Below are 56651 nucleotides of genomic sequence, written 5' to 3' on the forward strand. Positions count from 1 at the left end.
CGTCACCCGCCCGATGCTGTTGATGTCCCACAGCCCGGTGGCCGTGCGCGGCAGCCAGCCGTTCTTCAGCGCCCACGCGGAACCGTCGGCCACGGCCGACACCCCCCACCGCTGGTCGGCCGCGACCTGCCCCATCAGCCCGGTGAGATACGCCCGCGAGGCCGCGTTCAGCTCCGAGTCCGCCGCCCCGAACACCTGCCGCAGCAGAGCGAGTTGATCGGCGGCGGTGGTCTGGGTCAGCCCCCAGTACATGTCGTTGCCGCCGGCGGTGTCCGTGAGCCCGAGGCGTCCGTTCGCCGAGTCGAGCCCCTCCGCCCGCCCGATCGTCCGCCACAGCGCCGAGGCGGCGGTGTTGTCGCTGTACTCGATCATGTCGATGGCGTACGACCGCTCTGCCGCCGTGAGCTCACGCCCCGCGTCCTGGGCCTGGAGCAGCAGCGCGGCCAGGATGTCGACCTTGACGATGCTGGCGGTGTCGAAGCCGCCGTCGCCGTAGGTGGCGCTCGCGCCCGAATTCAGGTCCAGCACCGCCACCGACACCGCGGCGCCGTCCTCGACGTGCACCGCCTTCATGGCGTCCGCCAGCAGCGCGTCATGGTTCACCGTCGGCTCCGCCACCGGTTCCACAGAGGCCTCCCCACCCGCAGCGGCCGAGATCGACGCCGAGGGCGACGACGTCGCCGCCGACGATACGGCCCGCACCCCGGGGCGCGCCGCCGTGTTCACGTACGCGGTGCCCGCGGCCGTACCGCACACGACGACGACGGTCGCGAGGGCGCCGTGGAGCAGGGGACGGCGTCGGGGCGGATGGGCGCGGCGGTCGCGTCGGGCTCTGGATGACTCCATGCACGCGATCGTCGTGGCTCTGTCTGTGCATGCCGTGAGACGCACGTTAGAGGCGTGTCAGAGATTCGCAGATTCAGGCGACCGGGCGTCACGCGCGGGTTACCGGGGCCGCACAATCGCAGGAGTATCCCCCCGATAGGGTCGTCGACCGTGGCGAACAAGAACATTCCCGACTCCCCCTTCTCCGACGACGACGGCTCCGCCGACCCGAGGCTGAGTGCCGCGCTCGCCGCCTGGGCCGAGGACCGCACCGCCGAGGCCCCCGTCCTGGGCGCGCTCAAGGACGCCCGGCTGCTCGTCCCGGTCGTCGCCGTGCTCGGCGAGGTCGAGGAGGACGAGAACGGGCTGCGCCGCGAGAAGACCAGCGACATGGCCGTCCCCACCCTGAAGGCCGGCGACCGCACCGCCCTGCCCGCCTTCACGTCCACCGAGTCCCTCGCCCGCTGGGACCCGGAGGCCCGCCCCGTCGCCGTACGGCTGCACCAGGCCCTGGAGGCCGCGGCGCACGAGAAGGCGGACACGATCGTGCTGGACATGGCCGGTCCGGTGCCCTACGAGCTGACGGGGCGGGCGCTGCTCGCGGTCGCCGAGGGGCGTACGACCACGGATCCGCTGGCCGATCCGGCCGTGCGGGAGGCGGTCAGGGCCGCCGTGTCCGAGGTGCCCGCCGTGCTCAGCGCCCACCTGGGGCCCGGACAGGCCGACGGCACCCTCGCCCTCGTCCTGGACGCCTCCGCCGCCCCCGCCGAGGCCGCGCGTGCGGTCGCCGAACGGCTCGCCGCCGCCGAAACACTGAGGGCCCGCCTGGTGCGCGGTCTCGACCTGGCAGTGCTGCCGGCCGGGACGACGCCACCGGGCGAGCCCCTGTACGTACGCGGATGAGCTAGCCGTAGACGGGGCCCGTGTACTTCTCGCCGGGCCCCTGGCCGGGCTCGTCCGGGACGATCGACGCCTCGCGGAAGGCCAGCTGGAGCGACTTCAGGCCGTCGCGCAGCGGCGCCGCGTGGAACGAGCTGATCTCGGTCGCGCTGGCGTCCAGCAGGCCGGCGAGCGCGTGCACCAGCTTGCGGGCCTCGTCGAGGTCCTTGAACTTGTCGCCCTCGTCGGTCAGACCGAGCTTCACGGCGGCGGCGCTCATCAGATTCACGGCGACCGTCACGATCACCTCGACCGCCGGGACCTCGGCGATGTCGCGGGTCATGGCGTCGAAGTCGGACGGCTGCTGCGTACTGTCGGTCATCGCTCACTTCTCTTTCAGGGCGCGGAACCCCTTCAGCGTAGTCTCACCGGTCACCGGGAGATCCGCCCCTCCGGTCTCCGCCGCGGAGAGAGCCCTGACGGAGAGGTCGTCCTCCGCTGTCGCGGCCGGGCGGCCGACGGCCATGGTCGTGTCCGGGAGGGACGGCGGGTTCTCCACCGCCCACAACCGCGCCGGGCTCGACGTCGTGTCCCGCACGGTGGCCCGGTCGGCCCCGGGCACGGTGTCCCACCGGCGCAGATCGACGCTCAGTCCCACCCCCACGGCCTTCAGCACCGCCTCCTTGCGGGTCCAGCAGCGATAGAAGCCGAGCAGCCGCTCCCGCGGGTCGGTGAACCCCTCCAGCCAGGCGGCCTCCGCCGGGGCGAGCGTGTCACGGCCGAGGCCCGGCAGGTCGACCGGCCGGTGCGTCTCGATGTCCACCCCGACGGCGGCCGTGCTCACCGCCAGGGCGCCGTGGCGCTCCGCACGGCTCAGGCTGATCCACAGGGACGTCTCGGGCCACACCACCCGAGGCGGCCCGTGGCCGGGATCCCCGCATCCGGGGCAGGGGCGGTTCCCCAGCACGATGTCGCCGCCCGGCACCCCGAGCAGCTCCCCGAGGACCGTCCGCACCGCCACCCGGGCCGCCGTGTAGTACGACCCCAGGGGCTCCCGCAGCGCCGCGGCCCGCCGTCGCTCCGCCTCGCCGAGTACGTCATGATGAGGGACGTCCTCGGCGGACCAGAGCCAGATCGACGTGGCCATGCGGCCGACCCTAACCGCCCGGTGAGCGGTCCTTGCAAAATTTGGTACGCTGGTTCTCGACCGGTCGGTCATGTACCGACCCACAAGTGGAGGCTCCGAACTCCCACCTGATCGTCCCTCGGGACGGCGGGTCACCCCGGTCAGGCGGCCACCATCGTTCCGTACGGACGATGGAGCCGTCCGAAATCGCGCCCCGCGATCATCGCGGCGGTGCTCCGGTAGTGCTTGGAGCCCCGCCTGTGATCGTCCGGGGCATTTTTTGTGCTTCGGCGCGGTTAGGTCTGTCGAAAAGAGACATACGCGGCTGTCCGCCAGACCGCCGTGTGGTGCTAACCGAGGAGGATCCATCAGCGCCGAGCCCCGCATCAACGACCGGATTCGCGTTCCCGAGGTGCGACTTGTCGGTCCCAGTGGCGAGCAGGTGGGCATCGTCCCGCTGGCCAAGGCACTGGAGCTTGCGCAGGAGTACGACCTGGACCTGGTCGAGGTCGCGGCGAACGCCCGTCCGCCTGTGTGCAAGCTCATGGACTACGGGAAGTTCAAGTACGAGTCGGCCATGAAGGCCCGTGAGGCGCGCAAGAACCAGGCGCACACGGTCATCAAGGAGATGAAGCTCCGGCCGAAGATCGACCCGCACGACTATGACACCAAGAAGGGTCACGTCGTCCGGTTCCTCAAGCAGGGCGACAAGGTCAAGATCACGATCATGTTCCGTGGTCGCGAGCAGTCCCGGCCCGAGCTGGGCTACCGACTGCTGCAGCGGCTCGCGACGGACGTCGAGGACCTCGGGTTCGTGGAGTCGAACCCGAAGCAGGACGGCCGCAACATGATCATGGTTCTCGGTCCGCACAAGAAGAAGACCGAGGCGATGGCCGAGGCCCGCCAGGCGCAGGAAGCCCGCAAGGCAGACGCGAAGGCCAACCCCGGCAAGTCGCAGAACGCCGCGGAGTCCGAGGTGGCCACGGAGTCCGAGGACGCCGTGGAGACCGAGGCACCTGCCGAGGCTTCCGCCGAGGCGTGATCCCGGGGGACATCCAGTCCCCAGGACGTAATCGATATACGAGCGACGCTCCACCTGTGCCCGGTTTCACGACCGGGCACCGGAGCGCCACCCACGAGGAGAGAACGGCGCTATGCCGAAGAACAAGTCGCACAGCGGTGCCAGCAAGCGCTTCAAGATCACCGGCTCCGGCAAGGTGCTCCGTGAGCGCGCCGGCAAGCGCCACCTGCTCGAGCACAAGTCGTCCCGCGTGACGCGCCGCCTGACCGGCAACGCCGAGATGGCCCCGGGCGACGCCGCGAAGATCAAGAAGCTTCTCGGCAAGTGACGTCGGGCGCGGACCGGAACGCATCGGTCCTCGCGCCTGACCTCCGACCGGGACCCAATCGATACCGGGTCGTGTGAGTCCAACCACGGCCCCGCTACAAGGAGTTAAAAAGTGGCACGCGTCAAGCGGGCAGTCAACGCCCACAAGAAGCGCCGGGCGATCCTCGAGGCGGCCTCCGGCTACCGCGGTCAGCGTTCGCGCCTGTACCGCAAGGCCAAGGAGCAGGTCACCCACTCGCTGGTCTACAACTACAACGACCGCAAGAAGCGCAAGGGTGACTTCCGCCAGCTGTGGATCCAGCGCATCAACGCCGCTGCCCGCGCCAACGGCATCACGTACAACCGCTTCATCCAGGGTCTGAAGGCCGCCAACGTCGAGGTCGACCGCAAGATCCTCGCCGAGCTGGCCGTCAACGACGCGAACGCGTTCGCCGCGCTCGTCGAGGTCGCCCAGAAGGCGCTGCCGAGCGACGTCAACGCCCCGAAGGCGGCGTGACGCTGCGACGGCGCTGAGCCGACGTGACTGAAGGGACCCGCAGGCCGAGAAGGTCTGCGGGTCCTGTTGTTCGTGACTCCCGGAACTCCAAGGTGAAGCCCATGCCCCCCGTCAGCCCCGAGCTGATCTCCCCCCGTTCCCCTCGCGTCTCCGCCGCCCGGCGGCTCGCCAAGCGGAACTTCCGGAGCAAGGAGCGGCTGTTTCTCGCCGAGGGACCGCAGGCCGTGCGGGAGGCGGCGGCCCACGAAGCCACGCTCGTGGAGCTGTTCACCACCGTCGAGGCCGCGGAGCGCTACGCCGACATCGTCGCGGAGGCCCGGGCCGCCGGGGCCCGGGTGCACCTCGCCGACGAGCAGGTGATCGCCGACATCTCCACCACCGTCACACCGCAGGGCCTCGTCGGCGTCTGCCGGTTCGTCGACACCCCCTTCGAGGAGATCCTCGCCGCCCGGCCCAGGCTCGTCGCCGTGCTCGCGCACGTGCGCGACCCCGGGAACGCCGGGACCGTGCTGCGCTGCGCCGACGCCGCCGGCGCCGAGGCCGTCGTCCTCACCGACGCCTCCGTCGACCTGTACAACCCCAAGGCCGTACGGGCCTCCGTCGGCTCCCTGTTCCATCTGCCCGTCGCCGTCGGCGTGCCCGTCGAGCGGGCCGTGGCCGGACTCCAGGAGGCCGGGGTGCGCATTCTCGCCGCCGACGGTGCCGGCGACCGCGACCTCGACGACGAGCTCGACAAGGGGAGCATGGGCGGGCCGACCGCCTGGGTGTTCGGGAACGAGGCATGGGGGCTCCCGGAGGAGACCCGCGCGCTGGCCGACGCCGTCGTGCGCGTCCCGATCCACGGGAAGGCCGAGAGCCTGAACCTCGCCACCGCCGCGGCCGTATGTCTGTATGCGTCGGCCCGTGCACAGCGCGCCTCCGGAGGGTGCCGCAGCGTCACCGAGAGCTAGTAGGGTGACCAGCTCGGGGGCCCCTCAGCCGTCGTGAGAGGTGGGGTACGGGGATGAGTGTCGGCACGAGCAGCGCACCGGGAGCACAACAGGTGCCGCGGCCGTCCGCGTCCCGGACCGGTGACCCCGCCGACCTCGGCTTCGACCCCGACGACCTGCCCGACGGCCTCGTCGTCGCCGACGAGCAGGGGCACGTCATCTGCTTCAACGCCGCCGCCGAGCGCATGACCGCCGTCCGCGCCGCCGACGCCCTCGGGCAGCGCCTGGAGAAGGCCCTGCCGCTGGAGGATCTGGAGGGCCGCCGCTGGTGGCAGCTGACCGATCCCTACGGCGGACTGGCCATCAGGCGCCGGCAGCCCGAGCGCAACCTGCTGCTGCCCGGCGGGCGCGAGGTGCTGGTCTCCGCGCGCTACGTCCGCACCGAGCCGACCGGGCCCGTCCACCGCGTCGTCGTCTCGCTGCGCGACACCGAGGCCCGCCGCCGCACCGAGCGCAGTCACGCCGAGCTGATCGCGACCGTCGCCCACGAGCTGCGCTCCCCGCTGACCTCGGTCAAGGGCTTCACCGCCACGCTCCTCGCCAAGTGGGAACGCTTCACCGACGACCAGAAGCGGCTGATGCTGGAGACCGTCGACGCCGACGCCGACCGCGTCACCCGCCTCATCGCCGAGCTGCTCGACATCTCGCGCATCGACAGCGGACGCCTCGAGGTGCGCCGCCAGCCCGTCGACATAGGCGCGGCCGTGGGGCGGCACATCCAGGCGTACGTCGCCGCCGGCCAGGTCGCCGACCGGTTCCTGCTGCGCATCGAGCAGCCGCTGCCCGCCCTGTGGGCCGACCCCGACAAGATCGACCAGGTGCTCAGCAACCTCATCGAAAATGCCGTGCGGCACGGCGACGGAACGGTCACCATTGACATCACGGCCACGGAGTCCCCCCGAGAGGGCGAGGACACCGGCACGTCGGTCACAGTGAGCGACGAGGGGCCCGGCATCCCGGAGGAGTCCATGAACCGCGTCTTCACCCGCTTCTGGCGGGGCAGCAAGCGCGGCGGCACCGGCCTCGGGCTCTACATCGTCAAGGGCATCGTCGAGGCCCACGGCGGCACCATCACGGTCGGCCGCGCCCCCGGCGGCGGCGCGCAGTTCCGATTTACGTTGCCCGTGGCGGCACCGGCCTTCATGGCCTGAAGCACCACGGGCGCATTCGCATACCCCGACCCCGTTAGACTCGGCCATTGGCACCTTTGCGTCCAAAACCAGAGACGAAGCGTCTCCAGGTCGAGACGGGGCACTCAGCCAGCCAATCGGAAGCACGGGAAGAGATGTCGGCACCGAATAAGTCGTACGACCCTGTAGAGGTCGAGGCCCTGAAACCGGATGAGATCGAGCGGATGCGGGACGAGGCGCTCGCCGCCTTCGCCGCCGCGGACTCCCTCGACGCGCTCCAGGAGGCCAAGGTCGCCCACACCGGCGGCACCTCCCCGCTGGCCCTCGCCAACCGCGAGATCGGCGCCCTGCCCCCGCACGCCAAGGCCGAGGCCGGCAAGCGGGTCGGGCAGGCCCGTGGCGCGGTGAACAAGGCACTCGGCGCCCGCCAGGCCGAGCTGGAGGCCGAGCGCGACCAGCGCGTGCTGGTCGAGGAGGCGGTGGACGTCACGCTGCCGTACGACCGCGTACCGGCCGGCGCCCGCCACCCGCTCACCACGCTCTCGGAGCGCATCGAGGACATCTTCGTGGCCATGGGCTACGAGGTGGCCGAGGGCCCCCAGGTCGAGGCGGAGTGGTTCAACTTCGACGCCCTCAACATCGGCCCGGACCACCCGGCGCGCGGCGAGGCGGACACCTTCTTCGTGCAGGGCCCGGACGGCGGCACCGAGTCCGGTGTCGTGCTGCGCACCCACACCTCGCCGGTGCAGATCCGCTCGCTGCTCAGCCGTGAGCTGCCGGTCTACGTGATCTGTCCCGGTCGCGTGTACCGCACCGACGAGCTGGACGCCACCCACACCCCGGTCTTCCACCAGGTCGAGCTGCTCGCCGTGGACGAGGGCCTCACCATGTCGGACCTCAAGGGCACCCTGGACCACATGGTCCAGTCCCTGTTCGGCGAGGGCATGAAGACCCGGCTGCGGCCGAACTTCTTCCCCTTCACCGAGCCCAGCGCCGAGATGGACATGCTCTGCTACGTCTGCAAGGGCGAGTCCGTGGGCAACCCCGACCGGCCCTGCCGTACCTGCTCCTCCGAAGGCTGGATCGAGCTCGGCGGCTGCGGCATGGTCAACCCGCGGGTCCTCACCGCCTGCGGCGTGGACCCGGAGAAGTACAGCGGCTTCGCCTTCGGGTTCGGCATCGAGCGGATGCTGATGTTCCGCCACAACGTCGAAGACATGCGAGACATGGTCGAGGGTGACGTCCGGTTCACCCGGCCGTTCGGGATGGAGATCTGATGCGGGTCCCGCTTTCTTGGCTGCGGGAGTACGTCGACCTGCCGGCGACGGAGACCGGGCGCGACGTCCAGGCCAAGCTCATTTCCGCCGGTCTCGAGGTCGAGACCGTCGAGCAGCTCGGCGACGGCCTCAAGGGCCCCCTCGTCGTCGGCCAGGTGCTGACCATCGAGGAGCTGACGGAGTTCAAGAAGCCGATCCGCTTCTGCACCGTCGACGTCGGCCACGCCAACGGTACCGGCGAGCCCCAGGAACTCATCTGCGGCGCCCGTAACTTCCAGGTCGGCGACAAGGTCGTCGTGGTCCTCCCGGGCGCCGTGCTGCCCGGCGGCTTCTCGATCAGCGCCCGCAAGACCTACGGCCGCACGTCCCACGGCATGATCTGCTCCAGCAGCGAGCTGGGCATGGGCGACGACGGTACGCACGGCATCATCGTGCTGCCCCCGGAGACCGAGGTCGGCAAGGACGCCATCGAGCTCCTTGAGCTGGTCGACGAGGTCCTGGACATCGCCGTCACCGCCAACCGCGGCGACTGCCTGTCCATCCGCGGCGTCGCCCGCGAGACCGCCATCGGCTACGGCCTGCCGCTGCGCGACCCGGCGCTCCTCGACGTGCCCGGCCCGAACGCCTTCGGCTACCCGGTGCAGGTCTCGGACCCCATGGGCTGCGACCGCTTCACCGCCCGCACGGTGACCGGCCTCAGCCCCGAGGCCCGCTCGCCGATCTGGCTCCAGCGGCGCCTGCAGAAGGTCGGCATGCGCCCGATCTCGCTCGCCGTCGACGTCACCAACTACGTGATGATGGAGCTCGGCCAGCCGCTGCACGCCTATGACCGCAACCTGGTCCAGGGCACCATCGGTGTGCGCCGCGCAGAGGAGGGCGAGAAGCTCGTCACCCTCGACGACGTCGAGCGCAAGCTCCACTCCGAGGACCTCGTCATCACCGACGACCGCGGCCCCATCGGCCTCGCGGGCGTCATGGGCGGCGCCAACACCGAGATCGCCGACCACGAGGACGTCGAGAACGCGTCCACCGCGGTCGTCATCGAGGCCGCCCACTTCGACCAGGTCGCCATCGCGCGTACGGCCCGCCGGCACAAGCTGTCCTCCGAGGCGTCCCGTCGCTTCGAGCGCGGCGTCGACCCGGCTGCCGCCGCCGCGGCCGCCCAGCGCACCGTCGACCTGCTGGTGCTGCTCGCGGGCGGCACCGCCGACGCCGGTGTCACCGAGGTCGTCACGCCGTCCGCGCCGCACACCATCACCGTCCCGGCCAACCACCCGGACAAGGTCGCGGGCGTCGAGTACGGCCGCGAGACCGTCGTACGCCGGCTCCAGCAGATCGGCTGCGACGTCTACGGGCAGGACGAGCTGATCGTCACCGTGCCGTCCTGGCGGCCCGACCTCCTCGAGCCGAACGACCTGGCCGAAGAGGTCATCCGGCTGGAGGGCTACGAGAACCTGCCCTCCACGCTGCCCAAGCCGCCGTCCGGCCGCGGCCTGACCCACCGTCAGCGCCTGCACCGCCGCGTCGGCCGTGCGCTGGCCGGGGCCGGCTACGTCGAGGCGCCGAACTATCCCTTCGTCAGCGAGCAGGTCTTCGACCAGCTCGGCCTGGCCGCCGACGACCCGGCCCGCCGTGTCGTGAAGCTGGTCAACCCGCTCAACGACGAGGAGCCCGCGCTGCGCACGTCGCTGCTGCCGGGTCTGCTCGGCGCGCTGCGGCGCAACGACGGACGGGGCTCGCACGAGCTGGCGCTCTTCGAGACCGGGCTGATCTTCCTCCCGAACGAGAAGCGGGGCACCGCCGGGCACCTGGCGGTCGACCGCCGCCCGACCGACGAGGAGCTCGCCGCGCTCGACGCCGTGCTGCCCGAGCAGCCGCGGCACGTGGCCGTCGTCCTCGCCGGTGCGCGTGAGCAGGCCGGCTGGTGGGGCGCCGGGCGTCCGGCCGACTGGGCCGACGCCATCGAGGCGGCCCGGCTCGTGGCCCGCGAGGCCGGTGCCGAGCTGATCGTGCGCGGCGGCCAGTACGGGCCGTGGCACCCCGGCCGGTGCGCCGAGCTCGCCGTGGCCCTGGACGGCACGGAGACGGTCGTCGGTCACGCGGGCGAGCTGCACCCCCGGGTGCTCAAGGCCCTCGGTCTGCCGGCGCGCACCTGCGCGATGGAGCTGGACCTGGACGCCCTGGAGCGGGTCGGCGACGGCACGCCCCAGGCGCCGAGCATCTCCACCTTCCCGGTGGCCACCCAGGATGTGGCCCTCGTCGTGGACAAGCCGGTGCCGGCCGCCGAGGTGGAGGACGCGCTGCGTGAGGGCGCGGGTGAACTCCTCGAAGCCATCCGCCTGTTCGACGTGTACGTCAACGACGAGCAGCTCGGCGACGGCAAGAAGTCGCTCGCGTACGCGTTGCGCTTCCGCGCGGGGGACCGGACGCTGACGGTTGACGAGGCTTCGGCTGCTCGGGATGCGGCGGTTGCCCTGGCGGGCGAGCGTACGGGTGCCGTGCTGAGGGGCTGATCGCCGCGGGACTGTGTCGTCCGCCGGCTGCGGGTTTCGTCGTGGCTGGTCGCGCAGTTCCCCGCGCCCCTTGTGGGGGGATGCCCCCCACACCCCCTATCGGCCCGTTGTGGTTACCTCACTCGATGGGGTGACTTCTCGGGATGATCTGGTACTTCCGGACTATCTGCCGACAGAATCGGACCGGCCTTTCGAGGCCGGTCCGTTCTGCTTTGTCAGGGCCTATTGGGGGACCATCGGCATGCTCCGCTTCAAGGCTCGGGTTCCCCGCAAGGTGCTCGCGTTCGGGCTGCCCACCGCCTGGGGTGCGATGGCGATCACCTACAAGCTGACCTGCCCGCTCGCCCAGCAGGACGGCCTCGGCGCGCGGATCGTGACCAGCGCCGTCTTCTTCGCCGTCGGGACCGGGCTGATCCTGCACGTCCGGCGGGCCCTGGTGCGTGAGCTCCGGCAGATGCGCGAGGTCGCCGGTGCCGCGCAGAGCGTGCTGCTGAGGCCGCTGCCGCCGCGCATCGACGGGCTGAACGTCGCCGCCGCCCAGCTCTCCGCGGACCGTGGTGCCCGGGTCGGCGGCGACCTGTACGAGGTCATCGCCACCGAGCACGGCGTACGCGCGGTCATGGGAGACGTCCGCGGCCACGGCATCGAAGCCATCGGCACGGTCGCCGCCGTCCTCGGCAGCTTCCGGGAGGCCGTCCACGACGAGCCCGATCTGCGCCGGGTGCTGCACCGGCTGGACCGGGCGCTGGCCCGCCATCTGCGCGAGCGGGCCCCCGACGAACACCCCGCGGCCGAGGACTTCGTCACCGTACTGCTCCTGGAGATCGGCCGCGACGGCGAGATCACGGCGCTCAACTGCGGCCATCCCTGGCCGTATCTGCTGAGCGGCACCAGCGTCGAGCCCCTCGCCCGCACCGATCCCCTTCCGCCCCTGGGCCTGTTCCCCCTGCCGACGGAACTGCCCCCGGTGCCCTGCGGCTCCCTGTTCCCCGGCGACTCCCTGGTCCTGTACACGGACGGTGTCGAGGACGCGAGGGATGCGAGAGGCCGGTTCTTCTCGCTGCAGGCGGCGCTCGCCGGTGTCGTCAGGCAGCATCCGGTCACTCCCCAGGCCATCATGCGCAGCCTGTTCACAGGGGTTCTCCGCCACACGAGGGGCAGGCAGTCGGACGACATGGCGCTACTGGTCCTGCGCAACGACCGGACGAGGCTCGCCTGCAACTCCCTTGGGGCGCGGGGAACCGCGCGACCAGCCACGACGAACCCGCAGTCGACCAACTACCTCTAGTGCAACGGCGATCGGTCGAGCTGCCGAGCCGGCGGCGGCCGTCCGCCCCGCCACGGAGTGTCGGGCAGGCAGCTGGGCGGACGGCGCGGAAGCGGGCCGCCGCACTGTACGAGGGGGAGCCGGCGGCCCGGCCGGCCTCTTTGCGAGGCATCTCAGTCAACCGGTAGGAAACTCTCCGCAACAGCGCGCGCACGCTACGGATTCGCGTACTTCGTTCACACCCCGTGTGAACCGGTTCGCACTAGTCTGACGGTCACCGAGGCCACCCGGGGGGCATATATGCAGCCCAACACTCTGCTCGACGCGATCCTGGACGAGGCCGGGATCTCGCACGCGGGGCTGGCAGCACACGTGAACCAGGCGGGGCGGGCGCGTGGGCTCGCGCTGAGATACGAACACACCGCCGTCGCGCGGTGGTTGAAGGGGCAGCGGCCCCGCGGTCAGGTGCCCGACCTGATCTGCGAGGTGCTGGCCGGCCGGCTGCACCGTACCGTCACACTCGACGACATCGGTCTCGGCGTCCCCGGTGAGCCCAACTCCGCGCACACCACCACGCTGTCCGGCTTCGTCGAGCGGGCCACCGCCCTGTGGCGCTCCGACGAGCAGCAGCGGCCGCACATACTGGGCGCCCCCGCGGTCACCGGCACACCCGCGGTGATGCCGGTGTGGGAGTGGGAGAACCCGCCCGAGGACGTCGACGTCTCACGCGGGGGACGGCACCGGGTCACCTCCGCCGACATCGACATGCTGCGCGCGGCCCGCACCCACTACGAGCAGATGTACCGCAAGGCGGGCGGCATCGCGACCCGCACCCGGATCGTCGGCTTCCTCAACGCCGAGGCCGCCCCGCTGCTGCGCGGCAGCTACACCGACGCCACCGGGCGCCAACTGCACCGGGCCACGGGCGGGCTGGTGGCCATCGCCGGGATCTGCGCCTACGACTCCGACGCGCACGGGCTCGCCCAGCGGTACTTCCATCAGGCGCTGCGGCTGGCGAAGGCCAGTGGGGACCGTGGGCTCGGTGCGTACGTGATCGCCCTGCTCGTCAACCAGGCGCTGTTCATGCGGGAGTTCCGGCAGGCGGTCGCCTTCGCGGAGGCCGCGCTGCGGGCCGCCGGCAAGCACATCACCCCGGCACTCGCCTCCGATCTGTACGCGATGCAGGCGAAGGCGTACGCGCACCTCGGCGACGGCACGAGCGCCCTGTCCTGCATCCGGCGTGCCGAGCAGGCCGCCGAACGCATCCACCGCGGATACGAACCCGACGAAACGGGCTATGTCCAGCCCGGCCTCGTCAACGTCCAGGTGGCGGAGGCGCTGCTGAGTCTCGGGGAGCTCGCGGCCGCGGGGGAGCACGCCACGGCAGCCGTCGACAACCCCGCCCACGACCGGGGCCGGGTGCACCGGCTGGCCATGCTCAGCACGATCGAGCTGCGCCAGGGCAACGCGGACAAGGCCGTGGCCACCGCCGTGCAGATGGCCGAGCAGGCGCGGGGAATGGAGTCCCAGCGCCTGCGCGACAGACTCCGGGCGGTACGCGAACACCTGGTGCGCAGCGGTGGCGCGGGCACCTCCGAGGCCGCCGAACTCATCGACGGAGCGCTGCGCGTACCGCTGTAGGCCGGTGCACGCGGGGTACTCGAACACCGACACCTCATAGTCCCTGCTGCGATATTGCCACTTACTCGACGGAAGGTGGCAGAACCGTGCAGTGGACGAAACAGAACGAACAAACTGTGTATGAAAACCGCTGGTTCACCGTCAACCTGGCAGACGTGGAGCTGCCTGACGGCCGGCACCTGGACCACTTCCTGATACGGCTGCGGCCGGTGGCCGTGGCCACGGTGGTCAACGAGGCCAATGAAGTCCTCCTCCTGTGGCGCCACCGTTTCATCACCGACAGCTGGGGGTGGGAACTCGCGGCAGGCGTCGTCGAGGACGGCGAGGACATCGCCCGGGCGGCCGCCAGGGAGCTCGAGGAGGAGACCGGCTGGCGGCCGGGACCTCTGCACCACCTCATGAGCGTGGAGCCCTCCAACGGGCTCACCGACGCCCGGCACCACATCTACTGGGCCGACGAGGGCGAGTACGTCGGGCATCCCGTGGACGACTTCGAGTCGGACCGCAGGGAATGGGTCCCGCTCAAGCTCGTCCCCGACATGGTCGCCCGTGGGGAGGTCCCGGCCGCCAACATGGCGGCCGCGTTACTGCTGCTGCACCATCTCAGGCTCGGCTAGCGCCCGACGGCCTGCCAGATCGCCACGACGAGAGCACCCACGGCGGTGAGGGCGGCGACCGCGGGCAGCGGCCAGCGCGTGTGTTCCAGTGTGTGGATCCGGGTGTTCAGCTCGTCGAGCTCCTTGGCGGTCTCCTCGGTGCGGTGCGTGAGCAGAGTCAGCCCGCCCTCCACGCGGGCGTAGGCGACGTCGAGTCGGCGTCGTAACTCTGCGAGTTCTCCAGATACGACTGGATGCTCGGGATCGGCGGTCACGTGTCCGCTCCTTTCCGTAGTCGTCTCGAATCCCTGGCATGCGCAGGAAAAGTGAACTCGCCTGGTGGACGCATGGGGAGAGTGTGCGAACGGCATATGCGAGCCCGCCGCGCACACGGTGTGTGAATGACGCGGGCCCGGCACCTGTCCGGTGCCGGGCCCGTGTACTTGGCCGGAATCTGACCGACCGTAATCAGCCGTAGGTGTAGAAGCCGGAGCCGGTCTTGCGGCCCAGCCGGCCCGCGTCCACCATGCGCTGTAGCAGCGGGGGTGCCGCGTACAGCGGCTCCTTGAACTCGTCGTACATGCTGTCCGCCACCGAGGCGACCGTGTCCAGGCCGATGAGGTCGGACAGCTTCAGCGGGCCCATGGGGTGGGCGCAGCCGAGCTCCATGCCGTTGTCGATGTCCTCGCGGCTGGCGATGCCCGACTCGAACATCCGGATCGCGGAGAGCAGGTACGGGATGAGCAGCGCGTTGACCACGAAGCCGGAGCGGTCCTGGGCGCGGATGGCGTGCTTGCCCAGCAGCTTCTCGGCGAAGGACTGGGCGCGGGCGATCGTGCCCTCGGAGGTGGTGAGCGCCGGGATCAGCTCGACGAGCTTCTGCACCGGGGCCGGGTTGAAGAAGTGCACGCCGATGACCTGGTCCGGGCGCGAGGTGGCGACCGCGAGCTTCACCAGCGGGATCGAGGAGGTGTTGGAGGCGAGGATCGCGTCGGGCCGGGTCACGACCTGGTCGAGCACCTGGAAGATCTCGGTCTTGACCTGCTCGTTCTCCACGACGGCCTCGATCACGAGATCGCGGTCGGCGAACTCGCCGAGGTCGGTGGTGAAGGACAGCCGCGCCAGCGTCTCGTCCCGCTCCGCCTCGCTGATCTTGCCGCGCTCGGCGGCCTTGTCCAGGGAGTTGAACAGCCGGGTGCGGCCGATCTCCAGGGCCTCGCCGGTGGTCTCGGCGACCTTCACGTCCAGCCCGGCGCGGGCGCACACCTCGGCGATGCCCGCTCCCATCTGGCCGCAGCCCACCACACCGACGCGTGCAATATCTCCGGAGATGCCGGTCACATCGACCCCTTCGCTGATCCACGACTGCGGCAGGTCCGCCGTTGTTCGGCGCCTGCTCCAAACCTGCACGTTACCTTCGGCGGCGCGTGATCGATCGTTCGGGTGCCGCATGAAAGGCTGACGCGGGATCAGGTCCAGAACATGTGGATCCGTCCCGGGGCGGGGCCATTGACCACGGCACACGGAGGTACGAAAAGGATGCGCAACCGGAAGGCATGGCTGTCACGGCGGGCATTCACGGTGACCGCGCTGTCGGCACTCGTGGGGTCAGGCGGCGCGATGGCGGCCGGTTCCGCCGTGGCGGACGGAGCGAACCGGAACCGGCGGTGGGCGACCCGTGAGATGCGCGGGGTCTGGGTGGCGACCGTCGCCAACCGGGACTGGCCCTCCAGGCAAGGGCTCACCGCGGACGAGCAGCGCGCCGAACTGATGGCCCACCTCGACGCGGCCGCCCGCTGCCGGCTGAACACGGTGATCCTCCAGGTGCGGCCGACCGCCGACGCCCTGTGGCCCTCGCCGTACGAGCCGTGGACCCAGGTCCTCACCGGCACCCAGGGCCAGGACCCCGGCTGGGACCCGCTGGGCACGGCGGTGGAGGAGGCCCACGCCCGCGGGCTCCAGCTGCACGCCTGGTGCAACCCGTACCGCATCGCCAACCACACCGACCTCGACCGGCTGGCCGAGACCCACCCCGCCCGCCGGCACCCGCACTGGGTGGTGTCGTACGGCGGCAAGCTCTACTACAACCCGGGGCTGCCCGAGGTCCGGGCCTTCGTGCAGCGGGCCATGCTGGACGCGGTGGCGCGCTACCCCGTCGACGCGGTCCACTTCGACGACTACTTCTACCCCTATCCGGTGGCCGGGCAGAGCTTCGACGACGACGAGGCGTACGACACCTACGGCGGCGGCTTCGAGGCCAGGGCCGACTGGCGGCGGGACAACATCGACAAGCTGATCCTGGAGATGGCGGCCGGCATCAGGGCGATCAGGCCCGCCACGCAGTTCGGCATCAGCCCGTTCGGCGTGTGGCGCAACGCCGCCTCCGACCCGCTGGGCTCCGACACCCGGGGCGGTGTCGAGACGTACGACGACCTGTACGCGGACACCCGCAAGTGGGTGCGCGAGGGCTGGATCGACTACATCTGCCCGCAGCTGTACTGGAACATCGGCTTCGACGTCGCGGACTACGCCAAGCTCCTGCCGTGGTGGGCCGAGGTCGCGCGGGGGAGCCGGACGCAGCTCTACGTCGGCGAGGCGCTCTACAAGGCCGGGGACGCGGCGCAGCCCGCCGCCTGGCAGGACCCGGCCGAGCTGTCGCGGCATCTCACGCTGGCCGAGGACCACCCGGAGGCACGCGGACACGTCTACTTCGCCGCGAAGGACCTGGCGGCGGACCGGATCGGGGCCATGGCACGGGTGGTCGCCGACCACTACGGGCAGCCGGCGATCGCACCACGCTGATCCGTCCTCCGGCACTGCGAACGGGCCGCCTCGCCGGGCTACCTCGTCGTCGTCTTCCGGTGACGGATCTCGGTGTCGGGGCCGGGGGAGCACAGACCCTCGTGCCCGTCCTCGAAACGGACGCGGTACGGGGGGTTGCCCTCATGGCCGAGGATTTCGACGATCTCGCCGACCTTGTCGTGTTGTCCGACCACCCTGCCGTGCTGCACAAGCTGGTCGCCCACGGTTGCACGCATCTGTCGGTCCTCCTCACCAGGTGCGGGAGCAGCGGTCCGTGGCCTTGAGTCTACGGCGTGGAGCGGTGGTTGGAAGTGGGTCGTCAGGGCCCGCTCAGCCACGCGCCCGCTGCGTCACGGCGATGCACACGAGTACCGCCGCGGCCGTCAGCGGGGCGGCCACTGTCAGGTGCTCGCCCAGCAGCAGCACCGACCACACCAGTGTGAGCAGGGGCTGGGCCAACTGCAACTGGCTGGCCTTCGGGATGCCGATGGCCGCCATGCCCCGGTACCAGACGACGAGCCCGAGGAACTGCGAGCCCGCCGCGACCCACAGCAGCCCGGTCACGCCGTGCCAGGACAGCTCGACGGCTTCGTGGGACAGGGCCACCGCGGCGGCCGGCACACCGATGGGCAGGCACAGCACCAGAGCCCAGCCGATCACCTGCCAGCCCGGCATGACCCGGGCCAGCCGGCCGCCCTCGGTGTAGCCGGCGGCGCACACCAGCAGGGCCCCGAAGAGATACAGGTCGGCGGTGGTCAGCGCGCCGCCGCTCTGCTGCACCGTGAAGGCGGCCACCGCGGCGGCGCCCGCGAGCGCCGCCAGCCAGAAGGTGCGCGAGGGGCGGGTGCCGACGCGCAGGGCCGAGAACAGGGCGGTGGTCAGCGGCAGCAGACCGACCACGACGGCCGCGTGCGCGGTGGTCGACGTCCGGAGCGCGAGCGTGGTGAGCAGAGGGAAGCCGACGACCACTCCGGCGGCGACCACCGCGAGGCCCGCCCAGTGCCGGCGGGCGGGCAGCGGGACCCGCAGCGCGAGCAGACAGCCGCCCGCGATGAGCGCGGCGAGCACACTGCGCACGGCGACCAGGGACCAGGGGCCGAAGCTCTCCAGACCCCACGCGGTGGCGGGGAAGGTGAGGGAGAAGGCCGCGACACCGAGCGCGGCCTGGAAGGTGCCGCCGAGGGTCGCGCGCGCCGAAGCGGCCTGCCTGACGGGGGTGACCGGGGCGGCGGACGTCGTAGTGGCCGTCGGGGCCGGGTCGGCGGTGACTGCTATCGGGCTCGTGCCGGTAGCGCTATTCTTGGTCCTCATGCAAGAGCGTAGCAGTGTCAGTGAACTGGCGAATCAGCTGCGACGGGAACTGAACCGCTACTCTCCAGGTGGAAAGCTCCCGTCGAGCCGTGCGCTCGTCGAGCGGTTCCGGGTGAGCCCGGTGACCGTCTCCCGCGCCCTCGCCCAGCTGGCGGCCGAGGGCCTGGTGGTCACCCGCCCCGGCGCCGGGGCGTTCCGCGCCGAGCCGCACACACGCGTGGACCCCGCCGGGGACACCTCCTGGCAGGAGGTCACCCTCAGCGCGGAAGGCGGGCCGGAGCTCGTCCCGCGTTCGGTGGACGCCTCGGGGGTGCTCGTCTCGCTCGCCGCTCCGCCGCCCGGCGTGATCGAGTTCAACGGCGGCTATCTGCACCAGTCCTTGCAGCCGGAGCGGGCGATGGCCGCGGCGCTGTCGCGGGCCGGCCGGCGGCCCGGCGCGTGGGGGAGGCCGCCCATGGAGGGGCTGCCGGAGCTGCGGGACTGGTTCGCACGCAGCATCGGCGGTGCGGGCGGCGCCGTCACGGCGGCCGAGGTGCTGATCACCGCGGGCGGTCAGTCGGCGCTGACCACGGCGCTCAAAGCGCTCGCGCCGCCGGGAGCGCCGGTGCTGGTGGAATCGCCGACCTATCCGGGCATGCTCGCGATCGCCCGCGGGGCGGGTCTGCGTCCGGTCCCCGTCCCGGTGGACGCCGACGGGGTACGCCCTTCGCTGCTCGCCGACGCGTTCCGGGCGACCGGTGCCCGCGTCTTCGTCTGCCAGCCGCTGTTCCAGAACCCGACCGGCGCGATGCTCGCCCCGGACCGGCGCGGCGAGGTGCTGCGCATCGCGCGCGACGCCGGTGCCTTCGTCGTCGAGGACGACTTCGTACGCCGGCTGGTGCACGAGGACGCGGGTCCGCTGCCGCGTCCGCTGGCCGCCGACGACCCCGACGGCGTCGTCGTGCACGTCTGCTCGCTGACCAAGGCGACCTCGCCGAGCTTCCGGGTGAGCGCGCTCGCCGCCCGCGGTCCGGTGCTGGAGAGGCTGCGCGCGATCCAGGTCGTCGACTCCTTCTTCGTGCCGCGCCCCTTGCAGGAAGCGGCCGTGGAGCTGGTCGGCTCGCCCGCCTGGCCCCGTCATCTGCGGGCGATCTCCGCCGAGTTGAGGACGCGCCGCGACACCATGACGGCCGCGCTGCGTCTGGACCTGCCCGAGCTCGCCCTCCCGCACATCCCGTCCGGCGGCTACCACCTGTGGCTCCGCCTTCCTGACGGCACTGGGGGCACCTCCCGGGCTTTCGGCCCTGGGGGAGAGTCGGCGCTGAACTCCGCGGCGCTGCGTGCGGGCGTCGCCGTCACGCCGGGGCGTCCGTACTTCAGCGCGGAGCCGCCGGCCGGTCATATGCGGTTGAGCTTCGCGGCCGTCGCGGGGCTGGGGGAGATCGCGGAGGGGGTGCGGCGGTTGCGGGTGGCTTGCGACGAAGTGCTTTAGCGCTCCGCTGGGTGGGTCGCGGTGGGGTGTCGTTCATGTGCGGCGCCGTCGTGGCTGGTCGCGCAGTTCCCCGCGCCCCTTGGGGGGCGATAGCCGCTCCCCGGAGGGGCCTGCGAAAACCGGTCGACGTCGGTGGCCTCGTCCTGGGAATCTCGCCGCATGACCGACACCCCGAGCCTCGCCGCGGGCTATGAGATCTCTGTCGACCCGGACCGTATCGACCGGGAGCGGGTGCATCGGTGGCTGTCCACCGATGCGTACTGGGCGCTCGGGCGGGAGCGTGAGAAGCAGGAGCGGGCGATCGACGGGTCGCTGAACTTCGGGGTGTACGAGTCGGTCTCGGGGGATCAGGTGGCGTATGCCCGGATCATCACCGACCGGGCGACCTTCGCGTGGCTGTGCGACGTGTACGTGGACCCGTCGGTGCGCGGCAAGGGCATCGGATCGGCGCTCGTGGGGGAGGTGCGGGAGCACCTGCGGCCGTACGGGCTCCGGCGCATCCTGCTCGCCACGCACGACGCGCACGGGGTCTACGCGAAGCTCGGGTTCGCGCCGCTGGAGAACCCGGACCAGTGGATGGCGCTCTACTTCTGACCGTGAGGCCTTCCGTCGAGGTCCCCGTGACGGGCGTACTTGAAGTTTCCATCTGCTCGTTTTCCGGCCACTTGTCCGCCTGATCCTGACCCCGCAGTAAGCCTTCGTCCACCCTCGGTGACGCCGGCACAACCACTCTTGACCTGGTCACTTCGGCGTCACACCATCACCGCATGTCACTTCGGGTCACGTTCGTCGCCGCCGCGCGCAGCTCCTCGCTGCTCGCGGAGCGCTTCCAGGACGACCGGCCACTCGACCAGGCCGGCTGGGACGAGGTGCAGAGCGTCGCGCACGGCCTGCTGCCGCTGGCCGCGGCCGAGCTGCGCTACTGCTCGCCGACCCCGCGCAGCCGCGCGACCGGCGACGCCCTCGGCTACGCCCCGCTGGTGCAACTCGCCCTGCGCGACTGTGACATGGGCCGCTGGCAGGGGCTCACGCTCGGCGAGGCGATGGCCCGTGAGCCGGACGCGGTGGACGCCTGGCTGGCCGACCCGCGCGCCACGCCGCACGGCGGAGAATCGCTGCTCGGGTTCATCGGCCGCGTCGGCGGCTGGCTCGACACCCGGCCCGTGGACGACGGCGACCGTATCGTCGCCGTGGCCGAACCGTCGGTGATCCGCGCGGCCCTGGTGTACGTGCTGAAGGCGCCGCCGTCGACGTACTGGAACATCGACGTACGTCCGCTGTCGGCGACCACGGTCACCGGTCGCGCGGGGCGCTGGCACCTCCGCTTCGACGCGGGGTCCGGTCAGCGCTCGCGTGCGTAGTCGGTGGTGAGGACCAGGTCCTTGGCCGGTCCGCGCACCCGCCACACCGACCGCCAGTGGTCCGCGTCCCGGACGGTGAACTCGCCCCGGTAGAGATCGGCCGAGCAGGGGTGATCGGCGACATGGCGGCCGGACGACAGGTCCAGGTCGTGGAACGGGCGACCGTCGGCGAAGCGCACGTCCACCGCCCCCGGTGAACTCCCCGGCAGGAAGCGCAGCGTCCGCTCGGCGGGCCGCGGTACGCCCCGCCACACGAACGTGCCGGACTCGCGGTGCAGCAGCCCCCGTGACAGCCCTTGCGGTGCCTCCTGCGACAGCCCTCGCGGCGGCTCCCCGTCCTCCATTGGCTCGAAGACCGTCGTACCGGAGAACTCGCCCTCGTCCCCGCTCGCGAGATCCCGCACCGACCGCTCGGCGCGCCAGCCTCCGGCCAGATACGCCAGCGCATCCGGTACCGGCCAGAACTCGCCCATCAGTTCCACCCTCCCGACCCTTCCGGCTCGTCCGACAACTTTCGAAACCGTGCGAACCGTTGACGCCTCCGAATCACCCTCCCTATCTTGCCGTTCGAAGTGTTGATCAGTGTCTGATATTTCGAACATCGAGCCGCGGAGTATCCATGTCACGCATCCGCTGGAGATACGGCACCGCCGCCACCGCCCTCCTGGTCGCGGCCGGCCTCGTCCCCACCGCCACCGCGCACGCCGAGGACGTCACCGACTACTCGATCACCGTCGACCCGGCCGCCAGGGGCGCCGCCATCGACGACACGATGTACGGCGTCTTCTTCGAGGACATCAACCGGGCCGCGGACGGCGGTCTGTACGCCGAGCTCGTGCAGAACCGGTCCTTCGAGTACTCCACGGACGACAACCGGTCCTACACGCCCCTCACCTCCTGGACCGTCGAAGGCGCCGGTGAGGTAGTGAACGACGCCGGCCGACTGAACGAGCGCAACCGCAACTACCTCTCCCTGAGCGCCGGTTCGTCCGTCACGAACGCCGGCAACAACACCGGGATCCGGGTCGAGCAGGGCAAGCGGTACGACTTCTCGGTGTGGGCCCGCGCCGGCGGCGGCAGCACGCTCACCGTCGCCCTGAAGGACGCAGCCGGCGCGCTGGCGACCGCCCGACAGGTGGCCGTCAAGGGTGGCTGGGCCAAGTACAGGGCCACGTTCACCGCGACCCGCACCAGCAACCGCGGCCGTCTTGCCGTCGCCGCCAACGACGCGGCGGCCCTCGACATGGTGTCGCTCTTCCCGCGCGACACCTACCGGAACCAGCAGAACGGCCTGCGCAAGGACCTCGCCGAGAAGATCGCCGCCCTGCACCCGGGGTTCGTGCGCTTCCCGGGCGGCTGCCTGGTCAACACCGGCTCCATGGAGGACTACAGCGCGGCCTCCGGCTGGCAGCGCAAGCGCTCCTACCAGTGGAAGGACACCGTCGGCCCGGTCGAGGAGCGCGCCACCAACGGCAATTTCTGGGGCTACAACCAGAGTTACGGCCTCGGCTACTACGAGTACTTCCGCTTCTCCGAGGACATCGGCGCCATGCCGCTGCCCGTCGTCCCGGCCCTGGTGACCGGCTGCGGCCAGAACAAGGCCGTCGACGACGAGGCGCTGCTCAAGAGGCACATCCAGGACACCCTCGACCTGATCGAGTTCGCGAACGGCCCGGCGACCTCGAAGTGGGGCAAGGTCCGTGCCGAGATGGGCCATCCGCGGCCCTTCCGCCTCACGCACCTCGAAGTCGGCAACGAGGAGAACCTCCCCGACGAGTTCTTCGACCGCTTCAAGCAGTTCCGCGCCGCCATCGAGGCCGAGTACCCGGACATCACGGTCGTCTCCAACTCCGGCCCCGACGACGCCGGCACCACCTTCGACACCGCCTGGAAGCTCAACCGCGAGGCGAACGTCGAGATGGTCGACGAGCACTACTACAACAGCCCCAACTGGTTCCTCCAGAACAACGACCGCTACGACTCCTACGACCGCGGTGGCCCGAAGGTCTTTCTCGGCGAGTACGCCTCCCAGGGCAACGCCTGGAAGAACGGCCTCTCCGAAGCCGCGTTCATGACCGGCCTGGAGCGCAACGCGGACGTCGTCAAGCTCGCCTCGTACGCCCCGCTGCTCGCCAACGAGGACTACGTCCAGTGGCGTCCGGACCTGGTCTGGTTCAACAACCGCGCCTCCTGGAACTCGGCGAACTACGAGGTCCAGAAGCTGTTCATGAACAACGTCGGCGACCGGGTCGTCCCCTCGAAGGCCACCACCACGCCGGACGTCAGCGGCCCGATCGCCGGCGCGGTCGGCCTCTCGACGTGGGCGACCAGCGCCGCGTACGACGATGTGAAGGTCACCGGGGCCGACGGCTCGACCCTGCTGAGCGACGACTTCTCCGGTGACGCCTCGAAGTGGACGCACACCGCCGCCGGCAGCTGGAGCGTCCAGGACGGCCAGTACGTCCAGACGGACGCGGCGGCGGAGAACACCATGGTCCAGGCCGGCGACCCGTCCTGGCACGACTACGACCTGCATGTGAAGGCCACCAAGAAGTCCGGCAAGGAGGGCTTCCTCGTCGCCTTCGGCGTCAAGGACACCGGCAACTACTACTGGTGGAACCTGGGCGGCTGGAACAACACCCAGTCCGCCGTCGAGCAGGCCGTGGACGGCGGCAAGGGCACGCTGCTCACCAAGGCCGGCTCGATCGAGACGGGCCGCGCCTACGACATCGACGTCAAGGTGCGCGGCCGCCAGGTCACGCTGTACCTCGACGGCCAGGAGTGGGGCGGCTTCACCGACGACAAGCCGGCCGAGCCGTTCCGTCAGGTCGTCACCAAGGACGCCCGGACCGGCGACCTGATCGTCAAGGTCGTCAACGCCCAGCCGGCCGAGGCCCGCACCGCGATCGATCTGGGCGGCGCCAGGGTCGCCTCCACGGCCCGGGTCACCACCCTCGCCGCCGGCCAGGACGCGGTGAACACCGAGACGGACGCACCGGTCACCCCGGCGACGTCCACCTTCGCGGGGGTCGCGGACAGGTTCGCGTACACCTTCCCCGCGAACTCCGTGACGTTCCTGCGGCTCAAGCAGAGGTGACGGAGCGCGTCAGCTGCCGGCGGTCCATCCCGGGACCGTCGGCAGCACCTTCTCGGCGAGCCGCAGCAGGACGGCGTCGTCCGGCACCATGCCGTCGGCCCGCCACAGGGTCACGTCGAAGGAGCCACCGCCGTCCTTCGCGTCCTTGGCCACCATCAGGGACCGCAGCGGGACCCCGGGGCCGCTGTCGGTGTCGCCCCCGTCGAGGCGGAAGGCGATCCTGATCGTGCGGTCCGAGTACAGGACCGCCGGCCGGCCCAGCACCGTGCGCTTCTCCGCGTCTCTCAGCAGCGACTCCGACCCGGCCACCGGGAGGTCGTCGTAGGTGGCCGAGAGCGTCACGGTGTACGTGTCGAACTCGACCTCGGCGGAGGGCATCGGGATGTCCTTGCCGCCGGAGAGCCCGACGGAGCCGTCGCTGCCGCTCGCGGTCCTCGCGGCCTCGGCCGGCGTGCCCAGGAGCTCGGCGAGGTCGGGGCGGAGCAGCGCCTCGCACAGCTGCGCCCCGGTCACCCGCCCGGTCGGCTTCCCCGGCGTCTCGTCCGAGCAGGTGGCGGGCGGCGGCCCACTGCTCTCGGACGTCTGCCCGTACGCCCACAACCCCCCGCCGAGTGCCGTCACCATCGCCACCGCCGCGATGGCCTGCCCCCATACGTTCGCGCCCTTTTCGGGCGCGCGGCCGCTTCCGGTCATGTCCCCCACCTGTAGTGATCCCCCTGATATGCGCCCGGGGACACTAGCTCCTGGACATGTCCCGGACAAAGCTGATTCTCTCGGCCCGGGTCGTGGATGTGACTGAGCGCCGTAGATGGCGGACTTCGCCAACTGAAGTGCGCGAGTACTGGTGAGTCTCATTCGTGTGCACACGCTGAGCCGTCCCGACGACGAGGACCTGGGCCTTGGTACTGGTGGGCTCGCGTATTCAACTGTCGCGAGTTCGCCGGGGACTCCAACCGGTTCGTGACGATGCGTGATCGCGAACGGCGTCCGGTTTGAGGGCCGGTTGGTCTCCTTCACCGACCAGTGCCAGGATCGTCGAGCAGCGGACAGGGTGCCCGCAGCGCCTCACCTACGGCCGCATCATCGGCGGCTGAGGCTCCCGCACCCGGTGACGTACGTCCGTGAACGCCCCACCCACGACGTGTCGCCCTGCGATCATTGATCCATCTTTGAGTGAGCGACACGAATTGAGGAGCACCATGGCGTGGGCCTACGCGGAACTGGCCAAGGAAGCAGCCAAGCGCGGCGGTCCCACCGCGCTGCGCGCCTTCTACACCGGGCGGGGCATCATCATCGGCAGCGCCATCACCAGCGCCTCTATCGCGGGGACCGTCGCCTACGACAAGTGGAGCAAACGCCGCACCGCTGCCGCTGCCGAAACGGCGTCCGACGCTACAACGGGAACTCTGGCCGCTGGCGACACCCGGAGCGGGCAACCTGCCGATAGCTCCTGTACGGACCGGCTGCTGCCGTGAGCGAACAGCTACCCAGCGGCGGCATCGGAACGGAAACCGGCACTAACGCCGAATTCGCCGCCCGCGCGGTCGTCGCGTGCTGGGACCTGATCACCCAGGAGCGGGTGGGCAAGGCGGTGGTCGACGTCGCCGAGGAGAAGCGACAAGCCGGTCAAGGTCCGTGCCGACCGGCGGCGTGGCATCACCGACGACGGGATCGTGCAGCTGGTGACCATCGACGGCTGGCAGGCGTCCGTGCCGCGTTCCCGCGACCTGATCGCGAGGGACCTGGTCCGGCCACGGGTCTACGGCCCGTGGCCGGCAGGACTGCCGTCGGCCACAGGCCCCTGCACGAGCGCCGCCGAACGGCTGTCACGGGACACCGGACGGGCGTCTGTCTCCGGGTACCCGAACCCCCTGAACCCGCCGCCGAGGTAGCCGCCGATCACGATGACCGACGCCGCAGCGCCGATGGCGTACGCGAGCCGTTCGCCCTTGGACATCTGGACGGGGGACCCCGGAGCCGGGGCCGTCCACCGGTAGACGAGCCAGGCGAGCACCAACGCGACGGCGACGATGAAGGCGGTGAACACGTCGAACGTCACGGCGGGCATAGGCGCTGTGTCCTGGGCGGCGGCCGCCGAGGTGACGCCGTCGATGCTGAACATATGAGGGACCTCCGGTGAGTTGGGATCGCCACGATGGAGGGCGCGGGGGTTAGCCCCGCAAGACCTCGTCCTCGTGGAGAGCCCATCGGACCGCAAGCGCCGGATGGCGGGCAGGCAGAAAAGTGGACCCCCACCCCGTGAGGACGCCTAGCCTCGGGGCGTGAGCCGTAACAACAAGCCACCCCTCGCGTTCCGGCCCGTACGGCAAGCCCTGGACGCTGCTGGCTACGGTCCGGACGTATACAAGGACAAGACGTTTCTTCGGGACTACGACGTCGGCTTCATCCCGAAGCTGACCGCGGACGCCACGGCTGAAGAGATCGATAACGCAGTGCTGGCCGCCGAACTCTGCGCCAGGGCCCGCACTGCCGGCCAGCTGTGCCCGGGGGTGAAAGGGAGGTTGTTGGCGATGAACCCGGATCCCCGCGCCACTCGCAACCTCCGCACCTCACTGCGAAAGGGAGTCGAGAACCTTCTGAAGCGACCTGAGATCGGACCGCCGCCTCCTAGAATCAACGTCAACTCCCAGAAGGCCATCGAGGCGCTGCTTCCGCTTTCACCCAAGCCGGTGCTGGGGATGATCGTCCACCTCTCCCAGATTCGCGGGATCAGCCAGGATCAGATCAACGCCTTCCTGGAGGACGTGCAGAAAGCCACCGGGGGGAAGCACGCCTGGAGAACCGGTCTGCGCGAGGCGTTCGGGGTCATGTGCGCCGAGATGGGAAAGCCCCTCAGCACGCTGAGCCAGAAGGCCCTAGAAGGGGCATTCCTCTCCGCCGACCCTCGCGCGAGACGCCTGCGCGAGCTGATAGAGAACCAGGGCTACAAGCCGGGATCCACGCGCGGCGACGGCATGGTCAGCCTGATGGACATGGTCAGCACGGCCCACCTCACCGACACCGACCGCGCGTTGCGTCTGCTCGATGAAAGCAGTGACGTTGTCCTACGGGACAGCGTGTTGCGGGTAGGGCAGACACGACGCACGGGGCTCTTCCCGCACGAGGACCACCATATGCAACGGTGTCGGGTGGCAGCCGACTGGGACGCGCTCATCACGTGCCAGATCCTCGACCCGCGCACCTCGGCGTGGTGGAAAGCCGCTCATGGGGACTTCCGCCCCCTCCTCGGCATCGCTACGGAGGTCATGGCCGAAGTGGCCCGTGGCGCACGGGAGGAGTGAGAGGCGGGCGGTCAGTCCGGCCCGCGGTCCGACGAGGCGGCCTTGGTGCGTGACGCGGTGCGCGATCTGCTCGGCGAGGTGTCCGCGCCCTCCGTCGCGGGTTATCTCGGGTGTCTGGGAAGCAGCAGGCACGTCAGGCATGCAGCCGTTCTCGTACGTGCCTGACAAATATCCGATGGTCTTCAGGCACCCTTGCGGCTGGAGCCGGGGCCAGGCAGGTGAGTGTCGGTCGCCGGAGCCGGGTCGGGGCTGGGCTGGTGGGGTGTGGGCAGGCACGATGCGCAGGTGGACTCGGTGACGCTGGTGGCGCTGGTCGGTGTCGGGGGGACGGCGGTGGCGGCGCTGGGCGGCGTGGCCGGTGGTGTGTGGGTGGCCCGGATCGGTGAGCAGGGCGGGCGGGCGCTGGAACAGGAGAGGGTGCGGCGGTCTGTCTACGGTGCGTGTGCCGAGGCGCTGCTGGTGCGGCGCGATGCGTGACGCGGCTGATGGATGTGCTGAGCAAGCCGGAGGTAGATGAAGGCCGGGCGCACGAGCGGCTGGAGCGCGCGCAGGCGGCACAGGACGAGCTGGGCGCGGCTGTGGGTGCCGTCGCCGTTGAGGGGCCGGAGAAGGTGGCCGACTGTGCGGTGGCGGCCGCGGACCGGCTCGGGGCCTGGGTGGACGAGGTGATCTGGTGGTTCGAGCTGGGCCGACCGCACGACCAGCGGCGCACCATCGTGGAGTTGCAGGGCCGCGCCCTGGAGAAGGTGGACGAGTTCTTGAAGGAGTGCCGGACGGCGCTGTATCCGGAGCCGCGGTGGCGATGGCCGCATCCCATCAAGCGGCTGCGCTGGCAGCTTGGGCCGTGCCGTAACCGCAAGCGCCTGGGGTTCCCACGGCGCTAGCACACGAGCAACGGCGCCTACCAATCTCAGACCCCGGAACGGCGGAACTACTCACCGTCCCGGCTGGTCTCCCGCTGCTGAAGGTGCGCTTCGAGGGCTTCTTGGATTCCCAGGAGCATGCTTCGGTCGTGCTCCTCGGCGCGGGCCAGGATGTCCCACTGGTGTACGTCGCGCACCTGGCGCTCGATCGCGGTCTCCAGGCGGTCCCGCAGCGTTCCCGGGCGTAAGGGCCTCCACCTCGACCGCCTCATACGGGTTCAGGCCCTCCCGGAGGCACTCCTCCCGGAACCGCTTGAAGTTGCTGTCCCCGGTGTTGGCCTCGTGCGACACCAGGTGCCCGCCACGGACGTCGTTGGCGGTCACGGCGATCTGCCGGAAGTCCAGGTCGATGCCGTTGTTGCCGTACCGCTCGATCCGCTCCACGACGGAACGAGGCACCCACCGCCCACTCGGGTCCCGGTCGCCGACGTTTCTCTGGGGCACCGCGAGCGTGTGATTGGAGTTTCCACAGCTCAGAAGCCGTCGGGATGAGCCTAACGGGTGCAACACCTGTGCTGCACGGATCCGCCTCAAGATTCACTTCAAGGGCTTCCTGGCCAATAGGGAGGCACGTCTCGGCTGGGAGGTGTACGCATAGATCTCGGCGAGCTCGGCGATGTTGCCGGCTGCGGAGCAGAGTGACCGACGCTTGGGGGCGTGCACATGACGTTGCGACGGGGCCGGAAGGGCAACCTGGGACTCGAAGTCATGCCGTTGATCGAACTGGCGCTTCCGTCCCCCGACGGGCAACGGCTGCTGAGTGACCGGCATGCAGAGAGCATCTCAGCGATCAGCGACGCCCTTAGCGAATCCCTTGGCAACATCTCCAGGCTGCAAGGCTGGCAGACGCAGTACGCGTTTGAAGCGGTGGTGGTTGCCCTCGATTCTGTTCGGCTGATCAAGACCGAGGACTCTGGGCTGTTCTACTTCGATGACGCAGACGGAGAACTTCAACCGCCGGACTACCGCATTGTCCTGAAGGATGGCACTCAACTCCTGATCGAAGTCAAGAATGTGGCTCCCGGCGTCCTTGAGGCTAAGGTCCGTGCCAAAGATATGGCTGCTGCCCAGACTTATGCTAAGGCCACGGGCGGTCGACTGCTCTACGCACACTTGTGGAGCAGCATGGGTATGTGGACGCTTGTCGACCCATCCGTCTTCAACCTTGTCGGAAGTCAACAGCGACTACCCTTCGTCAACTCCATGAAGGCCAATGAAATGCAATCTCTTCTCGGCGATGGAATGCTTGCCTCTGAGCCACCCCTCACGTTCTCGGTGATGATGGACCGGGAAAAGGAAAAGCTGGCGGGGGATGACCGGCGGGCGCTCACGATTGGCGGTGTGGAGTTGCTCAGCGCTGGGCGGGTCATCACCGACCCTGATGAACAGAAGCTGGCATGGTTCCTGGTCTGGCACGGTGGCTGGGATGAGACCACGGAGACCCACGTTGACGATCAAGGTCGTGTTGAGAGAATCGACTTTATTTACCGGCCAGAAACCGACGAAGACGGGGAACGCCAGATCGCCGAGCAGGGATTCGCGTTCTTCGGACCGCTCAGTAAGATGTATACTCTCCGGTTCCTGCAATCCATCACCACCGATGAAGGTGACATCCGCGCGTTACGTGAAGAGCCAGAGCCGGCCCTCCTCGCCCAGTTGATCCCTGAAGACTACTGGGCGAAGGAAGACCACGTTTTGCGAATCTGGCGGTTCCGTCAGATTCCAACGAAGGAAGATTTCGGAAGTTCACACGCCGAAAACTGAATGCGAAATCTCACGCGCGTGCTGAATCTTGACGGTTGAGTTGGGCCATCATTTCGCGGTTCGCGGAGCATGCGGCAGCAAGGTCGTCATCGCGCTTCTGGAGTTTCAGTTCCAGGTCGATCATATGCTGTTCGAGGGTGGTTATCCTGGCCTTTAGCCTCGATCGTTCATGAGGGTCCGTCAGAAAGCTGGCGGACCCTCATGAACGATCGAGGCTAGTTTTGTAGGGCAAGTCTCACGAACTTGCGCCAACAGTGCGGAGAATCTTTCCTCAGTTGCAGAAATTTTTCCTCTGTCGCACCTTCTCGCAGCGCGAACCATCCTGATACGCCATACTCATCTTCTCTGACTTCGCGTGCCAGACTTGCAAAAAGGGCTGAGGAGTCACTGGATTCAAGTATCCGGTCGATAGCTTCGTAGTAGCGGCGAATAACGCGTTTCCGCCCTTCAGTGACAGACTCGAAATTTATACAGGAGAGAACGTCTAACGTTGCCTCCCCCATAGAGTCGAAGTCATCATCGAGGAACCGTGGAGCCAAGTATCCTGTAGCCGTGTCCAAGATTAGATGATCCCATGGATCAACTCGGGTCGGATCGATAATAAGTGGCGCACCTGTTGAATCAAGCGGGAATCGTTTACCCTTCCGCCTGTTGCACTCTGGGCACACCCAGATGAAGTTCGCCCACTTGAATGCCTTTGTGAAGTCGATGCCGATTGGAATGAAATGATCAACATCGGCTGAACGTGAGTCGCAACAGTAGAGGCATCTTTGACGGATGCCTACAGCGCTTTTCAGTGCGTCGACTACAACCTTACTCTTCACCGACCTTCGGTACTTATTCCACTCCTCCCTAGCTTTTTCTTGAGAGGTTGCTAGTCTCTGACGCTTGTAGAGTTCTTGGCGCGCTTGGAGAGGGATTTCCCCTCTCGCGATCCTCCGCAATTTCCCCCCCTGGTTAATCGGCGAAGAGTGAGAGCTGATCCAGCTCTTTCTCCTCGTTCTTGCTGAGCTTTCCAGAGAGCTGCTTGGCGCGAAGGCGAGAGTGTTGTCGGTTTGCCATCACTGCCCTTGGAGACCTGGTATGGGGCATGCCGAACGCTGGTGAAATAAGGATCTGGTCGGGCTTTCCTGCGATGACTCGGTTGAAGTCGTTTTCGTCGAGTCGGAAAGGGATCTCGCCTGATCCAGGCTGAGCCATGTGGTAAATGCGGCCGCGATCTGCGGCCTGGCAGACCAGTGGGCTGTGGGTAGTGACGATGAACTGAACCAGCGGGAAATGCTTTTTCAGCCAGAACCCGATTTCCCTCTGCCAGGCTGGGTGAAGATGCGAGTCGACTTCGTCGATAACTACAACGCCGGGACGGTTTACATAAGAAGACCCGTCTTCGCTCTTCGCTGTTAGGTCCGCGGCTCCATACACATCTACCATGTGCCGGAAGATGTCGATGAGCATCGCCAGAGCTGACCTGTAGCCTTCGCTCATGTCGGACAGGGGCATGTCCCGTCCAGCTGAGTCGGTCAACCAAATACCCTCGGAGTTGACGCCTCGCACGGAAACCCCTTGGCGCAAGAAGTCATCGTTTAGGATCTCAAGTAGGCTATCGAGGGCAATCTTTTCTGACTCTTGCTGTTCAAGTTTCTTGTAGTTGAGCTGCTTCACCCACTGCTCGCACTCGCCGAGCGTCGCGTCTTCCTTGAATAGAGTCGCAAACCTTGGAACGCGGCCAGGGATCACCATAAGTCGCTGGGCATCGGGAGAACTTCCGTATAGGCGCCGAAACGGACCGTACCCTAGCGAAAACCATCCGGGAGTTCCGACCGACCATGGTCCGTTGAACGCTCCTTTTTTCTTGTTTCGGTAGATGTCGGCAGAGGAAATGGCCCAAGAGCCACTCTCCCGCTTGAATTCGATCTCTGCCCAGAAGGTGTTCTGGACGCGAAACCCTCCCTTGGCTGTCCGATCGAATTCGTGGTGCGGTTTTACTTCGACTGAAATTGAGCCAGTATCTTGCCCTTCCGTAACCCATCCGCGCAGGTCGGGAATTAGAACGCGAGAATCGTCAGGCCCAAGAAGGGCCATGCAGAGAGATTTTAGAAAGGCGGTCTTTCCTGAACCGTTATCGCCGGTTATTACAGCCCAACCCGCATGCTTCCCATCGTTTCCTGAAAAGTCTAGTTCCGCATCCGTAAACCCCTTGATATTCCTCAGGGCCACTCGCTCTACATACATGCCGCCCCCTGGAGAATGGCTAGGTAAGATCGGTACGTACCCATGCCGATAGCATAGATGCGACCTGCGTGTACGCACTGCCCAAACTGCGTGTCTCTCTGCAAGGTGGGCGACGCGTGGCTCATGGCCGCGAAGGCGGCACGTTCAAGGCGTGCGCGTGAGTGTCGGCCTGCCCGCCTTGTTGGTTCCTGTGCCACCCTGCCTCCCTTTCGCCTCCACTCTGTGCGCGTATCACCACTCCCTGCCCATTGCGATCGTCTGAAATGCGCAGACCCAGTCCGGAGCCCTCCAATTGGCGGGCACGGTACTTGACTCTGCCTCTCACCGGCGGAGCTTTCCCGAGAAGCGGCTGGAACGGGCTGTGCTGGGTACATGGAGGCTTCGGTCTGCACACCGGCCGTCGAGGTGGGATCGGTGTGGTCGCATAGTTGTACCTTGGACGATCTCCTCTCGTCGTACGTCCTTGATCCCGTGGCAGGCGCGTCTCTGGAGTCGGGGCCGGGGTGGACACGTCGGTGGAAGACGGTGTGGCGAGCGTCCCGGGCGGAGGTGGTCTGCCCGGTCCAGGACTTGGCCGTTTTCCCGACGTTTGCCTCGGTGCCGGTTCGCGGCTTCACATGGCGGGCTCGTCAGCGTCATCGGCCGGGACTTGCGTACATGGTGACCACGGGCCGGATGCACGGTTTCGAGAGCCTGGCTGAGCGTCGCCTGCTGTTGGCCCTGGACTTTCTGGACAGCGCCGAGGAGGTGCTGTCTCAGCAGTTCAAGCTGAAGTTCACCACTGTCGACGGTTCCGAGGACCACACTCCGGATTTCCTCGTCCTGCTGCCCGGGACGGCGGTGCTGGTCGACGTCCGGCCCGGCCATCTGATCAAGGACAGGGATCTGGTGAAGTTCGCTGCGGCCGAGCGGGCGGCTGCAGTGGCGGGATGGCGCTACCTGGTGGTGACCGGCTGGCGCCGTCACGTGGCCACCGGACTGGATGTGTTGTCGGCCCGGCGGCGGCCGATGGCCGACCGTCTTGGGCTGCACGGTGAACTGCTGGGTCTGGTTGCCGAACGTCCGCGACGGTTCGGCGAGCTGGTGGAGGCGACGTCGCTGACGGCGGTCGCCCGTGCACACGCTCTTCATCTGCTTTGGCGCCGGCAGCTGGCGGTGGATCTTGCCCAGCCGCTGGGTGATGCCGCGTGGGTCTATCCGGTGGGGAGGCCGTGATGGGTGGGGAGCGCCAGCCGCAGCGGGTCGAGGACCTGTACGGCCATGACCTGACGCGGGCTCAGATCCGGGCGGCGCATCTGCTGGAGGCGCAGACCGGTTATCGCAGCGGGAGCCGCTATTGGGCCCTGCCGGGAGAGTCGAGGCCCGAGTACGACCTGGAGCGCACCACGCTGACCGAGCGGCGCCGGGCGAAGGCGGCCGAGCTGAAGGCGCTGGACCGGAGGGAGGCCAAACAGCTGGGGCTGGAGTGGATCAGCCAGCGCACGCTGGAGCGGATGGCCGCCCAGTACACCGAGCACGGGCTGACGGGGTTGGCGGACGGGCGGTGGACACCGCCGCTGCGGGGCAGACGGACGGTCACCGATCAGGTTACCGAAGCGATCCGGGCCGTCCATGCCGAGTGCGAGCACCGCTCCAGGGTGAGCATGAAGACCAAGGAGCGGTTGATCCACCAGTACGTGCGCGAGAAGTTCGGCCCGGCGGCGGAGGAGAAGATCCCGCACTACACGACGCTCGCGAAGATCTGGAAGGAGTGGTTCGGTTCGCAGGGCGCCCGCCAGCGCTATGTCCGGTCGGCCGCGGCAGTGGAGACGGGCAAGGCGAAGGTCGTGGTCACCCGGCCGGGGCAGGTGGTCGCGCTGGACACCACGCCGCTGCCGGTGAAGGTCCTCGACGACGTGTTCGGCGCCCCTGTCACCGTCCATCTGACGCTGGCTCTCGATTCCTACTCGCATTCGCTGGTCGCCTTCCGGCTCACGCCGGTGTCGGAGTCGTCGGTGGAGCTGGCGATGCTGCTGCGGGATGTGCTGCTGCCGCTGCCCATGCGCGCGGACTGGGGTGAGGAGATGGAATGGTCTTACCCCGGGGTGCCGGGCGCGCTGGTGGCGGAGTTCGCCGGGCATCCGGTGGCGGGGCTGCGGTTCTTCGCGCCGGAGACGGTGACGGCCGATCACGGGAGTGTCTACAAGAACCATCACGTCGTTGCTGTCGCCCGTCGGCTGGGGATCGATCTGCTGCCGGCTCGCGCGATGCGTCCCACAGACAAGGCTGCCTGCGAGCGCGCGTTCGCAGGAATCCAGTCGCTGCTGCTGGAGTTGTTGCTCGGCTACCGCGGTGTCGATGTTGCCGACCGCGGCGCCGATCCGGAGGGCGATGCGGTTTGGACGCTGTCGCAGATGGAGCACCTGCTGGCGACCTGGATCGTCTCGGTGTGGCAAAACCGCAGGCTGGAGCAGTGTGCGGCGGCGTGGGACCCGGGTGGGCGGCACAGCCCGAACACGCTGTTCGCCGCTGCCGCGGCCCGCGACGGGATCAGTCTGGAGATGCCGGAGCCGGAGTTGTACTACGAGCTGCTGCCCGCCCACTTCGTGAAGATCGACGCCCGGCGCGGGGTGAAGATCGGCGGACTTTGATACGGCGGCGCCGACCCGGTGCTCGATCCCTGTCGCGACAGGCGCTCCGGGCGCAGTGGGCGCCACGCGGGCAAGTGGGCGGTCCACCGCGATCCGCGCGACTGCCGTCAGGTCTTCTTCGAAGATCCCGCTCGGCGGGGCTGCTGGCACGCCCTGGACTGGAACGGCCTGCCGCCTGGAGGTGACGTTCCGGCCTTCTCCGATGCGCGGGTGGGTGAACTCCTCACCCAGGCCGCCTGCGCCGGTCTAAGGCCGCTCGATGACCGGGAACTGCTGCCGGTGCTGCTGAAACTGCTAGCCACGCGGACTCCGGTGAACCAGTGGCCGACCCAGATGACGACAGCGCAGAAGGCCGAGCGGGCCCGCGAACTGGCCAGGGCACGGTCGGCCGCAGCCGACCGGCCACCCGCCACAGTCACTGCCCTTCCCGACCCGGCCCGGCCGTCCGAGCTGGCCATCTCCATCCGCAGGGCCGTCACCGCCGACCGGCAGTAGCGCCGTCAGGCGGCGCTGGCCTTCAGGCCGCCGACTCCGCCAGCCCTGCTGGGCGAGGCACTGCGGGAACGCAGCTTCTTCCGATTGCCCGGCGACCAGGACGACGACCAGCCGGACGAGCAGGGCCCGGAGCCAGCATGAATACGACCGGGCCGACGGAGCTTCTTCGTCCCGGGCCGCCGCCAGTGCGGGACACCGTCGAGCGCTGGCAGAACTGGGTGGCCACCCGGACCACCTTCGTGCCCACACCGCGGCTGACGCTCGCTGGGTGGCGGCACCTGAGCCCCAAGGACAAGGCCCTGCACGATCTGCACCGCGCGGTCACCCACGCCAACCTGCCGCTGTTACAGACCCCGATGAGCCTGGCCGTCACCAAACGGCTGCGGGGACGGGTCCAGAGCAACGCGGTCAAGCAGAAGCCGACCACCTTGTCCGGCCTGATCATCACCGGCGGCGGCTATCAGGGGAAGACCGAGACGGCCTGCGAGTGCTTGGCCACGTTCGAGGAGGACTGGCTAGCCCTGCACCGCTACCTCAACCCCCAGGCCGTCCCTGGCGCCCGAGACCTCCACGTTCCCGTCGCCTACGTGCAGACACCGGTGACCGCGAAGCCCAAGAGCCTCTGCAAGGCCATCCTTCCCTTCTACGGCGCCGAGGTGAATCCGCGCTTGGACCTGCCCGATCTGATCCGTCAGGTCGCACTGTCCCTACGCGAACACGGAACGAAAGCCCTGCTGCTGGACGACATCACGAGGCTCCGCATGCACCGCGCAGATGACCAGGGCACGCTCGATTTGATCCGGGCGTTCATGAGCATGAACGTCACCCTGATCCTGGTCGGCGTCAACATCCACAGCACCGGCCTGCTGCGCGAAGGCCGTCCCGATCCGCGCACCGGCCAGGTCGCCTTCCCACCCTCCCGCCACAAGCTGGTACACGGAGAGGAAGCCACGCAGACCGAGCGGCGCTTCGACGTGGTCGAACTCGACCGCTTCCGCTACGACACCGACGCGCAGATCATGGCCTGGGCTGATCACCTCGCCGACGTCGAGGGCCACCTTCGCCTGCTCAAAGCCGAGCCGGGCATGCTCACTTCGGGCACCATGCCCGAGTACCTCTACGAGCGCACGGCCGGTGTGGTCGGCCTCCTTGAGAGGCTGGTCGAGGACGGCTGCCAGGAAGCCATCAGCTCCGGCGCCGAATACCTGACCGAGTCTCTCCTGGACGGCATTCCTATCAACCTCGGTTCCGCCGACAGCCGCGACCTGGGTGCCGGGAAGATCTCCGACATTCCCGGCCTGAAGGCGCCGCCCAAGAGCAGCAGCCGGAACCGTCCGAGGAACACCGTCCTCGACGACCAGGGTCCGGCCGCAGGGACCGGTAGCTGAGGATGCGTCCGCTGCCCCGGAGCCTTGACCCGCTGCCGGGGGAGTCCCTGCCCGGCTACGTGTTGCGGCTCGCCCACCGGCTCGATCTCGCCCCCTCTGACGTGGCCCGGCGAACCGGCCTGCTGTCGATGGCCGGCCAGGGTCTGGTCAGCCTCAGCCACCAGCTCTTGATCAACCCAGCGCCGGAGACCCTCGCCGGATTCGCCGCCGCGACCCGGCTCAGCCGCGAAGAAGCCGCCGCACTCACTCTGACCGGCCTGCGCGAGCACTACCCACCCCTGGCTCTCAGCCTCGGACAGCCCCGGGGCGCCGGATACCGTCGCCTCGACCACTGGCTTTTCACCGGCTCCCCCCCGCTACTGCCCGCAATGCCTGGCCGGAGACGGATCGGCCATCCAGCAGGCCCACGGCGGCCCCTGGGAGAAGCAATGGCACCTCGCGGTCGTCTTCGCCTGCCTTGAGCACGAGTGTTTCCTGGAACACCAGTGCCCCACCTGTCGCCGCCCCGACAGACGGCCCGCAGGCGGGCCGTTGCTGATCCGACCCGGCGCCCGCCTCCTGCACCCCGCCCAATGCCGTTTCCCCGCCCCCGACTCAGGACGCGGACCGCAGGATAGCCTGCGGAACCTTGCTCGACCTCACCGGGACGCCGATCCGGCCCAGCCGGAATCTTCTCGGCCTCCAGCGCGACCTCCTGAACCAACTCGACCCCGCCCTGTCCGGAGCCTCCACCACAGAGAGTCTGACCGACCTGCGGATGGTCATGGGCTTCATCGCCTCCTCATGGCCCCGCTCCCGTTACCTTCTGGAGCCCGACCTCCTGAACTCCGTGAACGCGTACTTCCGGGCGGGCAAGAACTCTCCAGCCGAAAGGCGCAACCGGGTGAGCGTGATGAACACGGCACCGGCAGACGCCGCGGTCTGCGGGGCGCTGATCGGCGTTGCCGACTCCATGCTGTTCGCCACGAACTCCAAGCACCGGATCATGAGCCTGTTCGAGGTCTCCTTCTACACCCACGACAGCCGCATGTCCTGGTTCCGCTTCGTCGCGCGACACCAAGGCACTTGCTCGCAGCGGCTGCGCGAGATCCTGAAGCCGCTGGTTAACGCCACTCCGGCCACTGTCGACCGGTTCGTCCCCCGCGGCCCAGGGTTCGTGCCCCACCACATTCCGGCGTTCCTGGAACAGGACTGGTACGACCGCTTCATCCGGCCCGCTGGCATCCCCCTCGATCAACGGCTAGTCCGCCGCTGCGCGGCCATCAACCTCGTTCGCCGGGCCGCCCACTGCGAGACCCGCGAGGCCGCCCTCCTCCTGGGCATCCCCATCGACAAAATCCCCGTCGGCATCGACGACGACCGCTTCTGGATCGGCGCCAAGGACGCCCCCACCGACTTCCGCATCGCCATGACCGAACTCGGCCTACACGTAGGCGAGCATCGAGACCGGCTGCCCGACTATCAACGGCGGCGGGACTCCCTGCGCGACTGGGTCCTTCCTCAAAATGACTGGGGGGAAATGACCGCCCAGCTCCCCCGGACCATCGGCAAACAGCCCGTCCTCGACGACCGCAAGCGCCAGGTTGCATCCATCTTCATCTGGACCCGTGTCACCGGCGGCGAACACCTCTTCGCTCCGCGCCCCCTCGAACATGACCAGCCTCCGCAGATTCGGCAGGCCTGGGCTACACGCCGCCCCACCACCTGGCACCAGCTCGCCGGCCGACTGGACCCCGGCCCGCACTACGCGACCCTCCGGCGACTCCTCGGCGAGTACGCCGACAACCTGACCAGGAAAATCGACGCCGACACACTCCCCGCCAACCAGCACACACGGCCCCGCCAACTCAGCCGCTCACCCGCCACCTGAAGCGCTCAGTCACAGTGGAGCGCCGTCACGGCGATCAGTGATTGCATAAAACTGCGGCGAAACGTATAGTCATGCCGTCTAGGAGGAGGATTCCATGGCGGTACGTGCGGCAGTGGCCGGAGCGAGCGGGTATGCGGGCGGGGAACTGCTGCGCCTGCTCCTGGCGCACCCCGAGGTCGAGATCGGCGCCCTGACCGGCAACTCGAACGCCGGGCAGCGACTCGGTGCGCTCCAGCCGCACCTGCTGCCGCTCGCCGACCGCGTGCTCCAGGAGACCACTCCCGAGGTGCTGGGCGGGCACGACGTCGTCTTCCTCGCCCTGCCGCACGGGCAGTCCGCGGCCGTCGCCGAGCAGCTCGGCCCGGACGCGCTGGTCGTCGACATGGGCGCCGACTTCCGGCTGAAGGACGCGGGCGACTGGGAGCGGTTCTACGGCTCCCCGCACGCCGGCACCTGGCCGTACGGCCTTCCCGAGCTGCCGGGTGCCCGCGCTGCGCTGGAGGGGTCCAAGCGCATCGCGGTGCCCGGTTGTTACCCGACCGCCGTCTCGCTCGCCCTCTTCCCGGCCTACGCCGCCTCGCTCGCCGAGCCCGAGGCCGTGATCGTCGCCGCCTCCGGCACGTCCGGCGCGGGCAAGGCGCCCAAGCCGCATCTGCTGGGCAGCGAGGTCATGGGGTCCATGACGCCGTACGGCGTCGGCGGCGGTCACCGGCACACGCCCGAGATGATCCAGAACCTCAGCGCGGCGGCGGGGGAGCGGGTCTCCGTCTCCTTCACGCCGACCCTCGCGCCCATGCCCCGCGGCATCCTCGCCACGTGCAGCGCGCAGGCCAAGGACGGTGTCACCGCCGAGTCGGTGCGCGCCGCGTACGAGAAGGCGTTCGCCGACGAGCCCTTCGTCCACCTGCTCCCCGAGGGGCAGTGGCCCGCCACGGCGTCCGTCTACGGTTCGAACGCCGTTCAGGTGCAGGTCGCGTTCGACGCCGACGCGAACCGCATCATCGCGATCAGCGCCATCGACAACCTCACCAAGGGCACGGCCGGTGGTGCCGTCCAGAGCATGAACATCGCCCTCGGGTTTCACGAGAACACCGGGCTTTCCACGATCGGAGTCGCACCGTGAGTGTCACGGCAGCAAAGGGGTTCCGGGCGGCGGGTATCGCCGCCGGGATCAAGGAGAACGGCAATCCGGACCTGGCCCTCGTGGTCAACGACGGTCCCCGCCGCGCCGCCGCGGGCGTCTTCACCTCCAACCGCGTCAAGGCCGCCCCGGTCCTGTGGTCCGAGCAGGTCCTCAGGAGCGGTCAGATCTCGGCCGTAGTGCTGAACTCCGGCGGCGCCAACGCCTGCACCGGCCCGAAGGGCTTCCAGGACACCCACGCCACCGCCGAGAAGGTCGCCGAGGTACTCGACCGCGGCGCGATCGAGGTCGCCGTCTGCTCGACGGGTCTGATCGGCGTCCTGCTCCCGATGGACAAGCTGCTGCCCGGCGTCGAGACCGCGGCCGCTTCCCTGAGCGAGCACGGCGGCGAGAAGGCCGCCATCGCCATCAAGACCACCGACACGGTCCACAAGACGTCCGTCGTCAGCAAGGACGGCTGGACCGTCGGCGGCATGGCGAAGGGCGCGGGCATGCTCGCCCCCGGCCTCGCCACCATGCTGGTCGTGCTCACCACGGACGCGGTCGTCGGGAGCGTCGATCTGGACAAGGCGCTGCGGGCCGCGACGCGTACGACCTTCGACCGCGTCGACTCCGACGGCTGCATGTCCACCAACGACACCGTGCTGCTGCTCGCCTCGGGCTCCTCCGAAGTCACCCCGGAGTACGCGGAGTTCGCCGAGGCCGTACGGGCCGTCTGCGACGACCTCGGCCAGCAGCTGATCCGGGACGCCGAGGGCGCCAGCAAGGACATCAAGGTCGAGGTGATCAACGCCGCGACCGAGGACGACGCCGTCGAGGTGGGCCGCTCCATCGCCCGCAACAACCTCCTCAAGTGCGCCATCCACGGCGAGGACCCCAACTGGGGCCGGGTGCTCTCCGCGATCGGCACGACGAAGGCCGCCTTCGAGCCGGACCGGCTCAACGTCGCCATCAACGGCGTCTGGGTCTGCAAGAACGGCGGCGTCGGCGAGGACCGCGAGAAGGTCGACATGCGCTACCGCGAGGTGCACATCGTCGCCGACCTCGCCGCGGGCTCCGACACCGCCACGATCTGGACCAACGACCTGACCGCGGATTACGTCCACGAGAACAGCGCCTACTCGTCATGACCAACGCACCCGCGCGGAAGCACACCGCGCTCCCGAAGGCCCAGATCCTCATCGAGGCGCTGCCCTGGCTGGTCCGGCACAACGGCAAGACCGTCGTCATCAAGTTCGGCGGCAACGCCATGATCGACGAGGAGCTGAAGGCCGCGTTCGCACAGGACGTGGTGTTCCTGCACCACGCCGGCCTCAAGCCCGTCGTCGTGCACGGCGGCGGCCCGCAGATCAGCGCCGCCCTCGACAAGCACGGCATCGTCAGCGAGTTCAAGGCCGGCCTGCGCGTCACCACCGAGGACGCCATGGACGTCGTACGGATGGTGCTGGCCGGACAGGTGCAGCGCGAGCTCGTCGGCCTGCTCAACCAGCACGGCCCGCTCGCCGTCGGCCTGACCGGCGAGGACGCCCACACCATCACCGCCACCCGGCACCGGCCCGAGATCGACGGCGAGCTCGTCGACATCGGACGGGTCGGCGAGATCACCGACATCGACACGGGCGCGATCGAGGCCCTGCTGGCCGACGGCCGTATCCCGGTCGTCTCGTCGATCGCCCGGAGCCAGGACGACGGACATGTCTACAACGTCAATGCTGATACGGCGGCTGCGGCACTCGCTGCTGCTCTTGGCGCCGAAACCCTCATGGTCCTCACGGACGTCGAGGGCCTCTACGAGGACTGGCCCAACAGCGACGAGGTGATCAGCCGCCTCACCGCTTCCCAACTGGAGAAGCTGCTGCCGGAGCTGAGCTCCGGAATGGTGCCGAAGATGGAGGGCTGTCTGCATGCCGTCCGGGGCGGCGTGACCACCGCCCGCGTCATCGACGGCCGGGTCCAGCACTCGATCCTGCTGGAGATCTTCACCGACGAGGGAATCGGCACGATGGTCGTGCCGGACGCGCCAGAGGGGGACGCCGAATGACCGTCAATCAGGAGTACGCCCAGCGGTGGCAGGGCTCGCTGATGAACAACTACGGCACCCCGCGGCTCCCTCTCGTGCGCGGCGAGGGCCTGAAGGTCTGGGACGCCGACGGCAGGCAGTACCTCGACTTCGTCGGCGGCATCGCCACCAACGCGCTCGGCCATGCCCACCCGGCGATCGTCGACGCCGTGAGCAGGCAGATCGCGTCCCTCGGCCACATCTCCAACTTCTTCATGGCCGAGCCGACCGTCGCCCTCGCCGAACGGCTCCTCCAGCTCTTCGGCCGGGACGGCAAGGTCTTCTTCTGCAACTCCGGCGCCGAGGCCAACGAGGCCGCGTTCAAGATCGGCCGGCTGACCGGGCGGACCCACATGGTCGCCACCGACGGCGGCTTCCACGGCCGCACCATGGGCGCCCTCGCCCTCACCGGCCAGCCCGCCAAGCAGGACCCGTTCCTGCCGCTGCCGGGCGACGTCACCCACGTGCCCTACGGCGACGCGCAGGCGCTGGCCGCGGCCGTCACCGAGGAGACGGCCCTGGTGATCATCGAGCCCATCCAGGGCGAGAACGGCGTCGTGGTCCCGCCGGCCGGCTACCTCAAGGCGGCACGGGCGATCACCGCCGCCACCGGTGCGCTGCTGGTCCTGGACGAGGTGCAGACCGGCACCGGGCGCACCGGGCACTGGTTCGCCTACCAGGCCAGCGAGGGCGTCCTGCCGGACGTCGTCACCCTCGCCAAGCAGCTCGGCGGCGGGCTGCCGCTGGGCGCGACGGTCGCGTTCGGCCGGGCGGCGGAGCTGCTCCAGCCCGGTCACCACGGGACGACCTTCGGGGGAAACCCCGTCGCGTGCGCCGCTGGTCTGGCCGTGCTGGACACCATCGCGAACGAGGGGTTGCTGGAGAACGTCAAGCAGCAGAGCGAGAAGTTGCGCGACGGAATCGACGCTCTCGATCACCGGTTGATCGATTATGTCCGGGGTGCGGGCCTGCTCCTGGGTATCGTGCTCACCGAGCCGCTCGCCGCCAAGGTGCAGCAGGTGGCTCAGGACGCCGGATTCCTGGTGAACGCGCCCGCCCCCGATGTCGTACGGCTCATGCCGCCGCTGAACCTCGGGGACGACGAAGTGGAGGCGCTTCTTCAGGCCCTTCCCGGCATCCTGGACGGGGCCGACACGGCCGACGGGGACGCATGATCCGGAGAATGGGACGACGATGAGTCAGGCGCAGGACCACGAGCACAACGGGGTCGCAGGGCCTGCCGTGCCACAGACCCGCACCGCCCGCCACCGCCGGATCGTGGACATCCTCAACCGGATGCCGGTGCGGTCGCAGAGCCAGCTGGCGAAGCTGCTCGCCGACGACGGGCTGAGCGTCACTCAGGCGACGCTCTCCCGGGACCTCGACGAGCTGAACGCCGTGAAGATCCGCAACAACGACGGCGACCTCATCTACGCGGTGCCGAGCGAGGGTGGTTTCAGGACCCCCCGTGCGCCGCTGGGCGAGTCGGCGAAGGAGGAGCGGATGCGGCGGCTGTCGCAGGAGCTGCTGATCTCCGCGGAGGCCTCGGCGAATCTCGTGGTCCTGCGTACCCCTCCGGGGGCCGCGCAGTTCCTGGCCTCGTCCATCGACCAGGCCGAGCTGCACGACATTCTGGGGACGATCGCCGGTGACGACACGTTGCTGCTGATCAGCCGGAACCCCACGGGGGGTCAGGCTCTCGCCGATCACTTGCTGCGGTTGGCTCAGAACGGGCACTGAGGGGGCGGCGGGTGCGCTGCCGACCACGGGTGCGTCGGGGCTGATCGCGCAGTTCCCCGCGCCCCTGGGTGGGACCGGTCACCCGAGTCGAGCCGCCAGGCCCCCCGTGCACCGCACCTCGTCGCCCGCCGTGATCAGCAGGGCCTCCACGTCCGGGAGCGACTCCAGCCAGGTCAGGCCCTCGCGTGAACCCATCGCGAAGGCTGCCGTCGCCCAGCAGTCCGCCCAGGTGAGCCGGGGGGCCACCACCGTCACGGCCACCAGGTCCGTCACCGCGGAGCGGCCCGTGCGGGGGTCGACGATGTGGGCGCCGCGTTCCGCCGTGCCGGAGGTGGCCACCGCCAGTTCGTTCAGGCCGGCGGCGGAGATCACCGCTGCCAGGCCGCCGGGGCGAAGCGGGTCGGACACGCCGACGCGCCAGGGGCGTTGGGGGCCCGGTGTGCCCAGGAGCTGGACGTCGCCGCCGCCGTTGACGCTGACGCCGGTCACGCCCGGGACGTCCGCCAGGCGGCGCGCCGCCCGCTCGACCGACCAGCCCTTGACGATGCCGGTCGGGTCGAAACGGCCCTCGTAGGTCGTGCTGAACCAGCCCTCGCTGAGCCGCTCCGCCTCGGCGCCCAGGTCCAGGACCTCGGTCACCTCCGGGTCGCACTCGTCGATGGTCAGCTCCCCGCGCGCCAGCCGGCAGATCTGGCTGCCGTCGCGATACGTGCTGAACACCTCGTCGACCCGGTGCAGCCCCGCGACCGCCTCCTCCAGCGCCGACCGCACGGCATCGGGATCCCCGCCGCGGACGTCGAAGGAGACGACCGTCCCCATGACCTCCTCCGCCCGACGTACCGCGGCGGGAGCCTGTGTCGGTTCCACCACCGTGTCAGCCACCGGCCTGGTCCAGCGCCGACTGGAGCGACTCCTTGTAGCCGGCGCTGGTGTAGGTGGCCCCGGAGACCGCGTCGATGTCGGCACTGCCGGCGGTCACGGCCGCCTGGTTGAGCTTGGGCACGGCGTTCGCGGTGATCTGGTCGCTCTGCCCGCCCTTGGGCGCCTGCACCGTCTCGGCCTGGGTGATCTTCCCGCCGGTGACCGTGATCCGGACCTGGACCGCGCCGTACTGGGTCTGCGCGACGCTGCCGGTGACGGTCTTGGCCTGCGCGGCGCCCGAACCCTGCGAACCGGAGCCCTCTGAGCCGGCGCCCTGCGAACCCGAGCCCTGTGAACCCGAGCCCTGTGAAGAGCCGCCGGCCGCCTTCGCCTTGTCGATCGCCGACTGGAGGGATTCCTTGTAGCCGGCGCTGGTGTAGGTGGCCCCGGACACCGCGTCGATGTCGGCGCCCTGCGCGGCGACGACCGCCTGGTTCAGCTTCGGTACGGCGTTCGCGGTGATCTGGTCGCTCTGCCCGCCCTTGGGCGCCTGGACGGCCTCGGCCCGGGTGATCTTCCCGTTGCTCACGGTCAGCCGCACCTGCACGGCGCCGTACTGCGTCTGCGCCGCCTCACCGGTGACCGTGCCGGACCCGGCCGCCTGGGCGCCGCCCTGGGCCGAGGCCGCCGGCGGTGCGCCGACGCCCGCCGCCTGCGCGGAACCCGGGTCGGACGCCGGCTTCAGCGACAGCAGCAGCACGATCCCGGACACGGTGGCGGCTCCGGCAAGCACGACACGCCGGATGGGGTGACTCTTCCTCATGGCTTCTACAGCTCCTGAAGTCTTGAAGTCCCGTCGCTCACATCTCGAACGACTCGTGATGGATGCGGCGGGCAGGCACACCCGCGTCGCGCAGTGCTTCGTAGACGGACTGTGCGAAGCCGGTCGGCCCGCACATGAACACGTCGTGCTTGTCGATGTCGGGGAGCTTCTGCTGCAACCGCTCCGCCGAGATGTCGGGCCGCTCGCCGTCGGGGCTGTTGACGGCGTACATCAGCCGGGCCCCGCGCTCGTCGGCGATCTTCGCCAGCTCGTCCCACAGCGCCAGGTCCTGGGTGCTGTTGGCCCGGTAGAGCAGGGTGATGTCGCCGGACGCGCCCGGCAGCGTCTCGAACAGGGCCCGCATCGGTGTGATGCCGACGCCGCCCGCCACCAGCAGCACCTTGCCCCGGCTGCGGCGCTGGGCGGTCATGGCGCCGTACGGACCCTCGGCCCACACCTTGGTGCCGGGCTTCAGATCCCGCAGGCGGGAGGTGTGGTCGCCGATCGCCTTCACGGTGATCCGCAGCATGTCGGGGCGGGGCGCCGCCGACAGGGAGTACGGGTGGGAGCTGAACCGCATGCCCGGCGCCTTGAACCGCCAGCGGAAGAACTGCCCGGCCTCCGCGCCCATCCGGTGCAGCTTGCGCCCCCCGATCAGCACCGACACGATGCCCGGCGTCTCCTCGATGACCGCCTCGACGTACATCCGGTGCCGCAGGTTCAGACGGATCGGGGTGATCACGCGGTACCAGAGCACGGCCGCGGTCACCGCGCCGTACAGCCCGTACCAGAAGGTCTTCGCGGTGGGCTCGACGGCGAACTCGTTGCCGGTGGTGATCTGGTGCCAGAACGTCAGGAACACCGCGGCGTACGTCAGCAGGTGCACGTGGTACCAGGTGTCGTACGGGATCCGGCGGCGGATGCCCCCGATGGAGATGAGCGCGATGAAGAACAGCAGACCGGTGCCGATGGCCGCCTTGCCCATGTCCGGCAGGGTGTTGACCGAGTCGATCGTCTGCTGGACGATGCCGCCCAGCGTCTTGCCGGCCTGGAGCGCGTAGCCCCACATGATCAGGAAGACGTGCGCGATGACCAGGCAGACCGTGTAGCGGCCGCTCATCGCGTGCCAGCGTGCGACCCGGTCCGAGCCCACCCGCCGCTCCAGCGCGGGCACCCGCGCCATCTGGAGCACCACGAGCGCCATCAGGTAGCCGGCGAGCAGACCGGTGATCCGGCCCGCGGCGATGATCTTGGCGGTGTTGTCCGCGAGGGACGGGGTGTTGTCCCACCACAGCCACAGCACGGCGGCGGCGCCCGCCCATAGGGCGATCACCAGCGGAACGGCCGGGGAGCGGCGCGGTCGGATGCGGCGCATCGTCTGGCGTCGGGCGGCACGGCCGCCCGCGATCGTGGTGGTCACGGTTCCTCCGGGGACGGGAGCAAGGGGGGTGGCGTGGTCCCTTGGCCCTGAGATACGTGCGGGGAGGTCCGTGTGTTCAGCGGTGGTTGTTCGGTGGTGGTGGTCCTGTGCCGGTCAGTACCGGGTGATCGCCGTGGTGCCGCCCGCCGTGCCGATCGCGATGTGCGGCCGGCGCTTCGGCTCGGCCCACTTCAGGATCCGCCGCATCGCGTCCCGCGACACCGACACACAACCGGCCGTCGCCCCGCGCCCCTTCACATGGAGGAAGATCCCGGCGCCGCGCCCCTTCACCGGACGGTCGTAGTTGAAGCCGATGACGAGCGCGTGCGCGTACGGCGCCCCGTAGGAGATCAGGTGCTCGGACTCGGAGGCCCGGCAGTCACGGGCCCGCGGCTCGCTCCACCGGTTGTAGGCACGGGAGCCGTTGTCCTGGCACCACCAGGAGCCCTGGTGCACACGGCGGTACCTGTACGTCGTCCCGCGCGGTACCTTCTCGATGCCGAAGGCGTACGGCAGCCCGTACAGCCCCGTCGGTGTCGTGTTCGTGCCCTGCCTGCGCTTCGTGCCCCGGACGAGCCCCTTCGCGCCGAACCGGGCCGACGCCGAACCGGCCTTCACCCAGCGCCCGCCGGCCCGGTTCCACCAGGTCACCGTCCCCGACGTCGAGCCGGCCCGCGCCGCGACGGCGGTGATCAGCTGGCTGCCGCCCCCGGTGTCGGCCATACGCGCGGGCAGCGGCCGCGGTCCCTCACCCGGCGCGGCGCCGAGCACGAGGAGGGACGCGGAAGCGAGGGCGACGACACCGGGGCGCATGGCTCAGAAGCTAGACGGAGGCAGCGGCAACGGCACGCCGGGTAGGCCATCCAGGCTGGTCGCGATGTAGTCCTTCTTGGCGAAGTACGCGCTGAGGGACTCGTCGTCCTCCCGGGCGAACCGCTTGCCGTGCAGATCGCGGTCCTCGTCGTACGTCATCAGGGGGACCGCGTAGCCGCAGGAGTCGCGGATGTGATCGGCCCGCACCAGGATGATCGCGCGCAGCCCGTGCAGCGACGGGTCGATGTCGGGGAAGTGCCCGAGCAGTTCCTTGAACCGGGGGTCGTCGCGGAAGACCGCCTCGCCCCGGCCGTGCACCCGCACGATGTTCGGCGGGCCCTGGAAGGCGCACCACATGAGGGTGATACGGCCGTTCTCCCGCAGATGCGCGATGGTCTCGGCGTTGGAGCCGGCGAAGTCGAGGTAGGCCAGCGTGAGTTCGTCGAGGATCACGAACGAGCCCTTGAGGCCCTTGGGGGAGAGATTGACCGTGCCGTCGGCGGACAGCGGAGCGGTCGCGGTGAAGAAGAGCGGCTGCTCCTCGATGAACGTGCGCAGCCGGCCGTCTATGCGTTCATAAGTTTTTCCCACGTCAACCGATTATGGACGGGGATCGTTCGCCTGTCTAAGGAATTGTGGCGTCCAGTTGACGTCCAGTTGGCGTTACCAGGGCCGCCCCGGCCGGCGTGCCAACGGGGCGGCCCTGGCTGCCTGTCACGTCACCGGGTGAGCGTGCAGGCGGCGAACGCCTCCAGCCCTTCGGGCTTCGCGGCCGCGCGGCCGATGGCGGTCTCGATGCGGTTGAGGGTGGCGATGCGCTTGTCCTCCAGGGGGCCGAGGATGGCGTTCTGGACGAAGTTGGGTCCGCCTTGTCCGACGGTGTCGACGAGGCGCTGGTTGGCCTCGTCGATCTGGGTCTGGAGCAGTGCGATGTTCCGGTCGACCTCGGCCTGTGCGGAAGCCGGGATCGCGGGCAGCTCACCGGTCACGTCCGGGCAGCCGATCCGCCCGACGCCGGCATTGCCCGCGTCGCCGCCGGCGCCCTCGCCCGCGTCACCCGCGTTGCCCGCGTCGCCCGCCGCCGTCTCGCTCGGCGTGGCCCCGGCCTCCTCGCCCGCACCGGCGCCCGCCTCCTCACCGGCACCTGCTCCAGCACCGGCCCCGGCCCCGGCCTCCTCTCCCGCGCCCGCCTCCGCGCCGCCTCCGGCGTTCAGGGAGCAGGCGGCGAACGCCTCCAGTCCCTCGGGCTTCGCGGCCGCGCGGCCGATGGCGGTCTCGATGCGGTTGAGGGTGGCGATGCGCTTGTCCTCCAGGGGGCCGAGGATGGCGTTCTGGACGAAGTTGGGTCCGCCCTGGCCGACGGTGTCGACGAGTCGCTGGTCGGCCTCGTCGATCTGGGTCTGGAGCAGTGCGATGTTCCGGTCGACCTCGGCCTGTGCGGACGCAGGGATCGCGGGCAGCTGACCGGTCACGTCCGGGCAGGAGATGGTGCCGGGCCCGGCGAGCGTGCGGGCGTTCGTACCAGCGTTCCGGGACGTCTCCCCGGCGAGGGCGAACCCGGCGATGACCGTGCCGGACAGCGCCACCGCGGCGGCGCCGCCGATGAACGCGACGCGACGCTTGTTGTACTTCGGAAGAGCCCTGGACATGCGGATGCCTCACTCGGGTTCGGGGGTGTCGTCGGTTGCGAACGCGGCGCCTGCGTCCGGCGAGAAGTACGGGTAAGCGGTTTCTCGCGTTCAAAGAGCACACCGGAATTTCCACCGCACCCGACCCGAATTGACGAATCATGCGGCCCTCTGCATACTCATGCATGTCAATGCATGGTGAGCGTGCTGAGTGCGCACTAGCCTGACGACCGCCTCCCCGTTTCACGCCACGGGGAGGCGGTGCCACACCCAGACCTCCCGAGGAGCGCAGCGAGTGAGCAGCAACAGCGGTGACGTACGGCTCTGGGGCGGCCGTTTCGCCGACGGTCCCGCCGAGGCCCTGGCCAAGCTGTCCGCGTCCGTCCACTTCGACTGGCGGCTGGCGCCGTACGACATCGCCGGCTCCCGCGCCCACGCGCGCGTGCTGCACAAGGCGGGGCTCCTCACGCAGGACGAACTGACCCGGATGATCGAGGGCCTCGACCGGCTCGAAGCGGACGTGGCCTCCGGCGAGTTCGTCGGCACGATCGCCGACGAGGACGTCCACACCGCCCTGGAGCGGGGCCTGCTGGAGCGCCTCGGCCCGGACCTGGGCGGCAAGCTGCGCGCGGGCCGGTCCCGCAACGACCAGGTCGCGACCCTCTTCCGGATGTACCTCCGGGACCACGCCCGTATCGTCGGCGGCCTGATCGCCGACCTCCAGGACGCACTCGTCGGCCTCGCGGAGGCCCACCCGGACGTGGCCATGCCCGGCCGCACCCACCTGCAGCACGCCCAGCCGGTGCTCTTCGCCCACCACGTCCTCGCGCACGTGCAGTCGCTGGCCCGGGACGCCGAGCGGCTGCGCCAGTGGGACGAGCGCACGGCCGTCTCGCCGTACGGCTCGGGCGCGCTCGCCGGCTCCTCCCTCGGTCTGGACCCGGAGGCGGTGGCGAAGGACCTCGGCTTCGAGCACGGGTCCGCCGCCAACTCGATCGACGGCACGGCCTCGCGTGACTTCGTCGCGGAGTTCGCCTTCATCACCGCGATGATCGGTGTGAACCTCTCCCGGATCGCCGAGGAGGTCATCATCTGGAACACGAAGGAGTTCTCCTTCGTGACCCTGCACGACGCGTTCTCCACGGGCTCGTCGATCATGCCGCAGAAGAAGAACCCGGACATCGCGGAGCTGGCGCGCGGCAAGTCCGGCCGGCTGATCGGCAACCTCACGGGCCTCATGGCCACGCTCAAGGCGCTGCCCCTCGCCTACAACCGTGACCTTCAGGAGGACAAGGAGCCGGTCTTCGACTCCTGCGACCAGCTGGAGGTCCTGCTCCCCGCCTTCACCGGCATGATGGCGACCCTCACCGTCAACCGCGAGCGCATGGAGGAGCTGGCCCCGGCCGGCTTCTCCCTCGCCACCGACATCGCCGAGTGGCTGGTCAAGCAGGGCGTCCCCTTCCGGGTCGCCCACGAGGTCGCCGGCGAGTGCGTGAAGGTCGCCGAGGCCGAGGGCAAGGAACTGGACGGCCTGACGGACGAGCAGTTCGCGAAGATCTCCGCCCACCTGACGCCGGAGGTGCGCACGGTCCTCAATGTGCCGGGTGCCCTGGCCTCCAGGAACGGCCGCGGCGGCACGGCACCGAGCGCGGTGGCGGTCCAGCTGGCCGAGGTGAAGCAGGACGTGGCGGGGCAGCACGTCTGGGCGAACGCCAAGCGGCAGAGCTGATCCAACGCCGCCGATCTCCGCGCCCGGAGGGGTGCGGGGCTGTATCGATGTGCGGCTCCGCCGCGTGGGCGCGACAAGCCACGACGAGCCCGCACTCGCCGAATCACCGCGCGAGCCGAGCTCCGATTGCCGGGGGCATCGCGGGGTACGTTGATCGGAATCCGGTACCGGAGCCGACCGAACGGAGCCCGCGATGCCCTTCGCCCGACTGGCGACAGCAACCACCCCGACCTGCCACATCGGGCTCGGCCTCGCCGCGGTCGGCCGCCCCGGCTACATCAACCTCGGCCGGGAGACCGACCTCGGGGACGACCGCAGCGTCGAATCGCTGCGCACCCGAACCCATGAACTCCTCGACGCCGCCTACGCCCAGGGCGTCCGCTACTTCGACGTCGCCCGCTCCTACGGGCGCTCGGAGGAGTTCCTCGCCGACTGGCTCAATGCCCGCCCCGCGTTCGACGACATCGTCGTGGGCAGCAAGTGGGGCTACACCTACACCGCGGACTGGACGACCGACGCCGACAAGCACGAGGTCAAGGACCACGGTCTGCGGACCTACGAGCGTCAGCGCGCCGAGTCCGACGAGCTCCTCGGCGACCGTCTCGACCTCTACCAGATCCACTCGGTGACCCCGGACAGCCCCGCCCTCACCGACAAGGACCTCCACGCGAGGCTCGCCGAGGCGGCGGCCGCCGGCCTCACCGTCGGCTTCTCCACCAGCGGCCCCGCCCAGGCCGACGCCATCCGTGCCGCCCTCGCGGTGACGGTCGACGGCGAGCCCCTCTTCCGTACCGTCCAGTCGACGTACAACGCCCTGGAGACCTCGGCCGCGCCCGCGCTCGCCGAGGCGCACGACGCCGGGCTCACCGTGATCGTCAAGGAGGGCATGGCCAACGGGCGGCTCGCGGACCCGTACGCGCCGGACGCGCTCAAGGCTGTGGCCGAGGAAGTCTCCCTGGGCTGCGACGCCGTCGCGCTCGCCCTGATCCTGCGCGAGCCCTGGGCAGGCGTGGTCCTCTCCGGTGCCGCGACGACCGTCCAGCTCGTGTCCAACCTGCACGCCGCCGCCGTGGACCTCGACGAGGCCCAGCTGGAGCGGCTCGCCGGGCTGGTCGAGGAGCCGGGCGCGTACTGGGAGCGGCGCGGGCAGCTGCCCTGGCACTGACGTAGAACCCCGTTGATCAGCGGCGTGAGCCACGCATGCCTAATGTGAGACACCAATGTCTCACATGCGCTACTCTTGTCTCATGGCCGTCGATCGTGATCATGTGCTGCGCACCGCCGCGGCCCTGCTGACCCGCAAAGCCACCGCGACCATGGACGAGGTCGCCAAGGCCGCCGGGATCAGCCGCGCCACCCTGCACCGGCACTTCGCCGGGCGTGACGCGCTGGTGCGGGCCCTGGAGTCGCTCGGCATCGCCGAGTGCGAGGCCGCGCTGGACGCCGCCCGCCCGGACGAGGGGCCGGCACGGGACGCCGTGCACCGGCTGGTCCGCGAGATCGAGCCCTCGGCCGGACTGCTCGCCTTCCTCTACACGGAGAACCAGCTGTTCGAGGGCGAGGAGCAGAACGCGGGCTGGGCCCGCATCGACGAACGCATCGCCGCGCTCTTCCGACGCGGCCAGCAGAGCGGCGAGTTCCGTATCGACCTCAGCGCTGTCTGGCTCACCGAGGCGCTCTACGGCCTGCTCGGCTCCGGAGCCTGGGCGGTCGCCGAGGGCCGGGTCGCCCGCAACGACTTCACGCACATGATCGTCGAGCTGCTGCTCGGCGGCGCACTGCGTCACCCCGCACAACCGAGAGAGGAATCATGACCAGCACCGTGCAGACGGCGAACCCGACCGAGGCGGTGACGAAGCGCCCCGGCCGTTGGCTGGCGCTGTCCGTCCTCGTGCTCGCCGTGCTGCTGGTGGCCGTCGACGCGACCGTCCTCGGCCTTGCGACGCCCTACATCAGCGAGGACCTGAAGCCCTCCGGCACGCAGCTCCTGTGGATAGGCGACGTCTACTCCTTCGTGATCGCCGGTCTGCTCGTCTCCATGGGCAGCCTCGGCGACCGCATCGGCCGTAAGCGGATCCTGCTCGTCGGCGCCACGGCGTTCGGCGCGATATCCGTCCTCAACGCGTATGCGACGACCCCGGAGATGCTGATCGTCGCCCGGGCCCTGCTCGGTGTCGCGGGCGCGACCCTGATGCCGGCGACCCTCGCCCTGATCCGCAACCTCTTCCACGACCCGCGCGAGCGCAGCCTCGCCATCGGCATCTGGGGCGCGACCGCGTCCGCGGGTACCGCCGTCGGCCCGATCGTCGGCGGCTTCCTGCTCGAACACTTCTGGTGGGGCTCGGTCTTCCTGATCAACCTGCCGGTGATGGTGGTCCTGGTCCTCGTCGGCATCAAGCTGCTGCCCGAGTCCCGCAACCCGAGCCCCGGACCGTGGGACCTGATCAGCGTCACCCTGTCGCTCGTCGGCATGATCGCTGTCGTGTACGCCGTCAAGGAGGCGGCGACCCATGGCTTCACCTTGGTCACGCTCGCCGCGGGCCTGCTGGGCGCGGCCGCACTGTACGGCTTCGTACGCCGCCAGCTCACCCTGCCGGCCCCGCTGCTGGACATGCGGCTGTTCCGCAGGCGCGGCTTCAGCGGCGCGGTCCTGGCCGACCTGCTGACCATCCTCGGCCTGTCCGGCCTGGTCTTCTTCCTCTCCCAGTTCCTGCAACTCGTGCAGGGCAGGGGGCCGTTGGAGGCGGGCCTCGCCGAGCTGCCGGCCGCGATCGGCGCGGTCGTGGCCGGTCTGATCGCCGGTCGTGTGGCCCGCCGCTTCTCGGTACGGGCCGTGGTCTCCGGCGGTCTCGCGGCGATCGGCCTCGCCCTGGCCGTGCTCACGGTGATCGACGGCTCGACGGGCTACCCGCTGCTCGGCACCGCTCTCCTCGTCGTCGGCATCGGCGCCGGCTTCTCCTTCACGGTGACGTCCGACGTGATCCTCTCCTCCGTACCGAAGGAGCAGGCGGGCGCGGCCTCGGCGGTGTCGGAGACGGCGTACGAGCTGGGCGCGGCGCTCGGCATCGCGGTCCTCGGCTCGATCGTGACCGGCGTCTACCGGGACTTCACCGGCCCGGCGGGCACCCCGCCCGAGGCCCACGAGTCCCTCGGCGGCGCGGTCGAGGCGGCGGCGGGCATGCCGGCCCAGTCGTCCGAGGCGATGCTCGACGCGGCCCGCACCTCATTCGTCGACGGCCTGGCGATCGCGGCGGGCGCAGGCGCGGCAGTACTGCTGGCAGCAGCGGTGGCGGCCTGGTTCCTGCTCAGGGGCCAGCGCCTGGAGAACACCGCGTCGTAGCGAAGTACGCGAACGGCGGGCCGCCAAAGGAGCGGCCCGCCGACCGGGCGACCCACCTGAGCGGCGCCCCATAGGGGCGCGGGGAACCGCGCGACAAACCACAACGGACCCGCACCCGACCGACATTCGCCGGCCCCACGAACCCCCGGCCCAACCAGCGGAGCTACGCCGCTTCCTTGGCCTTGCTCGCGTACATGTCCACGTACTCCTGCCCCGACAGCCGCATGACCTCCGCCATCACGGAGTCGGTCACCGCCCGCAGCACGTACCGGTCCCGGTCCATGCCCTCGTACCGGGAGAACTCCATGGCCTCGCCGAACCGCACCGTCACCTTGCGCGGCCGCGGCATGCCCGCCCCGCCCGGCTGGATCTTGTCCGTGCCGATCATGGCGAAGGGCACCACCGGCGCGCCGGTCATCAGCGTCAGCCGGGCGATGCCGGTACGGCCCCGGTAGAGCCGCCCGTCGGGTGAGCGCGTGCCCTCGGGGTAGATGCCGAAGACCTTGCCCTCCTCCAGGATCCGGCGCCCCGTCATCAGCGCCGCCACACCGCCCCGGCCGCCGTCCCGGTCCACCGGGATCATGCCGACGCCGGTGAAGAACCAGGCCATCAGGCGGCCTTTGAAGCCCTTGCCGGTGACGTACTCGTCCTTGCCGATGAACAGCACCTGACGGTCGCAGACCAGCGGAAGGATCATCGAGTCGATGAAGGTGAGGTGGTTTCCGGCCAGGATGACCGGGCCGTCGCCCGGAATGTGCTCGGCGCCCTCCACCTGCGGGCGGAACATCAGGCGCATGATCGGTCCGAGCACTGCCTTGATGAGCGCGAAGCGGGACAACGGGCCCTCCGGTGTCAAGGGATTCGTATATGTCTGTGCAGGTGAGGACGATACTCGCGGTCCAGGGGGTACCGCACATCGGGTGGGCCGACTTCACCGAGGTCTTACTCGCCGTTGACGCACTTTTACCTGCGGTGACGCGACGCCGACCCTCCGTAACACGGGCGCAACGTGTGACGGACATCGCTCACGGGCACCCTGTGCGGGTGCCCCGCGGGCCCGCGTCGAATCCGACGCGTCGTCACCTCGCCTTTCTCATGCGACATCCGGAGTCCCCCGCGAGTTACGCCCCAGGTCTCCCCCCTGTCATGGACGCGCACCTACGATCGGCCCGCATCGACGAGGAGAAGGCAGGAAGGGCGCTCATGGGAACCCAGGAGAACGAGCAGACGGCGGTAACCGGACGGCGGATGCTTCTCGGCGCGGCCGTGCTCGGCGCGGGCAGCGCGGTCCTCGGGCTGTCCGGTACGGCGAAGGCCGCGGAGGCCCGGCACGGAGGCGGTGGCGGTGGAGTGAAGAGCCTGCCGAAGCCGACGATCATCGGCCACCGGGGCGCCAGCGGCTACCGGCCCGAGCACACCCTCGGCTCCTACCAGCTGGCCCTCGACATGGGCGCGGACATCGTCGAGGCGGGCGACCTGGTGCCCACCAAGGACGGCCATCTGGTCTGCCGGCACGAGCCGGAGATCGGCGGCACGACCGACGTCGCGGACCACCCCGAGTTCGCCGACCGCAGGAAGACGAAGTCCCTCGACGGCGTCGCCACGACCGGCTGGTTCACCGAGGACTTCACGCTCGCCGAGCTGAAGACCCTGCGCGCGACCGAGCGCATCCCGGCCAACCGCCCGCACAACACCCTCTACAACGGCCGCTGGGGGATCCCCACCTTCGAGGAGGTCCTGCGCTGGCAGGACGAGCAGACCCGCAAGCGCGGCAAGCAGGTCTGGATCTACCCCGAGCTCAAGCACCCCACCTACTTCCGCAAGCAGGGCCTCGCCCTGGAGGAGCGGGTCGCCAAGGTGCTGCACAAGTACGGCCGCGACAGGCGGAACTCGCCGGTCATCCTCCAGTCCTTCGAGCCGACCAGCATCCAGCGTCTGAACAAGCTGGTCGACAACCCGCTGGTGGTCCTGCTCTCCGGCGCGGCCTCCCGCCCCTGGGACTTCGTCGAGACGGGCGACCCGCGCACCGTCGCCGACCTGGTCAAGCCGGCCGGCCTCAGGGAGATCGCCTCCTACGCCCAGGGCATCGGCCCCACCCTGGACCTGGTCATCCCGAAGGACGCGGCCGGCAACCTCACCACGCCGACCACGCTGGTGGCGGACGCGCACAAGGTCGGGCTGATCCTGCACCCGTACACGATGCGCAACGAGAACCCCTTCCTGCCCGCGAACTTCCGCAAGGGCACCGACGCGGACGCCTACGGCGACGTCTTCGGCGCCTACCGGACGTACTTCGCGACCGGCATCGACGGTGTCTTCACCGACAACCCCGACACCGGAGTGCTGGCCCGCGAGGACTTCGTC

The 56651-nt window shown here is 69.6% G+C and carries 55 protein-coding genes and 2 pseudogenes (2 of these 57 cut by a window edge); 37 read left to right on the forward strand and 20 right to left on the reverse strand.

Translation table 11 applies throughout. The annotated features are described in order from the left end of the window. Positions 1-846, reverse strand: the 5' portion of a protein-coding gene (locus tag CP983_RS35085) for a serine hydrolase (protein ID WP_150504072.1). The gene continues 162 nt to the left of window position 1, outside the view; 846 of the gene's 1008 nt are visible here — the first part of the coding sequence; it begins with the start codon at positions 844-846; the stop codon falls past the left edge of the window. A 150-nt stretch (positions 847-996) separates the two neighbouring features. Here CP983_RS35085 and CP983_RS35090 point away from each other — a divergent pair, with 150 nt between their 5' ends. Next, positions 997-1728: an SseB family protein gene (locus CP983_RS35090; protein ID WP_107909294.1), complete on the forward strand. Its 732-nt coding sequence runs from the start codon at positions 997-999 to the stop codon at positions 1726-1728. 1 nt (position 1729) lies between these two features. Here the strand turns inward: CP983_RS35090 and CP983_RS35095 are convergent, their stop codons facing one another. Both CP983_RS35095 and CP983_RS35100 read right to left on the reverse strand, forming a co-directional pair. After that, positions 1730-2086, reverse strand: coding sequence for a DUF1844 domain-containing protein (locus CP983_RS35095; RefSeq protein WP_030963780.1), 357 nt, complete (start codon positions 2084-2086; stop codon positions 1730-1732). A gap of 3 nt (positions 2087-2089) precedes the next feature. Continuing rightward, a complete protein-coding gene (locus tag CP983_RS35100) occupies positions 2090-2851 on the reverse strand; it encodes a 4'-phosphopantetheinyl transferase family protein (protein WP_189748984.1) in 762 nt (253 codons plus the stop codon). 321 nt (positions 2852-3172) lie between these two features. On the opposite strand from CP983_RS35100, the pseudogene infC reads away from it, so the two are divergent. The 10 genes and pseudogenes from infC (at position 3173) to CP983_RS35155 (ending at position 14108) form a co-directional block, all read left to right on the forward strand. After that, positions 3173-3872, forward strand: a pseudogene (gene infC, locus CP983_RS35110) (translation initiation factor IF-3). A 112-nt stretch (positions 3873-3984) separates the two neighbouring features. Further along, complete coding sequence (gene rpmI / locus CP983_RS35115) at positions 3985-4179, forward strand: 50S ribosomal protein L35 (RefSeq protein WP_003977225.1); 195 nt, start codon at positions 3985-3987, stop codon at positions 4177-4179. A gap of 111 nt (positions 4180-4290) precedes the next feature. Then, positions 4291-4674: a 50S ribosomal protein L20 gene (rplT, locus tag CP983_RS35120; protein WP_020938960.1), complete on the forward strand. Its 384-nt coding sequence runs from the start codon at positions 4291-4293 to the stop codon at positions 4672-4674. 101 nt (positions 4675-4775) lie between these two features. Next, entirely contained in the window at positions 4776-5624 is an 849-nt protein-coding gene (locus tag CP983_RS35125) for a TrmH family RNA methyltransferase (RefSeq protein ID WP_107909295.1), read from the forward strand. Between the two features lie 53 nt (positions 5625-5677). Next, positions 5678-6814 carry a sensor histidine kinase gene (locus CP983_RS35130; RefSeq protein WP_150504074.1) on the forward strand — a complete coding sequence of 379 codons (1137 nt, stop codon included), beginning with the start codon at positions 5678-5680 and terminating at the stop codon, positions 6812-6814. 134 nt (positions 6815-6948) lie between these two features. Further along, positions 6949-8070 carry a phenylalanine--tRNA ligase subunit alpha gene (gene pheS / locus CP983_RS35135; protein ID WP_107909296.1) on the forward strand — a complete coding sequence of 374 codons (1122 nt, stop codon included), beginning with the start codon at positions 6949-6951 and terminating at the stop codon, positions 8068-8070. Further along, positions 8070-10583: a phenylalanine--tRNA ligase subunit beta gene (pheT, locus tag CP983_RS35140; RefSeq protein ID WP_150504076.1), complete on the forward strand. Its 2514-nt coding sequence runs from the start codon at positions 8070-8072 to the stop codon at positions 10581-10583. The genes pheS and pheT overlap by 1 nt, the downstream gene beginning before the upstream one ends. 241 nt (positions 10584-10824) lie before the next feature. Continuing rightward, positions 10825-11871 (forward strand): PP2C family protein-serine/threonine phosphatase, encoded by a 1047-nt coding sequence (locus tag CP983_RS35145; RefSeq protein WP_150504078.1) that lies wholly within the window; start codon positions 10825-10827, stop codon positions 11869-11871. A gap of 279 nt (positions 11872-12150) precedes the next feature. Further along, positions 12151-13491, forward strand: coding sequence for an NsdA family TPR-like regulatory protein (locus CP983_RS35150; protein ID WP_030952278.1), 1341 nt, complete (start codon positions 12151-12153; stop codon positions 13489-13491). An 86-nt stretch (positions 13492-13577) separates the two neighbouring features. Further along, complete coding sequence (locus CP983_RS35155; protein WP_030952280.1) at positions 13578-14108, forward strand: NUDIX hydrolase; 531 nt, start codon at positions 13578-13580, stop codon at positions 14106-14108. On the opposite strand, the gene CP983_RS35160 is transcribed toward CP983_RS35155, so the two are convergent. Together CP983_RS35160 and CP983_RS35165 are read right to left on the reverse strand one after the other, a co-directional pair. After that, positions 14105-14362, reverse strand: a complete 258-nt coding sequence (locus CP983_RS35160) for a hypothetical protein (RefSeq protein ID WP_107909297.1) — start codon at positions 14360-14362, stop codon at positions 14105-14107. The genes CP983_RS35155 and CP983_RS35160 overlap by 4 nt on opposite strands. A gap of 193 nt (positions 14363-14555) precedes the next feature. Then, the gene (locus CP983_RS35165) at positions 14556-15428 is read right to left on the reverse strand and encodes a 3-hydroxybutyryl-CoA dehydrogenase (RefSeq protein ID WP_150504080.1); all 873 of its coding nucleotides are present in this window, start codon (positions 15426-15428) and stop codon (positions 14556-14558) included. 198 nt (positions 15429-15626) lie between these two features. Between CP983_RS35165 and CP983_RS35170 the strand changes: the two genes are divergently transcribed. Beyond that, complete coding sequence (locus tag CP983_RS35170; protein ID WP_107909299.1) at positions 15627-16889, forward strand: glycoside hydrolase family 10-like protein; 1263 nt, start codon at positions 15627-15629, stop codon at positions 16887-16889. 38 nt (positions 16890-16927) lie between these two features. Here CP983_RS35170 and CP983_RS35175 read toward each other — a convergent pair whose 3' ends face one another. Together CP983_RS35175 and CP983_RS35180 are read right to left on the reverse strand one after the other, a co-directional pair. After that, a complete protein-coding gene (locus CP983_RS35175; protein WP_107909300.1) occupies positions 16928-17125 on the reverse strand; it encodes a DUF1918 domain-containing protein in 198 nt (65 codons plus the stop codon). Between the two features lie 94 nt (positions 17126-17219). Then, positions 17220-18200, reverse strand: coding sequence for a DMT family transporter (locus CP983_RS35180; RefSeq protein WP_150504081.1), 981 nt, complete (start codon positions 18198-18200; stop codon positions 17220-17222). On the opposite strand from CP983_RS35180, the gene CP983_RS35185 reads away from it, so the two are divergent. The 3 genes from CP983_RS35185 (at position 18199) to CP983_RS35195 (ending at position 21032) form a co-directional block, all read left to right on the forward strand. Then, entirely contained in the window at positions 18199-19671 is a 1473-nt protein-coding gene (locus CP983_RS35185; protein ID WP_150504083.1) for an aminotransferase-like domain-containing protein, read from the forward strand. The two genes, CP983_RS35180 and CP983_RS35185, sit on opposite strands and share 2 nt — an antisense overlap. A gap of 159 nt (positions 19672-19830) precedes the next feature. Continuing rightward, on the forward strand, positions 19831-20265 hold the full coding sequence (locus CP983_RS35190; protein WP_150504085.1) for a GNAT family N-acetyltransferase: 435 nt from the start codon (positions 19831-19833) through the stop codon (positions 20263-20265). A 173-nt stretch (positions 20266-20438) separates the two neighbouring features. After that, positions 20439-21032 carry a histidine phosphatase family protein gene (locus CP983_RS35195; RefSeq protein ID WP_107909304.1) on the forward strand — a complete coding sequence of 198 codons (594 nt, stop codon included), beginning with the start codon at positions 20439-20441 and terminating at the stop codon, positions 21030-21032. Here CP983_RS35195 and CP983_RS35200 read toward each other — a convergent pair. After that, positions 21014-21505: a DUF6314 family protein gene (locus tag CP983_RS35200; protein WP_150504087.1), complete on the reverse strand. Its 492-nt coding sequence runs from the start codon at positions 21503-21505 to the stop codon at positions 21014-21016. The two genes, CP983_RS35195 and CP983_RS35200, sit on opposite strands and share 19 nt — an antisense overlap. Before the next feature lie 146 nt (positions 21506-21651). Between CP983_RS35200 and CP983_RS35205 the strand changes: the two genes are divergently transcribed. Further along, positions 21652-24129: an alpha-L-arabinofuranosidase C-terminal domain-containing protein gene (locus CP983_RS35205; protein WP_150504089.1), complete on the forward strand. Its 2478-nt coding sequence runs from the start codon at positions 21652-21654 to the stop codon at positions 24127-24129. A 9-nt stretch (positions 24130-24138) separates the two neighbouring features. Here CP983_RS35205 and CP983_RS35210 read toward each other — a convergent pair whose 3' ends face one another. Continuing rightward, on the reverse strand, positions 24139-24822 hold the full coding sequence (locus CP983_RS35210; RefSeq protein ID WP_150504091.1) for a DUF6215 domain-containing protein: 684 nt from the start codon (positions 24820-24822) through the stop codon (positions 24139-24141). Between the two features lie 506 nt (positions 24823-25328). Here CP983_RS35210 and CP983_RS35215 point away from each other — a divergent pair. Beyond that, entirely contained in the window at positions 25329-25604 is a 276-nt protein-coding gene (locus CP983_RS35215) for a hypothetical protein (protein WP_150504093.1), read from the forward strand. Between the two features lie 284 nt (positions 25605-25888). On the opposite strand, the gene CP983_RS35220 is transcribed toward CP983_RS35215, so the two are convergent. Continuing rightward, a complete protein-coding gene (locus CP983_RS35220) occupies positions 25889-26251 on the reverse strand; it encodes a hypothetical protein (RefSeq protein WP_150504095.1) in 363 nt (120 codons plus the stop codon). Positions 26252-26411: 160 nt separating this feature from the next. Here CP983_RS35220 and CP983_RS35225 point away from each other — a divergent pair, with 160 nt between their 5' ends. From CP983_RS35225 to CP983_RS35235, 3 genes are all read left to right on the forward strand, one after another. Further along, a complete protein-coding gene (locus tag CP983_RS35225; protein WP_150504096.1) occupies positions 26412-27431 on the forward strand; it encodes a hypothetical protein in 1020 nt (339 codons plus the stop codon). Positions 27432-27695: 264 nt separating this feature from the next. Beyond that, entirely contained in the window at positions 27696-27908 is a 213-nt protein-coding gene (locus CP983_RS44155; protein ID WP_167537804.1) for a hypothetical protein, read from the forward strand. After that, on the forward strand, positions 27905-28315 hold the full coding sequence (locus CP983_RS35235) for a hypothetical protein (RefSeq protein WP_150504098.1): 411 nt from the start codon (positions 27905-27907) through the stop codon (positions 28313-28315). The genes CP983_RS44155 and CP983_RS35235 overlap by 4 nt, the downstream gene beginning before the upstream one ends. 47 nt (positions 28316-28362) lie before the next feature. Here the strand turns inward: CP983_RS35235 and CP983_RS45010 are convergent, their stop codons facing one another. After that, positions 28363-28491 (reverse strand): hypothetical protein, encoded by a 129-nt coding sequence (locus tag CP983_RS45010; protein WP_268256303.1) that lies wholly within the window; start codon positions 28489-28491, stop codon positions 28363-28365. Between the two features lie 520 nt (positions 28492-29011). Here CP983_RS45010 and CP983_RS35240 point away from each other — a divergent pair. After that, on the forward strand, positions 29012-30118 hold the full coding sequence (locus CP983_RS35240; RefSeq protein WP_150504100.1) for a hypothetical protein: 1107 nt from the start codon (positions 29012-29014) through the stop codon (positions 30116-30118). Between the two features lie 215 nt (positions 30119-30333). On the opposite strand, the gene CP983_RS45275 is transcribed toward CP983_RS35240, so the two are convergent. Next, positions 30334-30942 (reverse strand): HNH endonuclease signature motif containing protein, encoded by a 609-nt coding sequence (locus tag CP983_RS45275; RefSeq protein WP_167537805.1) that lies wholly within the window; start codon positions 30940-30942, stop codon positions 30334-30336. Between the two features lie 133 nt (positions 30943-31075). Beyond that, entirely contained in the window at positions 31076-32350 is a 1275-nt protein-coding gene (locus CP983_RS35250; protein WP_150504102.1) for an AAA family ATPase, read from the reverse strand. Between the two features lie 597 nt (positions 32351-32947). On the opposite strand from CP983_RS35250, the gene CP983_RS35255 reads away from it, so the two are divergent. The 11 genes and pseudogenes from CP983_RS35255 to CP983_RS35305 all read left to right on the forward strand — a co-directional run bounded on the left by CP983_RS35255 (position 32948) and on the right by CP983_RS35305 (position 43673). After that, positions 32948-33565 carry a TnsA-like heteromeric transposase endonuclease subunit gene (locus CP983_RS35255; protein WP_229914968.1) on the forward strand — a complete coding sequence of 206 codons (618 nt, stop codon included), beginning with the start codon at positions 32948-32950 and terminating at the stop codon, positions 33563-33565. Continuing rightward, positions 33565-34980, forward strand: coding sequence for a transposase family protein (locus CP983_RS35260; protein WP_150504106.1), 1416 nt, complete (start codon positions 33565-33567; stop codon positions 34978-34980). The genes CP983_RS35255 and CP983_RS35260 overlap by 1 nt, the downstream gene beginning before the upstream one ends. 210 nt (positions 34981-35190) lie before the next feature. Further along, a complete protein-coding gene (locus tag CP983_RS35265) occupies positions 35191-35475 on the forward strand; it encodes a hypothetical protein (protein WP_150504108.1) in 285 nt (94 codons plus the stop codon). A gap of 137 nt (positions 35476-35612) precedes the next feature. Further along, the gene (locus tag CP983_RS35270; protein ID WP_150504110.1) at positions 35613-36863 is read left to right on the forward strand and encodes an AAA family ATPase; all 1251 of its coding nucleotides are present in this window, start codon (positions 35613-35615) and stop codon (positions 36861-36863) included. 2 nt (positions 36864-36865) lie between these two features. Then, positions 36866-37328, forward strand: a pseudogene (locus CP983_RS45280) (TniQ family protein); the annotation flags it as partial. A gap of 163 nt (positions 37329-37491) precedes the next feature. After that, on the forward strand, positions 37492-38733 hold the full coding sequence (locus CP983_RS35280; protein ID WP_150504114.1) for a hypothetical protein: 1242 nt from the start codon (positions 37492-37494) through the stop codon (positions 38731-38733). A 94-nt stretch (positions 38734-38827) separates the two neighbouring features. Then, positions 38828-39856 (forward strand): N-acetyl-gamma-glutamyl-phosphate reductase, encoded by a 1029-nt coding sequence (gene argC, locus CP983_RS35285; RefSeq protein ID WP_150504116.1) that lies wholly within the window; start codon positions 38828-38830, stop codon positions 39854-39856. Continuing rightward, on the forward strand, positions 39853-41004 hold the full coding sequence (argJ, locus tag CP983_RS35290) for a bifunctional glutamate N-acetyltransferase/amino-acid acetyltransferase ArgJ (RefSeq protein ID WP_150504118.1): 1152 nt from the start codon (positions 39853-39855) through the stop codon (positions 41002-41004). The genes argC and argJ overlap by 4 nt, the downstream gene beginning before the upstream one ends. Then, on the forward strand, positions 41001-41915 hold the full coding sequence (gene argB, locus CP983_RS35295; RefSeq protein ID WP_107909309.1) for an acetylglutamate kinase: 915 nt from the start codon (positions 41001-41003) through the stop codon (positions 41913-41915). Before argJ ends, argB begins: the two co-directional genes overlap by 4 nt. Further along, complete coding sequence (locus CP983_RS35300) at positions 41912-43108, forward strand: acetylornithine transaminase (RefSeq protein WP_125524812.1); 1197 nt, start codon at positions 41912-41914, stop codon at positions 43106-43108. The genes argB and CP983_RS35300 overlap by 4 nt, the downstream gene beginning before the upstream one ends. Before the next feature lie 19 nt (positions 43109-43127). Continuing rightward, complete coding sequence (locus CP983_RS35305; protein ID WP_125524811.1) at positions 43128-43673, forward strand: arginine repressor; 546 nt, start codon at positions 43128-43130, stop codon at positions 43671-43673. A 78-nt stretch (positions 43674-43751) separates the two neighbouring features. Here CP983_RS35305 and CP983_RS35310 read toward each other — a convergent pair whose 3' ends face one another. The 6 genes from CP983_RS35310 to CP983_RS35335 form a co-directional block, all read right to left on the reverse strand. Then, the gene (locus CP983_RS35310; RefSeq protein WP_229914961.1) at positions 43752-44492 is read right to left on the reverse strand and encodes an FAD:protein FMN transferase; all 741 of its coding nucleotides are present in this window, start codon (positions 44490-44492) and stop codon (positions 43752-43754) included. Positions 44493-44547: 55 nt separating this feature from the next. Further along, the gene (locus CP983_RS35315; RefSeq protein ID WP_150504120.1) at positions 44548-45357 is read right to left on the reverse strand and encodes an FMN-binding protein; all 810 of its coding nucleotides are present in this window, start codon (positions 45355-45357) and stop codon (positions 44548-44550) included. Positions 45358-45394: 37 nt separating this feature from the next. Then, positions 45395-46777: a ferredoxin reductase family protein gene (locus tag CP983_RS35320; RefSeq protein WP_030960202.1), complete on the reverse strand. Its 1383-nt coding sequence runs from the start codon at positions 46775-46777 to the stop codon at positions 45395-45397. Between the two features lie 114 nt (positions 46778-46891). Then, positions 46892-47590, reverse strand: coding sequence for a L,D-transpeptidase family protein (locus CP983_RS35325; protein ID WP_150504122.1), 699 nt, complete (start codon positions 47588-47590; stop codon positions 46892-46894). A gap of 3 nt (positions 47591-47593) precedes the next feature. Further along, complete coding sequence (locus CP983_RS35330) at positions 47594-48181, reverse strand: pyridoxamine 5'-phosphate oxidase family protein (RefSeq protein ID WP_107909313.1); 588 nt, start codon at positions 48179-48181, stop codon at positions 47594-47596. A gap of 128 nt (positions 48182-48309) precedes the next feature. Next, positions 48310-49239 (reverse strand): hypothetical protein, encoded by a 930-nt coding sequence (locus CP983_RS35335; RefSeq protein ID WP_150504124.1) that lies wholly within the window; start codon positions 49237-49239, stop codon positions 48310-48312. Between the two features lie 274 nt (positions 49240-49513). Here CP983_RS35335 and argH point away from each other — a divergent pair, with 274 nt between their 5' ends. From argH to CP983_RS35355, 4 genes are all read left to right on the forward strand, one after another. Continuing rightward, positions 49514-50947: an argininosuccinate lyase gene (argH, locus tag CP983_RS35340; RefSeq protein WP_150504126.1), complete on the forward strand. Its 1434-nt coding sequence runs from the start codon at positions 49514-49516 to the stop codon at positions 50945-50947. A gap of 193 nt (positions 50948-51140) precedes the next feature. Beyond that, positions 51141-52112: an aldo/keto reductase gene (locus CP983_RS35345; protein ID WP_107909316.1), complete on the forward strand. Its 972-nt coding sequence runs from the start codon at positions 51141-51143 to the stop codon at positions 52110-52112. Between the two features lie 82 nt (positions 52113-52194). Then, positions 52195-52761 (forward strand): TetR/AcrR family transcriptional regulator, encoded by a 567-nt coding sequence (locus CP983_RS35350; RefSeq protein ID WP_176577801.1) that lies wholly within the window; start codon positions 52195-52197, stop codon positions 52759-52761. Further along, the gene (locus CP983_RS35355) at positions 52758-54287 is read left to right on the forward strand and encodes an MFS transporter (protein ID WP_150504128.1); all 1530 of its coding nucleotides are present in this window, start codon (positions 52758-52760) and stop codon (positions 54285-54287) included. Before CP983_RS35350 ends, CP983_RS35355 begins: the two co-directional genes overlap by 4 nt. Positions 54288-54450: 163 nt before the next feature. Here the strand turns inward: CP983_RS35355 and CP983_RS35360 are convergent, their stop codons facing one another. After that, on the reverse strand, positions 54451-55125 hold the full coding sequence (locus CP983_RS35360) for a lysophospholipid acyltransferase family protein (RefSeq protein WP_030967672.1): 675 nt from the start codon (positions 55123-55125) through the stop codon (positions 54451-54453). Positions 55126-55490: 365 nt separating this feature from the next. On the opposite strand from CP983_RS35360, the gene CP983_RS35365 reads away from it, so the two are divergent. After that, positions 55491-56651, forward strand: the 5' portion of a protein-coding gene (locus CP983_RS35365; protein WP_150504130.1) for a glycerophosphodiester phosphodiesterase. Its footprint extends 9 nt past the window's final position; 1161 of the gene's 1170 nt are visible here — the first part of the coding sequence; the start codon lies at positions 55491-55493; its stop codon lies off the right edge, out of view.

Source organism: Streptomyces chartreusis, from assembly GCF_008704715.1.
Classification (GTDB): Bacteria; Actinomycetota; Actinomycetes; order Streptomycetales; family Streptomycetaceae; genus Streptomyces; species Streptomyces chartreusis.

Excerpts from the sequence above, each read along its gene's own strand:
- CP983_RS35095 (WP_030963780.1), bottom strand. The coding sequence starts at position 2,086 with ATGACCGACAGTACGCAGCAGCCGTCCGACTTCGACGCCATGACCCGC.
- CP983_RS35100 (WP_189748984.1), bottom strand. The coding sequence starts at position 2,851 with ATGGCCACGTCGATCTGGCTCTGGTCCGCCGAGGACGTCCCTCATCAT.
- rpmI (WP_003977225.1), top strand. The coding sequence starts at position 3,985 with ATGCCGAAGAACAAGTCGCACAGCGGTGCCAGCAAGCGCTTCAAGATC.
- CP983_RS35125 (WP_107909295.1), top strand. The coding sequence starts at position 4,776 with ATGCCCCCCGTCAGCCCCGAGCTGATCTCCCCCCGTTCCCCTCGCGTC.
- CP983_RS35130 (WP_150504074.1), top strand. The coding sequence starts at position 5,678 with ATGAGTGTCGGCACGAGCAGCGCACCGGGAGCACAACAGGTGCCGCGG.
- pheS (WP_107909296.1), top strand. The coding sequence starts at position 6,949 with ATGTCGGCACCGAATAAGTCGTACGACCCTGTAGAGGTCGAGGCCCTG.
- pheT (WP_150504076.1), top strand. The coding sequence starts at position 8,070 with ATGCGGGTCCCGCTTTCTTGGCTGCGGGAGTACGTCGACCTGCCGGCG.
- CP983_RS35145 (WP_150504078.1), top strand. The coding sequence starts at position 10,825 with ATGCTCCGCTTCAAGGCTCGGGTTCCCCGCAAGGTGCTCGCGTTCGGG.
- CP983_RS35150 (WP_030952278.1), top strand. The coding sequence starts at position 12,151 with ATGCAGCCCAACACTCTGCTCGACGCGATCCTGGACGAGGCCGGGATC.
- CP983_RS35170 (WP_107909299.1), top strand. The coding sequence starts at position 15,627 with ATGCGCAACCGGAAGGCATGGCTGTCACGGCGGGCATTCACGGTGACC.
- CP983_RS35175 (WP_107909300.1), bottom strand. The coding sequence starts at position 17,125 with ATGCGTGCAACCGTGGGCGACCAGCTTGTGCAGCACGGCAGGGTGGTC.
- CP983_RS35185 (WP_150504083.1), top strand. The coding sequence starts at position 18,199 with ATGCAAGAGCGTAGCAGTGTCAGTGAACTGGCGAATCAGCTGCGACGG.
- CP983_RS35180 (WP_150504081.1), bottom strand. The coding sequence starts at position 18,200 with ATGAGGACCAAGAATAGCGCTACCGGCACGAGCCCGATAGCAGTCACC.
- CP983_RS35190 (WP_150504085.1), top strand. The coding sequence starts at position 19,831 with ATGACCGACACCCCGAGCCTCGCCGCGGGCTATGAGATCTCTGTCGAC.
- CP983_RS35195 (WP_107909304.1), top strand. The coding sequence starts at position 20,439 with ATGTCACTTCGGGTCACGTTCGTCGCCGCCGCGCGCAGCTCCTCGCTG.
- CP983_RS35200 (WP_150504087.1), bottom strand. The coding sequence starts at position 21,505 with ATGGGCGAGTTCTGGCCGGTACCGGATGCGCTGGCGTATCTGGCCGGA.
- CP983_RS35205 (WP_150504089.1), top strand. The coding sequence starts at position 21,652 with ATGTCACGCATCCGCTGGAGATACGGCACCGCCGCCACCGCCCTCCTG.
- CP983_RS35210 (WP_150504091.1), bottom strand. The coding sequence starts at position 24,822 with ATGACCGGAAGCGGCCGCGCGCCCGAAAAGGGCGCGAACGTATGGGGG.
- CP983_RS35215 (WP_150504093.1), top strand. The coding sequence starts at position 25,329 with ATGGCGTGGGCCTACGCGGAACTGGCCAAGGAAGCAGCCAAGCGCGGC.
- CP983_RS35220 (WP_150504095.1), bottom strand. The coding sequence starts at position 26,251 with ATGTTCAGCATCGACGGCGTCACCTCGGCGGCCGCCGCCCAGGACACA.
- CP983_RS35250 (WP_150504102.1), bottom strand. The coding sequence starts at position 32,350 with ATGTATGTAGAGCGAGTGGCCCTGAGGAATATCAAGGGGTTTACGGAT.
- CP983_RS35260 (WP_150504106.1), top strand. The coding sequence starts at position 33,565 with ATGGGTGGGGAGCGCCAGCCGCAGCGGGTCGAGGACCTGTACGGCCAT.
- CP983_RS35270 (WP_150504110.1), top strand. The coding sequence starts at position 35,613 with ATGAATACGACCGGGCCGACGGAGCTTCTTCGTCCCGGGCCGCCGCCA.
- argC (WP_150504116.1), top strand. The coding sequence starts at position 38,828 with ATGGCGGTACGTGCGGCAGTGGCCGGAGCGAGCGGGTATGCGGGCGGG.
- argB (WP_107909309.1), top strand. The coding sequence starts at position 41,001 with ATGACCAACGCACCCGCGCGGAAGCACACCGCGCTCCCGAAGGCCCAG.
- CP983_RS35300 (WP_125524812.1), top strand. The coding sequence starts at position 41,912 with ATGACCGTCAATCAGGAGTACGCCCAGCGGTGGCAGGGCTCGCTGATG.
- CP983_RS35305 (WP_125524811.1), top strand. The coding sequence starts at position 43,128 with ATGAGTCAGGCGCAGGACCACGAGCACAACGGGGTCGCAGGGCCTGCC.
- CP983_RS35310 (WP_229914961.1), bottom strand. The coding sequence starts at position 44,492 with ATGGGGACGGTCGTCTCCTTCGACGTCCGCGGCGGGGATCCCGATGCC.
- CP983_RS35315 (WP_150504120.1), bottom strand. The coding sequence starts at position 45,357 with ATGAGGAAGAGTCACCCCATCCGGCGTGTCGTGCTTGCCGGAGCCGCC.
- CP983_RS35325 (WP_150504122.1), bottom strand. The coding sequence starts at position 47,590 with ATGCGCCCCGGTGTCGTCGCCCTCGCTTCCGCGTCCCTCCTCGTGCTC.
- CP983_RS35335 (WP_150504124.1), bottom strand. The coding sequence starts at position 49,239 with ATGTCCAGGGCTCTTCCGAAGTACAACAAGCGTCGCGTCGCGTTCATC.
- CP983_RS35345 (WP_107909316.1), top strand. The coding sequence starts at position 51,141 with ATGCCCTTCGCCCGACTGGCGACAGCAACCACCCCGACCTGCCACATC.
- CP983_RS35350 (WP_176577801.1), top strand. The coding sequence starts at position 52,195 with ATGGCCGTCGATCGTGATCATGTGCTGCGCACCGCCGCGGCCCTGCTG.
- CP983_RS35355 (WP_150504128.1), top strand. The coding sequence starts at position 52,758 with ATGACCAGCACCGTGCAGACGGCGAACCCGACCGAGGCGGTGACGAAG.